General features: G+C 60.6%; 53 protein-coding genes (2 of these 53 running past the window's edge). 23 read left to right on the top strand and 30 right to left on the bottom strand.

Annotation, left to right across the window (positions count from 1 at the left end):
• From ACYQ4Z_RS03930 to ACYQ4Z_RS03895, 8 genes are all read right to left on the bottom strand, one after another.
• Positions 1-78, bottom strand: partial view of an ABC transporter permease gene (locus ACYQ4Z_RS03930; protein WP_459860112.1) — the 5' end (the start) only. The gene continues 1,158 nt to the left of window position 1, outside the view; 78 of the gene's 1,236 nt are visible here — the first part of the coding sequence; it begins with the start codon at positions 76-78; its stop codon lies off the left edge, out of view.
• Between the two features lie 18 nt (positions 79-96).
• Positions 97-957, bottom strand: a complete 861-nt coding sequence (gene pyrF / locus ACYQ4Z_RS03925; RefSeq protein ID WP_459860111.1) for an orotidine-5'-phosphate decarboxylase — start codon at positions 955-957, stop codon at positions 97-99.
• Positions 958-982: 25 nt separating this feature from the next.
• Positions 983-1,858 (bottom strand): 4-hydroxybenzoate octaprenyltransferase, encoded by an 876-nt coding sequence (gene ubiA, locus ACYQ4Z_RS03920; protein ID WP_459860110.1) that lies wholly within the window; start codon positions 1,856-1,858, stop codon positions 983-985.
• A gap of 26 nt (positions 1,859-1,884) precedes the next feature.
• Positions 1,885-2,502: a chorismate--pyruvate lyase family protein gene (locus tag ACYQ4Z_RS03915; RefSeq protein ID WP_459860109.1), complete on the bottom strand. Its 618-nt coding sequence runs from the start codon at positions 2,500-2,502 to the stop codon at positions 1,885-1,887.
• Entirely contained in the window at positions 2,495-4,561 is a 2,067-nt protein-coding gene (gene recG / locus ACYQ4Z_RS03910; protein WP_459860108.1) for an ATP-dependent DNA helicase RecG, read from the bottom strand. Before recG ends, ACYQ4Z_RS03915 begins: the two co-directional genes overlap by 8 nt.
• Positions 4,558-4,938, bottom strand: coding sequence for a RidA family protein (locus ACYQ4Z_RS03905; protein ID WP_459860107.1), 381 nt, complete (start codon positions 4,936-4,938; stop codon positions 4,558-4,560). The genes recG and ACYQ4Z_RS03905 overlap by 4 nt, the downstream gene beginning before the upstream one ends.
• 14 nt (positions 4,939-4,952) lie before the next feature.
• The gene (gene fliW / locus ACYQ4Z_RS03900) at positions 4,953-5,390 is read right to left on the bottom strand and encodes a flagellar assembly protein FliW (RefSeq protein ID WP_219973198.1); all 438 of its coding nucleotides are present in this window, start codon (positions 5,388-5,390) and stop codon (positions 4,953-4,955) included.
• A gap of 62 nt (positions 5,391-5,452) precedes the next feature.
• Complete coding sequence (locus tag ACYQ4Z_RS03895) at positions 5,453-5,938, bottom strand: DUF2802 domain-containing protein (RefSeq protein ID WP_219973199.1); 486 nt, start codon at positions 5,936-5,938, stop codon at positions 5,453-5,455.
• Between the two features lie 107 nt (positions 5,939-6,045).
• On the opposite strand from ACYQ4Z_RS03895, the gene ACYQ4Z_RS03890 reads away from it, so the two are divergent.
• The gene (locus tag ACYQ4Z_RS03890; protein WP_459860105.1) at positions 6,046-7,392 is read left to right on the top strand and encodes a nucleoside recognition domain-containing protein; all 1,347 of its coding nucleotides are present in this window, start codon (positions 6,046-6,048) and stop codon (positions 7,390-7,392) included.
• Between the two features lie 49 nt (positions 7,393-7,441).
• A complete protein-coding gene (locus ACYQ4Z_RS03885) occupies positions 7,442-9,133 on the top strand; it encodes an acetate--CoA ligase (protein ID WP_459860104.1) in 1,692 nt (563 codons plus the stop codon).
• Positions 9,134-9,138: 5 nt separating this feature from the next.
• Here ACYQ4Z_RS03885 and ACYQ4Z_RS03880 read toward each other — a convergent pair whose 3' ends face one another.
• The 10 genes from ACYQ4Z_RS03880 to ACYQ4Z_RS03835 form a co-directional block, all read right to left on the bottom strand.
• Positions 9,139-10,059, bottom strand: coding sequence for an MBL fold metallo-hydrolase (locus ACYQ4Z_RS03880; protein ID WP_219973203.1), 921 nt, complete (start codon positions 10,057-10,059; stop codon positions 9,139-9,141).
• 31 nt (positions 10,060-10,090) lie between these two features.
• Complete coding sequence (locus ACYQ4Z_RS03875; protein ID WP_219973204.1) at positions 10,091-10,897, bottom strand: enoyl-CoA hydratase/isomerase family protein; 807 nt, start codon at positions 10,895-10,897, stop codon at positions 10,091-10,093.
• A gap of 36 nt (positions 10,898-10,933) precedes the next feature.
• The gene (locus ACYQ4Z_RS03870; RefSeq protein ID WP_119335016.1) at positions 10,934-11,437 is read right to left on the bottom strand and encodes a DUF4442 domain-containing protein; all 504 of its coding nucleotides are present in this window, start codon (positions 11,435-11,437) and stop codon (positions 10,934-10,936) included.
• 31 nt (positions 11,438-11,468) lie between these two features.
• The gene (locus ACYQ4Z_RS03865; RefSeq protein WP_119335015.1) at positions 11,469-12,668 is read right to left on the bottom strand and encodes an acetyl-CoA C-acyltransferase; all 1,200 of its coding nucleotides are present in this window, start codon (positions 12,666-12,668) and stop codon (positions 11,469-11,471) included.
• A gap of 19 nt (positions 12,669-12,687) precedes the next feature.
• Positions 12,688-15,072, bottom strand: a complete 2,385-nt coding sequence (locus ACYQ4Z_RS03860; RefSeq protein WP_459860103.1) for a 3-hydroxyacyl-CoA dehydrogenase/enoyl-CoA hydratase family protein — start codon at positions 15,070-15,072, stop codon at positions 12,688-12,690.
• Positions 15,073-15,166: 94 nt separating this feature from the next.
• On the bottom strand, positions 15,167-16,489 hold the full coding sequence (locus tag ACYQ4Z_RS03855; RefSeq protein ID WP_459860101.1) for an OmpP1/FadL family transporter: 1,323 nt from the start codon (positions 16,487-16,489) through the stop codon (positions 15,167-15,169).
• 53 nt (positions 16,490-16,542) lie between these two features.
• Entirely contained in the window at positions 16,543-16,944 is a 402-nt protein-coding gene (locus tag ACYQ4Z_RS03850) for an acyl-CoA thioesterase (protein WP_119335012.1), read from the bottom strand.
• A 72-nt stretch (positions 16,945-17,016) separates the two neighbouring features.
• A complete protein-coding gene (locus ACYQ4Z_RS03845; RefSeq protein WP_459860100.1) occupies positions 17,017-18,990 on the bottom strand; it encodes a 3-hydroxyacyl-CoA dehydrogenase NAD-binding domain-containing protein in 1,974 nt (657 codons plus the stop codon).
• A gap of 10 nt (positions 18,991-19,000) precedes the next feature.
• Complete coding sequence (locus ACYQ4Z_RS03840) at positions 19,001-20,284, bottom strand: acetyl-CoA C-acetyltransferase (RefSeq protein WP_459860099.1); 1,284 nt, start codon at positions 20,282-20,284, stop codon at positions 19,001-19,003.
• A gap of 24 nt (positions 20,285-20,308) precedes the next feature.
• Positions 20,309-22,894 carry an acyl-CoA dehydrogenase gene (locus ACYQ4Z_RS03835; RefSeq protein WP_438438967.1) on the bottom strand — a complete coding sequence of 862 codons (2,586 nt, stop codon included), beginning with the start codon at positions 22,892-22,894 and terminating at the stop codon, positions 20,309-20,311.
• A 112-nt stretch (positions 22,895-23,006) separates the two neighbouring features.
• On the opposite strand from ACYQ4Z_RS03835, the gene ACYQ4Z_RS03830 reads away from it, so the two are divergent.
• Entirely contained in the window at positions 23,007-24,815 is a 1,809-nt protein-coding gene (locus ACYQ4Z_RS03830) for a chorismate-binding protein (RefSeq protein ID WP_459860097.1), read from the top strand.
• On the opposite strand, the gene ACYQ4Z_RS03825 is transcribed toward ACYQ4Z_RS03830, so the two are convergent.
• Complete coding sequence (locus ACYQ4Z_RS03825; RefSeq protein ID WP_459860095.1) at positions 24,761-25,534, bottom strand: DUF2189 domain-containing protein; 774 nt, start codon at positions 25,532-25,534, stop codon at positions 24,761-24,763. The two genes, ACYQ4Z_RS03830 and ACYQ4Z_RS03825, sit on opposite strands and share 55 nt — an antisense overlap.
• A 122-nt stretch (positions 25,535-25,656) precedes the next feature.
• On the opposite strand from ACYQ4Z_RS03825, the gene ACYQ4Z_RS03820 reads away from it, so the two are divergent.
• Positions 25,657-26,928, top strand: coding sequence for an O-acetylhomoserine aminocarboxypropyltransferase/cysteine synthase family protein (locus ACYQ4Z_RS03820; RefSeq protein ID WP_459860093.1), 1,272 nt, complete (start codon positions 25,657-25,659; stop codon positions 26,926-26,928).
• 111 nt (positions 26,929-27,039) lie between these two features.
• Here the strand turns inward: ACYQ4Z_RS03820 and ACYQ4Z_RS03815 are convergent, their stop codons facing one another.
• On the bottom strand, positions 27,040-28,392 hold the full coding sequence (locus ACYQ4Z_RS03815) for a UDP-glucose dehydrogenase family protein (protein ID WP_217126368.1): 1,353 nt from the start codon (positions 28,390-28,392) through the stop codon (positions 27,040-27,042).
• 147 nt (positions 28,393-28,539) lie between these two features.
• Here ACYQ4Z_RS03815 and ACYQ4Z_RS03810 point away from each other — a divergent pair, with 147 nt between their 5' ends.
• The 6 genes from ACYQ4Z_RS03810 to ACYQ4Z_RS03785 all read left to right on the top strand — a co-directional run bounded on the left by ACYQ4Z_RS03810 (position 28,540) and on the right by ACYQ4Z_RS03785 (position 32,932).
• Entirely contained in the window at positions 28,540-28,965 is a 426-nt protein-coding gene (locus ACYQ4Z_RS03810) for a hemerythrin domain-containing protein (protein ID WP_219973217.1), read from the top strand.
• Positions 28,962-29,249, top strand: a complete 288-nt coding sequence (locus ACYQ4Z_RS03805) for a DUF2249 domain-containing protein (protein ID WP_119334960.1) — start codon at positions 28,962-28,964, stop codon at positions 29,247-29,249. Before ACYQ4Z_RS03810 ends, ACYQ4Z_RS03805 begins: the two co-directional genes overlap by 4 nt.
• Positions 29,246-30,568 carry an NnrS family protein gene (locus ACYQ4Z_RS03800; RefSeq protein WP_219973219.1) on the top strand — a complete coding sequence of 441 codons (1,323 nt, stop codon included), beginning with the start codon at positions 29,246-29,248 and terminating at the stop codon, positions 30,566-30,568. The genes ACYQ4Z_RS03805 and ACYQ4Z_RS03800 overlap by 4 nt, the downstream gene beginning before the upstream one ends.
• Positions 30,565-30,966 carry a SirB2 family protein gene (locus ACYQ4Z_RS03795; protein ID WP_219973220.1) on the top strand — a complete coding sequence of 134 codons (402 nt, stop codon included), beginning with the start codon at positions 30,565-30,567 and terminating at the stop codon, positions 30,964-30,966. Before ACYQ4Z_RS03800 ends, ACYQ4Z_RS03795 begins: the two co-directional genes overlap by 4 nt.
• Positions 30,967-31,050: 84 nt before the next feature.
• On the top strand, positions 31,051-31,482 hold the full coding sequence (locus ACYQ4Z_RS03790; protein ID WP_119334957.1) for a c-type cytochrome: 432 nt from the start codon (positions 31,051-31,053) through the stop codon (positions 31,480-31,482).
• Positions 31,483-31,528: 46 nt separating this feature from the next.
• On the top strand, positions 31,529-32,932 hold the full coding sequence (locus tag ACYQ4Z_RS03785; protein WP_119334956.1) for a cbb3-type cytochrome c oxidase subunit I: 1,404 nt from the start codon (positions 31,529-31,531) through the stop codon (positions 32,930-32,932).
• Positions 32,933-33,044: 112 nt separating this feature from the next.
• Here the strand turns inward: ACYQ4Z_RS03785 and ACYQ4Z_RS03780 are convergent, their stop codons facing one another.
• The 9 genes from ACYQ4Z_RS03780 to ACYQ4Z_RS03740 are packed head-to-tail and all read right to left on the bottom strand — an operon-like array spanning position 33,045 to position 42,200.
• Positions 33,045-33,341 carry a cytochrome C oxidase subunit IV family protein gene (locus ACYQ4Z_RS03780; protein ID WP_459860089.1) on the bottom strand — a complete coding sequence of 99 codons (297 nt, stop codon included), beginning with the start codon at positions 33,339-33,341 and terminating at the stop codon, positions 33,045-33,047.
• On the bottom strand, positions 33,338-33,946 hold the full coding sequence (locus ACYQ4Z_RS03775; protein ID WP_459860088.1) for a cytochrome c oxidase subunit 3 family protein: 609 nt from the start codon (positions 33,944-33,946) through the stop codon (positions 33,338-33,340). Before ACYQ4Z_RS03775 ends, ACYQ4Z_RS03780 begins: the two co-directional genes overlap by 4 nt.
• On the bottom strand, positions 33,943-35,508 hold the full coding sequence (locus ACYQ4Z_RS03770; protein WP_459860087.1) for a cytochrome D1 domain-containing protein: 1,566 nt from the start codon (positions 35,506-35,508) through the stop codon (positions 33,943-33,945). The genes ACYQ4Z_RS03775 and ACYQ4Z_RS03770 overlap by 4 nt, the downstream gene beginning before the upstream one ends.
• Positions 35,509-35,520: 12 nt before the next feature.
• Entirely contained in the window at positions 35,521-36,717 is a 1,197-nt protein-coding gene (gene nirJ, locus ACYQ4Z_RS03765) for a heme d1 biosynthesis radical SAM protein NirJ (protein WP_219972411.1), read from the bottom strand.
• 21 nt (positions 36,718-36,738) lie between these two features.
• A complete protein-coding gene (gene ahbB, locus ACYQ4Z_RS03760) occupies positions 36,739-37,821 on the bottom strand; it encodes a siroheme decarboxylase subunit beta (RefSeq protein WP_459860086.1) in 1,083 nt (360 codons plus the stop codon).
• Positions 37,799-38,875: a siroheme decarboxylase subunit beta gene (gene ahbB, locus ACYQ4Z_RS03755; RefSeq protein ID WP_219972413.1), complete on the bottom strand. Its 1,077-nt coding sequence runs from the start codon at positions 38,873-38,875 to the stop codon at positions 37,799-37,801. The genes ahbB (ACYQ4Z_RS03760) and ahbB (ACYQ4Z_RS03755) overlap by 23 nt, the downstream gene beginning before the upstream one ends.
• Before the next feature lie 10 nt (positions 38,876-38,885).
• Complete coding sequence (locus ACYQ4Z_RS03750) at positions 38,886-40,142, bottom strand: cytochrome D1 domain-containing protein (protein ID WP_459860085.1); 1,257 nt, start codon at positions 40,140-40,142, stop codon at positions 38,886-38,888.
• The gene (locus tag ACYQ4Z_RS03745) at positions 40,100-40,468 is read right to left on the bottom strand and encodes a c-type cytochrome (protein WP_219972416.1); all 369 of its coding nucleotides are present in this window, start codon (positions 40,466-40,468) and stop codon (positions 40,100-40,102) included. Before ACYQ4Z_RS03745 ends, ACYQ4Z_RS03750 begins: the two co-directional genes overlap by 43 nt.
• Before the next feature lie 13 nt (positions 40,469-40,481).
• Positions 40,482-42,200 carry a cytochrome D1 domain-containing protein gene (locus tag ACYQ4Z_RS03740; protein ID WP_459860084.1) on the bottom strand — a complete coding sequence of 573 codons (1,719 nt, stop codon included), beginning with the start codon at positions 42,198-42,200 and terminating at the stop codon, positions 40,482-40,484.
• A gap of 190 nt (positions 42,201-42,390) precedes the next feature.
• Here ACYQ4Z_RS03740 and ACYQ4Z_RS03735 point away from each other — a divergent pair, with 190 nt between their 5' ends.
• From ACYQ4Z_RS03735 to ACYQ4Z_RS03680, 12 genes are all read left to right on the top strand, one after another.
• The gene (locus tag ACYQ4Z_RS03735; protein WP_459860083.1) at positions 42,391-43,599 is read left to right on the top strand and encodes an NnrS family protein; all 1,209 of its coding nucleotides are present in this window, start codon (positions 42,391-42,393) and stop codon (positions 43,597-43,599) included.
• A gap of 86 nt (positions 43,600-43,685) precedes the next feature.
• Positions 43,686-44,510, top strand: coding sequence for a uroporphyrinogen-III C-methyltransferase (gene cobA / locus ACYQ4Z_RS03730; RefSeq protein ID WP_219972418.1), 825 nt, complete (start codon positions 43,686-43,688; stop codon positions 44,508-44,510).
• Entirely contained in the window at positions 44,507-45,283 is a 777-nt protein-coding gene (locus ACYQ4Z_RS03725) for a CbbQ/NirQ/NorQ/GpvN family protein (protein WP_219972419.1), read from the top strand. The genes cobA and ACYQ4Z_RS03725 overlap by 4 nt, the downstream gene beginning before the upstream one ends.
• A gap of 8 nt (positions 45,284-45,291) precedes the next feature.
• A complete protein-coding gene (locus ACYQ4Z_RS03720) occupies positions 45,292-47,133 on the top strand; it encodes a nitric oxide reductase activation protein NorD (protein WP_219972420.1) in 1,842 nt (613 codons plus the stop codon).
• 42 nt (positions 47,134-47,175) lie between these two features.
• Positions 47,176-49,176 carry a type IV pili methyl-accepting chemotaxis transducer N-terminal domain-containing protein gene (locus tag ACYQ4Z_RS03715; RefSeq protein WP_459860081.1) on the top strand — a complete coding sequence of 667 codons (2,001 nt, stop codon included), beginning with the start codon at positions 47,176-47,178 and terminating at the stop codon, positions 49,174-49,176.
• The gene (locus ACYQ4Z_RS03710) at positions 49,136-49,810 is read left to right on the top strand and encodes a response regulator (protein WP_219972422.1); all 675 of its coding nucleotides are present in this window, start codon (positions 49,136-49,138) and stop codon (positions 49,808-49,810) included. Before ACYQ4Z_RS03715 ends, ACYQ4Z_RS03710 begins: the two co-directional genes overlap by 41 nt.
• Positions 49,811-49,941: 131 nt before the next feature.
• Positions 49,942-50,208, top strand: coding sequence for a chaperone NapD (locus tag ACYQ4Z_RS03705; RefSeq protein WP_219972423.1), 267 nt, complete (start codon positions 49,942-49,944; stop codon positions 50,206-50,208).
• Positions 50,201-52,702, top strand: a complete 2,502-nt coding sequence (gene napA, locus ACYQ4Z_RS03700) for a nitrate reductase catalytic subunit NapA (RefSeq protein ID WP_459860079.1) — start codon at positions 50,201-50,203, stop codon at positions 52,700-52,702. Before ACYQ4Z_RS03705 ends, napA begins: the two co-directional genes overlap by 8 nt.
• Positions 52,703-52,717: 15 nt before the next feature.
• The gene (gene napG, locus ACYQ4Z_RS03695; protein ID WP_459860077.1) at positions 52,718-53,488 is read left to right on the top strand and encodes a ferredoxin-type protein NapG; all 771 of its coding nucleotides are present in this window, start codon (positions 52,718-52,720) and stop codon (positions 53,486-53,488) included.
• A 38-nt stretch (positions 53,489-53,526) separates the two neighbouring features.
• A complete protein-coding gene (gene napH / locus ACYQ4Z_RS03690; protein ID WP_459860468.1) occupies positions 53,527-54,378 on the top strand; it encodes a quinol dehydrogenase ferredoxin subunit NapH in 852 nt (283 codons plus the stop codon).
• Positions 54,375-54,803 (top strand): nitrate reductase cytochrome c-type subunit, encoded by a 429-nt coding sequence (locus tag ACYQ4Z_RS03685; RefSeq protein WP_459860075.1) that lies wholly within the window; start codon positions 54,375-54,377, stop codon positions 54,801-54,803. Before napH ends, ACYQ4Z_RS03685 begins: the two co-directional genes overlap by 4 nt.
• 15 nt (positions 54,804-54,818) lie before the next feature.
• Positions 54,819-55,421 carry a NapC/NirT family cytochrome c gene (locus ACYQ4Z_RS03680; protein WP_219972430.1) on the top strand — a complete coding sequence of 201 codons (603 nt, stop codon included), beginning with the start codon at positions 54,819-54,821 and terminating at the stop codon, positions 55,419-55,421.
• A gap of 132 nt (positions 55,422-55,553) precedes the next feature.
• On the opposite strand, the gene ACYQ4Z_RS03675 is transcribed toward ACYQ4Z_RS03680, so the two are convergent.
• A complete protein-coding gene (locus tag ACYQ4Z_RS03675) occupies positions 55,554-56,267 on the bottom strand; it encodes a Crp/Fnr family transcriptional regulator (RefSeq protein ID WP_459860073.1) in 714 nt (237 codons plus the stop codon).
• A gap of 136 nt (positions 56,268-56,403) precedes the next feature.
• On the opposite strand from ACYQ4Z_RS03675, the gene ACYQ4Z_RS03670 reads away from it, so the two are divergent.
• A protein-coding gene (locus ACYQ4Z_RS03670) for an acyl-CoA thioesterase (protein WP_219972431.1) crosses the window boundary here: on the top strand, positions 56,404-56,481 show its beginning. The gene runs 372 nt beyond the window's last position; the window shows 78 of its 450 coding nt (coding positions 1-78); the start codon lies at positions 56,404-56,406; its stop codon lies off the right edge, out of view.

The raw sequence follows: 56,481 nt of genomic DNA, 5'->3' as shown, positions 1-56,481 counted from the left end.
CACGACGAAGACGACAACGGTGATTCCCAAGAGCGTCGGTACCAACCACAGCAACCGCCGCAGAAGATAGCCGACCATCAGTCCAACCTCCAGTGCTCACACGTTGGGAAGCGCTGCAGCGATCGCGCGTGCAGTATGCTCCGCCGCGATCCCTGCCGCCCTTTGCCAATCGTCACCGCTATCGGCATAGAGAATCGCACGCGACGAATTGAGAAGGAGCGCGGGAAACGCGCGCGACGCGAACCCGGCCGCAACGGTTGCTGCGATGTCGCCCCCCTGTGCGCCGATGCCAGGGACGAGGAGCGGCGCAGAAGAAGCGATTGCGCGGACACGAGCGATCTCTTCCGGATAGGTGGCCCCGACGACCAACCCGGTCTGCCCATGTGGGTTCCAGCGTTCGACCGTCCAACGCGCTACATGTTCATACAACCGTTCGCCAGAGGCCAAACACGCAAATTGCAGATCATCGCCGCCAGGATTGGAGGTGCGGCACAGGACGAAGAGGCCGCGATCGGGGTAGCGCGTCCAGTAAGGCGAAAGCGAATCGGTGCCGAGGTAGGGGTTGACGGTGAGTGCGTCGGCCTGATAACGCGCAAACGCCTCTTGCGCGTAGAACGCTGCGGTCGAACCGATGTCCCCACGTTTCGCGTCGAGGATCACAGGGATCTCCGGCGCATGGTGGCGAATCGCTGCAACCACCCGGGTCAGCACCGCTTCCCAACCGTGTGCGGCAAAATGGGCGAATTGCGGTTTGAACGCACACACATACGGAAGTGTCGCTTCGACCACCCCAACGAGAAACCGTTCCACCGCTTCGGCGATGGGCAGTGACCGTAACGGCTGCGGGAGCCGCTCTGGGTCCGGGTCGAGCCCAACGCACAAAAGCCGTCCCGGATCTTTTTCCCACAACGCAGCCAACTGCGCACGAAAAGGGGGGCGGTGGGATACCGCGTTCATCGTTTACTCCTCGTTTCGGAAGCGGTCACGCCCAAGCAAAGACGGTACCGAAAAACCAGATCAAACCAGCCCAGTTGTGATCCAAGAAAACCTGAAAGGCCTTTTTCGGATCACGCGTACTCAATGCGGGCAATTGTGCCGTCCAAAAGAGCGCGATCACGAGAAGCGCGGCCCAATAACTGGGGCCAACCACCGCAATCCGCCCCGCAACTGCCCAGCAAAAGAGCGCCGCGAGCTCCAACGCGACGATTGCCGTGACATCCCAGCGGCCGAAGAAAATCGCCGAGCTGCGAATCCCGATTTTGAGGTCGTCGGGACGATCCGCGATCGCGTACGCGGTGTCATAGGCGATCACCCAAAAGAGGTTGCCGACGAAGAGCCAGAATGTCGTCGCATCGAGCGAACCCCAGAGCCCCGCGTCGCGCACCGCGACAAACGCCATCGGGATGCCAAACGAGAACGCGATGCCTAAAACCACTTGGGGGATCGGCAAAAAACGCTTCATGAACGGGTAGATCGCTGCAACGAGCGCAGCGGGAAGCGCCCACACCAAAACCGCACGCCCAAGGGTCGCGGCAAAAACCGCAGCCAACGACGCAAGCCCGGCTGCCACCCACAGTGCGTGGTGGTGCGGGATCGCACCGGATGCCAGCGGACGATCCGCGGTGCGCCAGACGTTGCGATCGAAATCACGATCCGCCCAATCGTTGATCGCGCAGCCCGCAGAGCGCATCAGAAAGGTTCCCATGAGAAATACGGTCAATGTCCAGGCGGGCGGTTGCCCGCGCGCGGCAAAAAAGAGGGCAACGAATGTGGGCCAAAGCAGCAACAGTGTTCCGATGGGCCGATCACCCCGGATCAACCGCCAATAGGCGGACAGCGCAGCGAAACGGGTCGTCATGGATCGGGAAAGCACGAACAAAGCAGTCATTCTACCGGGTTCACAGCGCGACGCGACGGCCACGCACCCGCTTGATGCAAGCCGGGGTCGAGTGTCGCGATACCGGGCAAAAAGAGTTCTTGAACCAACAAGGTCTTTCCAAACCGCCAGAAGCACGAACGGCGCGCCCAGAGCGCGGCGCGCTCCTCACCCGAGCGCAACAGCGCATGGTGCGCGGCGCGGCGCCACAAGGTATGTCGTGAATCGATGCGCGCCGCTTCGATCGGACCGCGAGATACCGCAGGATCGTCGAAGAGCAGTGCCCCAAGCGGCCGAGTCCCGACACGGAAAAAGAGCGGCCAGGCGGCGCGCGCCGATGCAACGAGCACGGACCGGGCAAAGACCACCGCAACATTGTCGGCGATGAGCGCGACTTCGCGCACCCAGGCGATGCGCGTTGAGACGCCCAAGAGCGACCGCTCGTCGAACGCAACGGGCGCGCGCCCTTGCGCAAGCGGCGCCACGCGAAGCAACTGCTGGCAATGTGCCTCGAGACGGGCGGTAAGGGAGCCGCTGCCAAAGAGCCAACGGCGCCACGCAGGAAGAACGGCAACTGCATTCCCATACCAGTGTGCAGGGAAGCCAGCAGCGGATGCCTCACGCATGGGGTGCCCACCGCGCGTGGGGTACCCAACGGGCGATCAATCGATCGACCAGCTCCGGCTGCGTTTGGACCAGCTTGTCGGCCAACGCCTGCGCCGCTGGAATCAGGGCTTCGTCGCGCGTCAGATCGGCAACCCGCATCATCGGCACGCCACTTTGTCGCACGCCTGTGAGCTCCCCTGGGCCCCGCAATTTGAGATCGGCTTGGGCAATGCGAAAGCCATCGCTCTCACGCTTCAGTGTTGCCAACCGTTCGCGCGCAACCGCCGAAAGCGGTTCGTCATAAAGCAAAACGCAGAACGATTCACTACTTCCCCGCCCGACGCGCCCCCGGAGTTGGTGCAGTTGCGCCATACCGAACCGTTCGGCATGTTCGATCACCATGAGGCTGGCGTTGGGCACATCGACGCCCACTTCGATCACCGTCGTCGCCACCAGAATCGAGACGGTTCCGGCAACGAACGCGCGCATCACCTGCTGCTTTTCGTCGTGCCCCATCCGACCATGCAACAACGCGATCGCGATCTCGGGCATCGCATGCCGCAGTTCCTCGAAAACCGCTTCGGCAGCGTTGAGCGCAAGCGTTTCGTTCTCCTCGATGAGCGGACAGACCCAATAGACCTGTTTGCCACTGGCGCACCAGGCGCGTACCCGCGCGATCAACTCTCCTTTTCGCGACAGCGGCAGGAGCGTCGTGGTCACCGGTTTGCGGCCAGGCGGCCGCTCGTCGAGGAACGAGAGGTCGAGATCGGCGTAGCAGGCCATTGCCAACGTACGCGGGATGGGCGTTGCCGACATCATCAAGAGGTGGGGCCGCCAAGCGCTACTCTTTTCCCGCAACCGGGCGCGCTGCCGCACTCCGAAGCGGTGCTGTTCGTCGATGACCGCAAGCGCCAAGCGCGGCAGCGGCGTGCGCGTTTCAAAAAGTGCGTGGGTTCCGACGACGACCATCGGTTCCCCCTGCTCGAGCCGTTCGTTCAGCGCCTGGCGCACGCGCGCTGGGGTGCTCGCGGTGATCAGTTCCACCGGCGCGACCCCTTCGAACCAGGGCGCAAGCTTCTGCGCGTGCTGTTCGGCAAGGATTTCGGTAGGCGCTGCAAGCGCTGCTTGAAAGCCCGCGCCAACGGCGCGGGCGATCGCAAGCGCCGCCACCACGGTCTTGCCGCTACCGACATCGCCCAGAACCAACCGATGCATCGGAGTGGGCAGCGCCAGGTCGTGCGCGATTTCGCCCACAACCCGCCGTTGGGCGTTGGTCAGGGTAAAAGGCAGGCGCGCTGCAAGCGCCCGCTCCGCCCGATCGGCATCCGTGCCGCTGATCGCAGGCGCTGCCCACGTCAGACGCGCCAGACGGGCGCGGCGCATCGACGCTTGTTGCGCGACGAGCTCGTCGAACGCCAGTCTGGCACGGGCCGCGCGCCACTCGGGCTTTTCGGGGACAAGCCCAGCTGGCGGCTGGTGCAACAGGCGAACGGCGTTGGGTAACGCGGGGAAGTGCCACCGTTGCCGCGTTTCGTCGTCGAGCCATTCGTCAAGCGCAACCACCGCAAGTGCTTTGGCCACCCAGCGCCGCAAGTGGGGTTGATTCAGCCCCTCGACACTGGGGTAGATTGGGGTGAGCGTCGCAGGAAGCGGGGTTTTGGGGTCGATCAGGCGCGGGTGGATCATCTCGACCCCACCGAAGTAGTGCCAACGCACCTCGCCATACCACCGCCAACGCCGCCCGGCCTTCAGTTTTTGTTGCGTGCTGGGGTAGTACCGAAACCACCGTCCGACGAGCGTTCCGCTTGCGTCCGCCAAATGCACGATCAACTGCTTCCCCGCGCCCGCTCCGCGGGTGTGCTCTTCCACCCGCACGATCTCCCCTTCGACGAGCGCTTCGCTCCCCGCAGTCAGTGCCGCAATGGGGGTCACGCGGGTGAGGTCTTCGTAGCGCAAAGGCAACAGCCAGAGGAAATCCTCTGGCTGTTCGATGCCCAAGCGCGCAAGCCGCTCAACCGTTGCCGGTCCGATGCCGGCCCACTGCTCCAGGGGGCTGCGTGGCGGTGGCGATGCGCTCACTGCCCGAGGTAGAGAATCGCGTCCGCTTCGACCAGTCCCCCTTTGGGGAGTGCCGCAACTTGAACGGCAGCCCGCGCCGGGAAAGGCTCGGGAACGTAGTGCGCCATGATCGTGTTGAGCTGCGCAAAATCGGCCAGATCGGTGAGGTAGATGGTCAATTTCACCGCGCGATCGAGTCCCGCGCCCGCCGCTTCGGCGATCGCTTTGAGGTTTTGGAACATCCGGTGGCACTGCGCTTCGAACCCCTCTTCGAGCGCCTTCGTGGCCGGGTCGAGCCCCAATTGGCCAGAGATATAAAGGAAATCACCCGCTTGCACGGCCTGCGAATAGGCGCCAATCGCCGCAGGGGCGTTGGCGGTGTGGATCGTTCGTTTCATCGACGAAATGCTCCTTAGCCACGAATCACGATGTCACAGTTGAAGCGGTCCAACACCTTTTGCATCGCTTGCCGGGTGTTGGTGTTGATGAGGATCGGCCCCATGAAGTTGGCTTTGAGCCCATGGCTATCGGGGTGCGCATCGTCGCGACGGACGATCACTGCGATCACGACCTCTTCTGGCGCCGTCGCCTGAAGGAGCGCCACTTCGTCGTCGGAGAGTTCCAACTCATAGCGCACCCCCAACGCTTCGGGCACGACCAAAGAGAAAGAGATTTCTGGGTCGTCGACCGACTGCAAAATGAACACGCGCGGCGTTTCTCCCTGCGCCGGTTCTTCGTGGGCCAACACGAATTGTTTGAGATGCCCGAGACCCGCCAATCCATTGGGAAAGTGGATCACTTTCGAGTCATCGACCTCGATCTCCCCCAGCACCGGACTCGTCAGTTTCATGGTGTGCTCCTTTTTTCCTCTATTTTACGATCATACACCAGCACCCGCGAAATGGCTCGCGATCACGCCTCTTGGCGAACCTCCTGCGGGCCGTTGGCCAGCGCCCAGATGAGTTGCGCTTCAGCAAGCGACACGCCACACCGTTTCACCAGTTCTTCCGGTTCGGCCCCTCGACGTGCCAACGCCAGCGGTTCGGCGTATTCCGGTGAAACGTTCGCGCTAGCTGTTGTGGATCCGAGCTCCGCACGGGCATCCGCCGCTGGCGACACGTTGGACGTTCGGGGCACATCCGTGTGAGAGGCTGCTTCTCCTGCAGCCCCTTTGATCGCTTCGATTTCCGCTTGCAACGCGGCAATCTGCTGCTGCTGCGTTGCAATGACCACCCGCAACTGCTGAATCTCCTGTTGCCACGCACGCGTTTCCAGATGGGTCGCGAAAGGGTTGCCCGCGTGGGCGGCAAGCGCCTGACCCGCGCGCCACCACCGCCACCCTTCGACGAGCAACCACGCCAAGGAAACCGCCATCACCACCATGACGAACGCTGTCATCGCACCCGCTCCCCGCTTCGATTCTGGCTTTCCGATGTTAGGATTGTAGAAAGCCCATCGAGTCGATCGCGGGCAAAATACCGAGGATTTCTCCGGGCAATTCTGCGATGAATCGATTTTTCCTTTTTCTGGTCGTCACTGCGTTCGCCACCGCGGCCTGGCGGGAAACCACGTCTGCACCGGGAACGATGGCAGCGCTCTCCAAAGCGGCGATCGACGGCGCGGGGCAAGCGGTGACCTTGGCGATCGGGTTGATCGGAGTGATGAGCCTCTTTTTGGGGTTGATGCGCATCGCCGAAGCAGGGGGGCTTCTTTTGATCATCGCGCGCTTGTTGCAACCGCTCATGGTACGCCTCTTTCCGGACGTACCGGCGAACCATCCGGCGATGGGTGCGATGGTGATGAACTTTTCCGCCAATCTTCTCGGGTTGGGAAACGCCGCCACCCCTTTTGGCATTCGCGCGATGGAGGCGCTCGAGCGGTTGAACCCCCACCCGGGAACGGCGACGAACGCGATGGCGATGTTTCTGGCGCTCAATACGTCGGGACTGACCTTGTTGCCCACTGGGGTGATCGCGCTGCGTGCCAGTTTGGGGTCGAGCGATCCGGCCGCGATCCTGCCCACCACGCTGATCGCGACCACCTGCGCGACACTTACCGCTGGGTTTGCAGCGTGGGGATTGGCGCGTTTTTTTCCTGCGGGAAGCAGACGGACTGTGGTAAAGCCAATGGATGAAGCACCCAGTGACGTGCACGGGGCAGCGGCAACTCAGGAACTTCCACCGCCGCCCGAGGCGACGCTGGACCCGCAAACCCAAGCAGCGCTAGAAGAAACCCCTTCGTTACCGCCCTACCCCCTTTGGGCGACAGGTCTTTTTTTTGCAGGCATCCTCGCGCTTATCCCGGTTTCGCTCGCGGTTGGCGCTGCGCTTTCGGCCTGGCTGGTTCCCGGGTTGATCGTCCTCTTCCTCCTGTTTGGTGCGGTGCGCCGCGTCCCGGTCTATGAGCAATTCGTCGAAGGGGCGCGAGACGGTTTTCAGGTGGCGTTGCGCATCATTCCTTACTTGGTCGCGATCTTGGTAGCAGTTGCGATGCTGCGGGCAAGCGGGGCGCTCGACGCGTTCGTCATACTCCTCTCGCCATTGACCGCACCCATTGGATTACCCGCCGAAGCATTGCCGATGGCGCTGCTTCGCCCCTTTTCTGGGTCGGGCGCGTATGCGGTGATGGCAAGCATCCTGAGCGACCCGGCAACTGGGCCGGATACGTTGGTGGGGTGGCTCGTCTCTACCCTCCAAGGATCGACGGAGACCACTTTTTACGTGCTCGCGGTCTATTTCGGAGCGGTTGGCATCAAGCGAATCCGGCACACCTTGGCTGCGGCGCTCCTTGCGGATCTGGCCGGGATCGCCGCAGCCGTGGCAGCCGTTCATTGGCTCTACCCAGACGTCTGACCGAATGGAATCACCCCAATGCATTTTCACACCAAAAGAGGAGACAACCATGAAAATCGACCGCAAAGCGGGCAGCTGGCAAGCGCTATGGGACAATTTCCGCTGGCAAATCCCGAAGCGGTTCAATATCGCGCACGCCTGCTGTCGGCGCTGGGCGGATGACCGTGGCCGTCTGGCGCTGCTCTATGAGGACGAAACGGGCCACCGGGAAACGTGGAGCTTTTGGGCGATCCAAAAAGCGGCCAACCGCCTCAGCAATGCATTGCGTTCGTTGGGTGTCACAAGAGGAGAGCGCGTTGCGATCATCCTGCCGCAGCGCCCCGAAACCGCGATCGCGCACATCGCAGCGTACCAGATGGGCGCAATCGCCCTGCCCCTTTCGCATCTCTTTGGCCCCGAAGCGCTCGAATACCGGTTGAACCACGCTGCCGCGAAGGTGGCGATCGTCGACGAATCGACGCTGCCCAAAGTGGAAGCGCTGCGTGAACAATTACCCCAGTTGGAATCCGTCCTGTTGGTGCGCGCCCAGACGGCCTGTGCCGCAAATGGTTGGATCAAGGACTGGCAACGGTTGCTCGACACCGCTGCCGACGATTTTTCCCTGGTGACCACAGCAGCCGACGACCCGGCCGTGATCATCTACACGAGTGGGACCACCGGAAACCCCAAAGGGGCGTTGATGGCCCATCGCACGCTGCTGGGCAACCTACCCGGTTTCGTTTGCTCGCACGATTTCTATCCCCAACGGCGCGACTTCTTCTGGTCACCGGCCGATTGGGCGTGGACCGGGGGGCTTTTCGATGGTCTCCTCCCCACCTGGTATTTCGGCCAGCCGCTCTTGGCATACCGGGGACGGTTCGATCCGGAAAAAGCCTATTGGCTCTTGGCGCACTACGAGGTACGCAATACTTTCCTTTTCCCCACCGCGCTCAAAATGATGATGAAACACTGCCCGGAACCCAAACGCCACTTCCGCTTGCATCTGCGCACGATCATGAGCGGCGGCGAAGCGGTGGGCGAAACGTTGCAGGGGTGGGCGCAAACGCAACTGGGGGTGACGATCAACGAAATTTTCGGTCAGACCGAGATCAACTACCTTCTGGGCGGATGTCGCGCGATCTGGCCGGCGAAGCCCGGCGCAGTCGGTTTGCCCTATCCGGGACACGAGATTGCGGTGCTCGACGACGAAGGAAACGAACTGCCACCTGGCGAAGAGGGCGAGATCTGCGTCCGACGCAGCTGCCACGGCACGCTCGACCCGATCTTCTTCCTCGAATATTGGCGCAACCCCGAAGCGACCCGAGCGAAATTTTTCGGTGATCCGTCCGACCCCAACGCCTGGGGGCGAACGGGAGACCTTGCGGTGCGAGACGCCGACGGCTATTTCTGGTATCGCGGCCGGCTCGATGACGTTTTCAAAAGCAGCGGCTACCGCATCGGACCCAACGAAATCGAGAACTGCTTGATGAAGCATCCGGCCGTAGTGAATGCCGCGGTGATCGGCGTGCCCGACGAGACGAAAGGCAGCTACGTCAAAGCGTTCGTCGTCCTGCAACCGGGCTGGCAAGGCAATGACGCGCTGGTCGAGACGCTGCGCAACCACGTGCGTCAGTATCTTGCCCCGTACGAAACGCCGCGGGAGATCGAATTTCGCGCCGAACTCCCGATGACCACCACTGGCAAGATCCAACGGCGTGTATTGCGTGACGAAGAGGCAGCGAAACGGCAGAAAAACCCGTGACCCGATCAAGAGATGAGCGCGACCAACGTCTCCCCTTCCCAGCGCGCTCGCCCGGCAGCAACCAGCGCCGCGGCAACCCATTCGGTGAGTGCTTCCGGTGATTGGTGGAGAAAGCGGTCGTTGGCCTGCACGAAGAGCGGAATCGTGGCGAGTGCGCTTCGGATCGCGTCGCGCGTCAACCGCCGGTGTTCCAACAGGTAGAACGCGAAACAGGCGCGAAGCGCGTTGCGCGCGATCCGCTCGGGTTCCTTGGCAAACGCTTCGAGTCGCCCCCACGCACGGTCGAGCGCGCCTGCAAAGTCCTGAAACGGGGCGCCGTGCCCGGGAATCACCCATTGGACTGCCAGCGACTGCAATCTCTTGAGCGTATTGCGGGCATCCGGTAGCGCGTCATGACTCCCCAGCACGTTCCCGAAGAGGATTCCGAAGCCATCGGCCCAGAGCGCGTCGCCAGAGAGCAAAACGCCGTGTTCCCGGTTGTAGAAGACCAACGCGGTCGCGTCGTGCCCCGGTGCCGCGATCGCCTCCCAGCACAACCCACCCGCCACGAACGTGTCACCAGGCGCGATCGTCTCATCGACGGAAAAGGGCTCTGCGTTTTGTCCGGCGACATCGAGTAACAGCGCGGTGCGGTCCCAACGGGCGACGATCGGCGCCAATGTCTCAGGAACAGTGATTCGGCAACCAAAGGCGCGCTGGACCGCCGCGTTACCCCCGATATGGTCGGAATGGGAATGGGTATTGATGAGGCGCGTCAGGGTTCGCCCCCGCAATGCGGCGTTCACCATCGCCACCGTTTCGTCGGCTTCGGTCACGTAGCCACTATCGACGAGCGTTGCCGTCTCGCCGTCGAAGAGCAGAACACTGTTCGACGACAACCAGCCGCGTTCAAGGACCTGGATCGATTCGGGCAAGGAGGCAGTCATGCGCACTGGGTACGCTACGGCGTTTTAGGACTCACCCGGGAAAGCGCGGCGGGCGCTTTTCCAAAAAGGCGGTGACGCCTTCGGCAAATTCCTCGGTTGCGCTACATGCCGAAAACGCATCCGCCTCTTCGAGCAGCTGCGCCTCCAACGTATGTTCCATCGACTCGGCCAAGAGCCGCTTCATGCGCAGCAACGCATGGCGCGGACCATGTGCCCAACGCGTCGCAATTTCCATGACCCGCGCTTCGAGCTGGTCATCCGCGACGATCTCACTCACCGCGCCCGCAGCAAGCGCCTCTTCGGCTGAAAACCGTTCGGCAAGGAGCAGCCACCGCGCCGCGCGCTTCGCACCGACCGCGCGGGGCAAAAGATAGGACATCCCCCCGTCGGCGGAAAGCCCGATGTTGAGGTACGCGGTGGTGAAGTACGCCGAGCGGCTCGCCACCACCAGATCGGCCATCAACGCAAGCGAAAGCCCAAAACCCGCGCACGCGCCGCGCACAGCGGAAACTACCGGGAACGGCGCATGGGTCAACCGCTCGACCAGGACGTTCGCCGCCCGTTCGATCACCGCGCGGTATTGCGCTTTGCGGGTTTCGGGGGAGAGCGCCAACGAACGGTGAAAATCACGGATATCCCCCCCAGCCATGAAGTGATTCCCCGCGCCAATGATGATGAGCGCCCGAACTTCTGGGAGGTCGTACAGCATCCCCGCTGCGTCGGCCAGCTCTTCGAGCATCTGCATCGAAAGCGCATTCAACGATTCGGGACGGTTGAGTTGCAGCGCCCAGACCCCCGGCGCTTTTTCGGTGATCACCAAGGTTTCGTACGTTTTCATGATGCGTAAATCCCTCTTTCTGGTGCGTAGGGTTTGCTATGCCGTTTGCCGTGCGCGCATGTATTCTGGTGTTGCGACAAATACCGTCTTCTCCACGGTGGTGTACTCAAGTCCCTCCTCATCGCGCCAAACAGCGACGAACGTGGGTTCCGAACGGCCGACGGTGACCAGTTCGTGCGCCACCGTCTCTAAGACAGTCTCTGGCAGGACGAATTCGGCCCACAGCGTGGTTCGTCCGGGACGCCGGTAGCGAATCGACGCGGCTTTGTCCCAAACCACGGTACGCTCCGGGAGATTGTACGCCAGCATCACCGCAAACATGGGGTCAGCGGCCGCGTAAAGGGCGCCGCCGAAGGTTGCACCGGCGGGGTTTCGTGTCCGCCACGTGTGCGGCAGGCGTACGACGATGCGGCGCAGATCGGGGTCGATGCGTTCGACCCGCGCGCCAATCGTCCGGTAAGAGGGGTAAAAGTTGAACCCCCACCGCAGCACGTGGTGCCAATAGCGGCGGGGGATATGGCGCATCAGCGGGGAGCGCATCGAGCCCCCCCGATGCTCAGTTGGCTAATTTTCATACGCGTTCGAAGATGCCCGCAGCCCCCATACCGGTACCGATACACATCGTCACCATTCCGTATTTCACTTTGGGGTCGCGCTTCATCGCGCTCATCACCGTCGCGGTGCGGATCGCGCCGGTTGCGCCCAACGGGTGGCCCAACGCGATCGCGCCACCCAGCGGGTTAACCTTCGCGGGGTCCAACCCCAGCTCGCGAATCACCGCGAGCGATTGCGCCGCGAACGCTTCGTTGAGTTCGATCCAGTCAAGATCGTCTTGCCGGATGCCCGCGCGTTCGAGCGCCTTGGGAATGGCCGCGACGGGCCCGATTCCCATGATTTCGGGCGGAACCCCCGCAACCGCATACGCGGCGACCCGCGCAATCGGCGTCACGTTGTAGCGCTTCACCGCTGCTTCCGACATCAAGAGCACCGCTCCCGCACCGTCCGACATCTGCGAACTGTTCCCCGCCGTGACGGTTCCCCGTGCCGCAAAGACCGGCCGCAAGCGCGCCAGCGACTCGCGTGAAGTATCGCGACGCGGTCCTTCGTCGGTATCGGCAACCTGTTCGACGACACGGGCTACCCCCTGCGCACCGGGCAGGTGGGTTTTCACGGGATAGGGCGCGATCTCGTCGCGGAACAACCCTTGGTCGATCGCAGCGAGCGCTTTCTGATGCGACGCCAGCGCAAACTCGTCTTGGTCGTCACGGGAAATGCCCCATTTTTGGGCGACCTTCTCTGCGGTGAGCCCCATCCCAAACGCGATCGCGTAGTTCTCCTCTTTCTCGAACACGGCCGGGTTGAGACTGACTTTGTTCCCCATGATCTGCGGCATCACCGACATCGATTCGGTACCCGCCGCAATCATCACATCGGCCTCTCCCAAACGGATACGTGCCGCGGCATCGGCAACAGCCTGCACACCAGAGGAACAGAACCGGTTGATGGTGATCCCCGGGACGCTGTTCGGAAAGCCAGCCAACAGCAAGCCGATGCGGGCGACGTTCATCCCCTGCTCGGCTTCCGGCATCGCGCAACCGACGATCACGTCACCGATCTCGTTGAGATCGAGTTCAGGCACTTGTGCCACTACTGCTTTGAGTACATGGGCGAGCATGTCGTCCGGCCGCACATGACGGAACATCCCGCCTTTTTTCCCGACCGGTGTGCGAACGGCCGCAACGATATAGGCGTCTTGAATCGCTTTACTCATCTTCTCTTCCCCTTCTCGATCAGTTGCGCAATGGCTTACCGGTGGTCAGCATGTGCTGAATCCGTTGCTGAGTTTTCTCTTGTTTGAGGAGTTCGACGAATTCGTGGCGCTCGACCTCCAAAATCCATTCGGTCGAGACCCGCATCCCGGTTTCGACATCGCCACCGCAGAGCGCCCGTGCCACCGCAGTGCCCACGCGGAAGTCGTATTCGCTGATGAAGCCGCCTTCGAGCATGTTGATCAGGAACATCTGACAAGTGGCAATCCCGTTGCGTCCCGCGACGACGATCTCACGCTCGGGAAGCGGCGCCTGATAGCCCGCTTCCGCGATCGCCCGGGCGCGGCGGATCGCAACGTAGAGGAGCTCGCGCGGATGCATCACGATGTCGTCACCCAAGCGGCCGAAGCCCATCTGGATCGCTTCGAGCGCGCTCTTCGCCACTTGCGCTTGCGCGATGGTCTGGAACGCGGTCTGGATGAACGGGAAGACGTCACCGCCTGCTGCGCGTTGCGCCATCCGGTGCGCCTGCAATGCGAACTCTTTGCACCCACCACCTGCGGGAATCAATCCGACCCCGACTTCGACAAGCCCTACATAGGACTCATGGGCGAAGACGCGGTGCGCCGCGTGCATCACGAATTCGCACCCGCCACCGAGCGCCATTCCCTCTACCGCAGCGACCACCGGCACCGTGGCGTGCTTGAGACGCATGCTCGCTTCCTGGAACTTCGCCACCGTGCGCTCAAGCAGATCGAATTGCCTTGCCGCGCACGCTTCCGCGACTTGCTTGAGGTTCGCCCCTACGGCAAAGGGTGCTTCGTGCCAGATCACCAGTCCGTCGAGTTCACGCTCCGCGCGCGCCACCGCTTCGAGCACGCCGTCGAGCACTTCGTCACCGATCGCGTGCATCTTGCTTTTGAACGAGACGATCCCGATGCGCGGATCCTGATCGGGACGACGCCACAGCCGAACCCCGTCGTTCTCCCACAGCGTCTCGCCGCGGTCAATGGTCGCTTCGCCCAGGACGCGATCGGGGTAGAGCTGACGCTCGTAGACCGGCAACGCGCGCCGACCCACCCACGCAGCTTTGGCGGGGCTATAGGAACCTTGCGGGCCATGGACTGCCCCTGCGACTTTTTCGACCCACGCCGGCAGCGGAACGTTCGCCATCGCCTTGCCCGCAGCGATGTCGGCCGCGATCGCCTCGGCGATCGCTTGCCAGCCCGCTGCTTGCCACGTTTCGAACGGCCCCATCGCCCAGCCGAACCCCCAACGCATCGCCAAATCGACGTCGCGCGCATTGTCGGCGATCGTTTCGAGGTGCACCGCGCAGTAATGGAAGACGTCGCGGAAGATCGACCACAGGAATTGGGCCTGCGGATGGGTACTGGTGCGCATTTTCTCGAACTTCACCTTCGGGTCGCGTTCGGCCAAGATCGCATCGACCTCAGGCGCCACTTCACCGGCTGCCGGGCGGTATTCGCCCTTCTGCACGTCAAGGACCAGGATCGTTTTGCCCTCTTTGCGGTAGATCCCCCCTTTGGTCTTTTGGCCCAGCTGCCCTTTTGCGATCAACTCTTGCAACCAAGCAGGCTTGCCAAAATAGCCATGCCACGGGTCGTCCGTGAGGTGGGTGGCCATCGTATCGATCACGTGGGCCAGGGTGTCGAGCCCGACGACGTCGGCGGTCCGGTAGGTCGCACTCTTCGGGCGACCGATTTTCGGGCCGGTAAGCGCATCGACCTCGTCAAAGCCCAACCCCAACCGTTCGGTATGATGCATCACCGCAAGGATCGAGAAGACCCCGATTCGGTTCGCGATGAAGTTCGGCGTATCTTTTGCCCGCACGACCGACTTGCCCAGGCGCACCGTAAGCCACGTTTCCAGCGCGTCCATGAGCGCCGCGTCGGTGCGCGCGGTCGGAATGAGCTCAACGAGCGGCATGTAGCGCGGCGGGTTGAAAAAGTGGATCCCGCAAAAGCGGGCGCGGTGCGATTCCGGAATGCTTTCGGCCAGCGCTTCGATCGACAGCCCCGAGGTGTTCGACGCGACGATTGCGTGCGGTGCCAAATGCGGCGCAATCTTGGCGTAGAGATCGCGCTTCCACTCCATCTTCTCGGCGATCGCTTCGATCACCAGATCGCACTCCGCCAATTTCGCGAGATCGGTCTCGTAGTTGGCGGGTTCGATGAACTGCACCCGATCTTTTGCCGCGAACGGCTTCGGATCCAATTTGGCGAAGGTTGCGAGCGCCTTCTTGACGATCGCGTTCTTGTCCCCCTCTTTCGCGGGGAGATCGAAGAGCACCACCGGGACATTCGCGTTGGTGCAATGCGCAGCGATCTGCGCCCCCATCACCCCAGCCCCGAGCACGGCTACTTTACGAATCATGATGCGTTCCACTGGTGCCTCCATCGGTTGGTTCAAACGTTTGTTTGAAAGATAGCACAAAAAAACCGCCCACGCAAGGGGCGGTTCGCAGAAAATGACGATCCGGTCAGAACGAGCGGGAGTACTGAACGCCCGCCAGCCAGATGTTGCCGGTATATTCGCCGATCACCCAACCTTTACCCTTGGTGATCTGGTTGTTGCTGATGCGCGTGTCGTTGATGAAGAGGTGCGCCAGGCCGAAATCGACGCGGGTTGCGCGATCGGGCCGCCATTGCGCGCCAAAAGAGAGCCAGATGCGGTTGTTGTCGGGCAACGAAACCAAACGCGTATCGGCATTCTTGACCGGAGATTCGTCGTGCGCAATCCCGAATTTGAAGGTCCACGCATCGTTGTAGTGATAATTGGCGCCGAGCGCAACGCGCCAGGTGTCGCGGAAGCGGGCATCGAGCACGTCGGCGGTCGTCCCAGCTTGTACGCCGCTCGTACGATAGATGGACAAGACGTCGAGACTGCTCCAACCCGTCCACGAAAGGTCCGCCAGCACTTCCCAACGCGGATTGAGCTGATGGGTGAAGCTGACGATGAAGGTGTCGGGCAGATCGACATCGACCTTCGCATTGACCCCGGCTGCACCGATCGCAGGGTTGGAAAGCACGGCGGCAGCACCGCCGCTTGCGGTCAGCGTACCGGTGAGCGTATGCTTGACTTTGGAGCGGTACGACAGACCGACACGGGTCGCGGCCGTCGGTTGGAACAGCACGCCCACGTTCCAACCCAGCGAGACATCGTCCGCTTTGAGCCGCAGTTTCGTGTTTTGAAAAGCCGGGGGGAAGAGACTCGCAAAGCGGTCATAGGTCGCTTCCATCTTCTGGATGCTGACGCCAGCGCCGACCGAAACTTTGTCATTGACGCGGTACGCGACCGACGGGTTGACGTTCATCGTTTTGATGTCGAACAGGGTCGACTGGAACCGGCCAACCCAATCGTCGGTGTATTCGGTCTTCAAGCCGAACGGCGCGCCAAATCCGACACCCACAGAGAGGCGATCGTTGATCCGCTGCGCATAATAGCCGTTCGGGATCGCCGCCCAATCCCCAGCATCGGCCCCATTCGATCCCGTCAAGGGGACCGGAACCGGTGTCAGCGGCGGCACCGCAGCCAGGCTACCTTGGTTGGCGAATTTGAAGCTGGGTTTGACGACCGCCAACCCCAGCGAAACCTCTTTCGCGCCGGAAAGCTGGGTCATCCCAGCTGGGTTGAAGAAGATCGTCGACGCGTTGTCGGCCACCGCCGCCGAACCGGCGTAGGCGTTCGCGATCCCGCTCGCGTTTTGTTCCAGCAACTGGAAGCCGCCTGCGTGCGCCGAAGAAAGACCCGCAACAAAAAGCGCGCTGGCAAGCGTCGTCAAACGAAACGTATTTCTTTTCATGAGTGAGACTCCTCCACTGTTACCACAACGAACCCAAACCCCCATCTGCTTGCTCAAGCATCAGAGGGCATTTCCTGCGGAATCGCGCGTTTCTTACCTTGTGCATCGAGTGCGACATAGGTCAGGCGCGCTTCCGTCACCTTCACCACCATGGGCGACTCGGGGTGCCGTTCGGCATAGACCTCGACGTCCACGGTGACCGAAGTCCTTCCTACCGCAACCACCTCGGCGTAAAAGCTCACCACGTCGCCGACCGCGATGGGTTGCTTGAAGACGAAACTATTCACTGCCACGGTGGCAACCCGTCCTTTTGCGCGCCGCCGCGCTGGGAGCGATCCGGCGATATCGACCATCGCCATCACCCAGCCGCCAAAGACGTCACCAGCCGGGTTGAGGTCCGCTGGCATCGGCATCACCCGCAGTTCGGGCTGTTTGTCAGGCAGTTGCGTGGTCATCGCAGAACCGCTCCTTGGGTCGATCGGGATACCGACAGGATCATATCCAATAACGAACGATCGTTTGAACGGTTACGCCATCCGGGCTGATTTTTCTCGGTTTTCGGCGTCTTTCGTGTTGCGCCAATGCAACGCCCCCCCGCGAAACGGCGCAAACCCCGTGCCGAAGATCACCCCAGCGTCGGCAAGATCGGCATCGGCAACCACCCCCTCGGCTACGCACCGTTCGGTTGCGGCGATGAGCGGCGCGATGATGCGCTCTGCCAGCCCCTCCGGGATCTCGCTGGGTTTGACCGTGCGTTTGACCGCTTTTCCCTTTTCCCAGCGGTAATAGCCTTCCCCAGTCTTTTTCCCCAGTTTGCCTTCCTGAACCAACTGCTGCAAGCGCCGCGGCGGCGTGGGTTCATCGGGCACCAATTGCTGCCCAGCCAAAAGCGCAACATCGAGCCCTACGGTATCGACCAGTTCGATCGGCCCCATCGGCATCCCGAAGGCTTCCAGTGCCGCATCGACCACTTCGGGCGCAGTGCCCGCTTCGACGCATTGCAATGCTGAGATCAAATAGGGTGCGAGCACGGCATTGACCAGGAAACCAGGTGCGGAACGAACCGGTAACGGCAATTTGTCGATTTTTCCGACGAAAACCAGCGCACGTTCGACCGCTTGCGCGTCGCTCTGTGCGCCTCGCACCACTTCGACGAGCGGCATTTTGGTCACCGGGTTGAAGAAGTGGATGCCGACCAGCCGGTGCGGCGCAGCCATCTCTTCGGCAATCGACTCCAGCGACAAACTGGAGGTATTGGTCGCCAGCAGCGCGTCGGGTTTGGCGCGCTGTTCGAGTTCGGCAAAGAGGCGTTGCTTGACGTCGAGCTTTTCGACCACCGCTTCGATGATCACGTCGGCTTGCGCGACACCCACGCCTTGCGGGTCGGGGATGAAGCGGTCGAGCGCCGCGCGCAGCGCCGTTTCGTCGTCACGAAAACGCCGCTGGAACCAGCGCGTTGCCGCTTGCTGAGCACGCGCCAGCGCATCGAGCGACAAATCCTGAAGCGTCACCGTCAATCCGCTTGCGGCGCAGACCATCGCGATTTCGGAGCCCATCACTCCGGCCCCGATCACATGAACCCGGGTGATCGGTGCGGTTTCCCTTTTGGCAAACTTTTTGAGCCGCTCTTGTAAGAAAAAGACGCGCAAAAGGTTTTTGGTCGTTGGATGCGCCGCCAGAGATTCGATACTGGCGGGGGCGTCGGCAGGAGCCCGCAAAGGGTTGCCACCGTACTGACTCCAGCAACGCAACACTGCGTAAGGGGCCGGGTAGTGTTCCGCTCGAACCCTCGCGCGCAGTTGTTTTTCGGCCTGCCGCACGAAGAGCGCACGCAACGGCCCAGCCCACAACCGCTCCACGAGCGGCAGCCCTTTGCGTTTCGGGGGGTTCAGAACCAATGCCTCGGCAGCCAACGCTGCGACGCGCTCCGGTACGGCTTCATCGACGAGCCCGATCCGCTTCGCCCGTTGGGCGTTGACGCTTTTCGCAGTGAGCATCATCGGCAGCGCTTTACTGGGACCGATCAGCGCCGGCAACCGCATCATGCCACCCCAGCCCGGGTAGATCCCCAGCATGATCTCTGGGAGCCCCAAACGGGTCTTGCGGTCGCGTACCGCCACCCGGGCTCGGCACGCCAACGCCAATTCCAAACCGCCGCCCAGGCAATGACCGTGAATGAGCGCCACCGTCGGCAACAGATATGCCGCGAGGCGTTCCATGAACCGCCAACCCCGTTCCACCAACGCGCGGGCAGCCGCCGCGTCGGAAAGCGCTGCAAACGTCTCGACGTCAGCGCCCGCGACGAAACCAGCAGTTTTGCGCGACGCGAACACCACTCCTTTCGCGCCCGTTGCGGCAATCGCATCGAGCGCCGATTCGATCTCCGCAAACACCGGTTCGGAAAGGGTATTGGCGCTTTTTTCGGCGCAATCGAGCCAGATCCACGCAATACCGCGCTCGTTGACCGACCAGCTGAGGTGTTTCATCTGCGTCTCGTTCATCGCCTATCCTTCACAGCCGTTCGATGCGCATCGCGCCACCCAAACCGCCACCGATACAAATCGCGGCGATTCCACGCTTCGCGTTGTGTCGCTGTAATACTTCGACCAAGTGCCAGACGATACGTGCGCCGCTCGCGCCCACCGGATGCCCGAGCGCGATCGCGCCACCATCCACGTTGAGGCGGCTGCGGTCGATCGGCCCCAACGCCATCGGCAGCCCCAGCTCAGATCGGCAGTAATCGTCACTTTCCCACGCTTTGAGGCACGCCAACACCTGCGCGGCAAACGCTTCATTGATCTCCCAAAAATCGACATCGTCCAAAGCCCAACCCGCACGCTGCAGAAGCGGGGTCGCGGCATGAACCGGCCCCAAACCCATTTGAGCAGGGTCGAGTCCGGCCCAGTGGGTATCGACGAGCCGCGCCACCGGCTCCAGTCGATAGCGCTTCACCGCCGCTTCGGATGCGACGAGCAGCATCGTCGCGCCGTCCGTGATTTGAGAACTGTTTCCGGGCGTGACACGACCATAGCGGTCGAAAAAGGGTTTGAGTTTCGCGAGTTTTTCGAGCGATGAATCGGGGCGCACCCCATCGTCGTGGGCGTAGAAGCGGCCTTGCGCGTCGAAAAGCGGAGTCATTTCGTGCGCGAAATGGCCCGCCTCGTGTGCAGCGGCCGCACGGCGATGACTCTCGACTGCGAACGCGTCCATTTCTTCGCGCGTAATACCAAAACGGGTGGCCAACGTTTCCGCCGTTTGCCCCATCAACTGCTTCACCACAGGGTCGGTCAACCCTTTCATCAGTCCGATCACCGGCTTGAGGTCGCGCAAGCGCAACTGGCGCAGCGCTGCGAGCTTCTGAGCCGGAGATTTGGCTGCAGCGAAACGACCGAGAAAACGGACGAATTCGTCGGAGAAGAGCACTGGGGCGTGGCTGAGGGCATCCACCCCACCCGCAGCGATCAGATCGGCCCGCCCCGAAAGGATCTGTGCCGCTGCCGAATCGATCGCCTGCATGCCCGAGGCGCAATTGCGCATCACCGTCCAGCCGGGAACCTTGCGCCCACAGCCGGCGCGAAGCGCGACCACGCGACCGATATTGACCTCGTCCGCGCGCGGTGCGGCGCAACCCAGAATCACCTCGTCGAGCACCGCGGGGTCGAGGCGCTGACGCATCAGCAACATCTGCAACGCCCGGGTCGCCAAGTCGGATGCACGAAATGGCCCCGGCTCGTTCTTCGCTTTGAGAAACGGCGTCCGTACGCCATCTACCAGATAGACTGCTCGATCCGCCACGCTATGCTCCCGGTGTGCGCACGCTTACGCATCGACGGTCGAAGCCGAAACCGCTGGCGCATCCTGCACCGCCACATCCCCTCCGACGCGCCGCTTTTCCGGCCACGGACGCATCGCGGGCGGAATGGCCGCGGTGCGCGCGATACGATCGTCCGGAATCGCCTGCGCGGCCGCCTTGACCCCAAAATCGTAGGGGAAGTCATCGACACGGATCACCAGGTCACGCAGCCGATTGCGCTGGATCACTTTGCGGTATTCGGCCTCGGTGATCACCCCTTGCGCATACGCTTCATCCCAAATCGCATCGACACTGCCGCTGGTGAGTGCTTCGATGCTCGGTGCAAAGCGTCCCGCTTTCTGCGCGTCGCGCAATTTCGCTTCGATCGGCTCACACGCTTGGGTGGCCAAGAGTGCTGCTTCCAACGCCCCCAGCGGCTCATCGAGCGATTGGGGCAAATAGACGAGCGAGGTCAAACGGTCACGCGTTGCACCGGGCTCCATCAGACCCATCGCCACCCGATGTCCAAGACGATCGTCCGGCGTACGGAACGGACGACCCAGCGGGAAGGTGACGAACCGCGCCAGCGCCCGCGCCGGCGCGAATGGGAAATTGTCGATCACGCCAGTAAAGGCCACTTGAGCGCGGAAAAACGCATCCCAGATCGCCCAGTGCAGGAACGGCGCATCACCAGCGGGGCGGCCGTCGACTTCGAAGCGCTTGAGCGTAGCGCTCGCCAAGTAGAGCTGCGACAAAATGTCACCCAAACGGGCAGAGAGCCGCTCTTTACGTTTCAGCGCACCCCCCAACACGCCCATCGAGACATCGGCCAAGAACGCGAACGCTGCGGAAAAACGGGTCAGCTGTTGGTAATAGCGACGGCACTCGGGCGCAACGCTCGATGGCACCCGAACGAAACGGGCCCCGGTAAGCCCCATCACCAGCGCACGGGCACCGTTGTTGAGCGTATAGACGATGTGACTCCAGAACGCGCGGTCGAACGCATCGAGGTCACCGTTTTGCGCAGCACGCATCTCTTCGAGCACGTAGGGATGGCACCGAACCGCCCCTTGCCCGAATACGATGAGGCTGCGGGTGAGGATATTCGCCCCTTCGACGGTGATCCCCACGGGAATCTGCTCGTACGCCCGCCCCAAGAAGTTTTGCGGACCCAAACAGATTCCTTTACCACCGACCACGTCCATCCCGTCGTTGACGGTTTGCCGCGCCCGCTCGGTCACGTGGTATTTGACGATCGCCGAAACCACCGACGGTTTCTCACCGAGATCGACCGCGCCCGCGGTAAACACCCGCGCTGCGTCACACAGGTAGGTGTTGCCGCCGATGCGCGCGAGCGCCTCTTCCACCCCTTCGAAGCGACCGATCTGCGTCTTGAATTGGTATCGGATCCGCGCGTACGCACCGACGGCGCGCGCCGTGACCTGCTGCATTCCGGTGTTGGAGCCGGGCAACGAGATCGAGCGCCCAGCCGCCAGGCACTCCATCAGCATCCGCCACCCTTTGCCCACCATCGCCTCACCACCGATCACGAAATCGAGCGGAATGAAGACCTCTTCCCCGCGGATCGGTCCGTTCATCCACACCGCGTCGAGTGGAAGGTGCCGACGCCCGATTTCGACGCCCGGATGGTTTGCCGGAATGAGCGCGAGCGTAATCCCGATCTCTTTCCCTCTACCCAACAAGTTTTCCGGGTCAAAAAGCTGGAACGCCAGCCCGAAGACCGTACACACCGGCGCCAGCGTGATATAGCGTTTGTTGAAGCTCACGCGGATACCGATCACCTCTTTGCCCTGGTATTCACCACGGCAGACGACGCCGGCATCGGGAATCGACGCGGCATCGGAACCGGCCCACGGACTGGTGAGCGCAAACGCAGGAATCTCTTCCCCACGCGCCAAACGCGGCAAATAATGAGCCTTCTGTTCCGGTGTTCCATAGTGGAGCAGCAATTCCGCCGGCCCCAACGAGTTGGGCACCATCACGGTCACTGCCGGAGCGCTCGAACGGGTCGAGAGTTTGGTGATCACCTGCGAATGGGCGTACGCGGAAAAGCCCTTCCCGCCATACTCCTTCGGGATGATCATCCCCAGGAACCCCTTTTCCTTGATGAACTGCCAGACGGCGTCGGGCATATCCTTTTTGAGACTGCACTCCCAATCGTCGACCATGCGGCAGAGCTCCTCGGTTTCGTTTTCGAGGAACGCTTGCTCTTCCGGCGTCAGTTTCGGCCACGGGTAGCTCAGGAATTTTTGCCAATCCGGGTTCCCACGAAAGAGCTCCCCTTCCCACCAAACGGTGCCCGCCTCAAGCGCATCCCGCTCCGTCTGCGACATTTGCGGCAGCGCTTTCGCAAACGCTTTGAAAATGGGCACCGTGATCAGACGTTTGCGCGTCGGCCGATGCCCCAACAAAAAGACCACGCCACACCAGGCAAGCGCCACGACAACCGTGACCCATACCGGAAACGCTGCGGTGATGGCCAACGCCAACCACCAAACCAGGATCGCTCCACCCCAGAGAAAAAGAGGCGCTCGCCCGTAGGCGAGCGCGACCACCAAGGGAGGGAGGAAGAGCAACAAGAGCCAAGCCATGACCATCTCCTATTCGAATGGATCGAACGTTTGTTTGAATCCTACTAAAAAAAAAGTTTGTTGGCAAGTCGTCTCACCAACTTCTTGCGAAAAGGGTCGGTATACTTCGCCCATGTTTGCCTGGTTCGATACCCCCGAAAGCGATAGCGGCACCCCTCTGGAGATTTGGGCAGAGCCGCTCGAAGCCTATCACGAAACCACAGACCCAAATGAAGCGCGACAACTGCTGAATGCGGCCGAACGGGAAGCCCACCATTCCAAATCGGATGCGGACGGCCCCCTCTGGGCGTTTGCGCTCGACTACGAGTGCGCCCCGTGGTTCGACCGCGCGTACGCCAACGCTTTTACCCATCGCCCGCCGGGGCGGTTGCGCTTGTGGCGCTTTGGTCGCTACCGCGTTTTGCCGAGCGACGTAGCCGACACCACCGCAGCAAAAAGACAATGGCATCCTTGCGGCGCTGACGACCCAGCCGGATTCCTCGGTTGGCATACGCCTTGGACACCAGCGCACTACCAAGCTGCGTTCGCGCGGATTCACCATTACTTGACAACAGGGGATTGCTATCAGGTGAACCTCACCTTTCCCTGGTATGCGCGCTGCTACGGGTCGCCGCTTGCCCTCTACCGCCGCTTGAAAGCGGCGCAACCGGTACCCCACGGCGCGTTCCTACCCCTACCAGACGGCGGAGCGATCCTCTGTCGCTCCCCGGAACGGTTCTTCGCCCGCCGCGGCAATCGGGTGATCTGCCAACCGATGAAAGGGACGGCGCCGCCTAACGCCGTCAACTGGCTGGACGAAAAGACCCGGGCAGAAAACGTGATGATCGTCGACCTCATTCGCAACGACCTGAGCCGCCTTGCCCCCACAGCGGGCGTGCATGTTGCGCAACTCTTCACCGAGACCCACTACGCGACGGTAACGCAACTCACCTCGACGATCGTCGCCGAAGGGGTATACGCCACCCTATGGGAGATTCTTACCGCGCTATTTCCGTGCGGCTCGGTAACCGGCGCCCCGAAACGCCGCGCGATGGAGATCATCGGCGAACTCGAAACCGCCCCCCGTGGTGTTTACTGCGGAGCAATCGGCATGCTCCTCCCCGGAGGGGCTATCGAATGCGCGGTCCCGATTCGCACCTTGACGATCGACCCCCACGGACACACGGTCTTTTCCGTCGGCAGCGGCATCGTCATCGACTCCGACCCCACGACCGAATGGCAAGAGTGCCTCCTCAAAGGGCGGTTCGTTCAGGCGCTCCCCGCGCCCATTGGCCTGATCGAAACGATGCGTTGGGAACCGGACGTTGGCTGCGCGCTGTGGCCCTACCACGTGGCGCGCATCCGCTCGAGCGCCGCGGCTTTGGGCATCCCATTCGACGAAGCGGCTTTCACCGCCGCCGTCGAACGCGCCGCTCTCCTTGCGCAAACCCAAGCCGTGCCGCTGCGCATCCGCGCGGAACTCGCGCCCGACGGAACCGTGACAAGTACCGCAACCCCCTGGGCTCCTCCCGCCCTACCGGTACGTTTCCGCATCACCCAAGACCTGGTGATCGACCCTACCGATCCGTTGCAGCGCCACAAAACGACACGCCGCGCGCATTATGACCGCCTACTTGCCGAGTCCCTCGCCCACGGCTGTTTCGATTACCTGGTGACGAATACCCGTGGCGAACTCGTCGAAGGGTGCCGCACCACGCTTTTCGTGCAATTTCCGGGTGAACCGAAGCTCGCAACCCCGCCCTTGGCAAGCGGTTGTCTAGCTGGGGTCTTACGGGCAAAACTCCTTGCGGAAGGGGACGCAGTCGAGTGGCCCCTCACCCCCGCCGACCTCACGCGCGCCGAACAGCTCTACCTGGGAAACGCCCTTCATGGGTTGCTGCCTGCTGTTTGGGACGACGCGTCACCCACCAACTCGCGATAAGCGTGCCAAGTGGCGTGACCAAGAAGCGGCAGGGTTACCGCCAAACCAAAGAGCACCAGCGCGTACCCCAGCAATGTCAAGCCTACGATCCAAGCCGCCCAGACCGCCATCGGCCAAGGGTTCGTGCGCACCACTTGGACACTGGTCGCGACCGCAGTAAAAAGATCGACGTCGCGATCCAAAAGCAGCGGAACGGAAACCACGGTCACGGTAAATATCCCCGCAGCAACCAACCCGCCGGTCACGAACCACGCGACGACGAGCGGCCACTCCTCTCCCGAAACGATCAACGCCGCGATGGTCGGCGACGCGGTTTCCGGTGACGCAAGAACCGCAAAGAGCATCGCGGTGAAACGCTCCCAGACCAACATCACCAAGAGCAACCCCAGCCCCACTTGGGCCAGACTCGCTTTTTTCGCTTTGACCAACGCCAGCGCGTCGAAAAAGGCTGGCCGCTCGACCGTGCCCCGTAATCGGCTCAACGCGTAGAGTCCCGCGGCCAAGAGCGGTGCAAGCAGAAAAAACCCGGAAAACGCAACCGCCATCAGGTGCGGCGCGCGAAGGGTAGTCAAAACGATCAGTCCGCCGCCGATCGCAAACACCACGCCAAAACCCAACGACGAAAGGGGATCGTAGCGAAGATCCTCCCACCCTTTCCGTAACCAACGCAGCGGGGCGTCGATGCCCACCGTTCGAACCGCTAACGCTTTCTCCTCCATGGGCGCTCCTTTCGTGGTCACTTTGGGGATATGTTTATCACGCGGCATGCCACACAAACCATGCCGCTTTTCTCCCATGATAAAGTATCAACCACCCAAATACCAGTCAAGAGGAGAGACGTATGCGGCTCGAAACGCAATTGATCCACGCCGGCTATTCCCCCGATCCCACGACGAAAGCGGTCGCGGTACCCATCTATCAAACCACCTCGTATGCGTTCGACAACACCCAGCACGGCGCCGACCTTTTCGACCTCAAGGTCCAAGGCAACATCTACACCCGCATCATGAACCCGACCCAGGCGGTGCTCGAAGCGCGGGTTGCCGCGCTCGAAGGGGGCGTTGGCGCGCTTGCGCTCGCTTCGGGGATGGCCGCGATCACCTACGCCATCCTCACGATCGCCGAAAATGGCGACAACATCGTGACGAGTTCGACGCTCTACGGCGGTACGTACAACCTCTTTGCGCACACGTTGCCGCAGTTCGGCATCGAAGTCCGCTTTGCCGACTACCGTGACCCCGCGTCGTTCGAACGGTTGATCGATGCCAAAACCAAAGCGCTCTTCTGCGAATCGGTCGGCAACCCGTTGGGTAATGTCACCGATTTCGAAGCGCTTGCGGAAATCGCGCACCGCCACGGGATTCCCCTGATCGTCGACAACACCGTTCCCACCCCTTACCTCTGCCGTCCGTTCGAGTATGGTGCCGATATCGTCGTCCATGCCCTCACCAAGTACCTGGGCGGACACGGAACGACGCTCGGTGGCATCATCGTCGATAGCGGCAAATTCCCCTGGGCCGACTACCCGGAGAAGTTCCGCCGCCTCAACGAACCGGACGTCTCCTACCACGGCGTGGTCTATACCGAAGCGCTGGGGCCGGCCGCCTATATCGGGCGCGCGCGCGTGGTGCCGCTGCGCAATATGGGTGCAGCAATCAGCCCGTTCAACGCGTTCCTCATCCTGCAAGGCATCGAAACGCTCGCCGTGCGAATGGACCGCATCTGCGAAAACGCCGTTCAGATTGCCGAATTCCTGAAAAACCACCCGAAAGTGGCGTGGGTCAACTACGCCGGGCTTCCCGACCACCCCAGCTATCCGCTCGTGCAGAAATACATGAACGGGCGCGCTTCGGGCATCCTCAATTTCGGCGTCAAAGGGGGACGAGAAGCGGGCGCCCGCTTTCAAGACGCGCTCAAGCTCTTCACGCGGCTGGTCAATATCGGCGACTGCAAGTCGCTCGCGTGCCACCCGGCATCGACCACCCACCGTCAGCTGGCACCGGAAGAGCTTGAAAAAGCGGGGGTCAGTGAAGACATGATCCGGCTTTCGATCGGGATCGAACACGTCGACGACCTGATCGAAGACCTCGATCAAGCCCTTGCCGCTGCGTAACGGCGCTTTCAGACCGTCACCCCCTTTTGGCTGCGTGCGCAGCCAAAAGGGGCATCACCACGACCGCTTACCGGACTTTGCACACAACCAGCGGCCTATTCGGGACGCACCTCACTGGGCAAGGCGGTTGCGCCGTCCGATTCCGTAATAGACGATCCCTTCGCGCGCAAGCGCCTCCGGATCGTACTGGTTGCGGCCGTCAAAGATCACCGCCGGCGATTTCAGCAACCGCTTCACCGCCTCGAAGTCAGGGTGGCGGAACGGCTTCCATTCGGTGACGAGCACCATCGCATCCGCCCCTTCGAGTGCGCCATACTGGTGCGTCGTGAAAATGAGCCGTTCTTCGGTTTGCCAATCCTGCGGAAATACCTTCTGCGCGTTCGCAATCGCCACCGGATCGTAGGCCTTCACACACGCGCCCCGTTCGATGAGCCCCGTGATGAGCGGAATCGACGGCGCTTCGCGCATGTCGTCGGTGCCCGGCTTGAATGCCAGCCCCCAAACACCAAACGTGCGCCCAGCAAGCGATTCACCGAAACGCGCGACGATCTTGTTGAGTAACGTCTGTTTTTGCGCCGCATTGCGCGCTTCCACCGCGTCGAGCACGAGCGGTTCTACTCCGACGCGCCGTGCCATCTGCACGAGCGCTTTGACATCCTTGGGGAAGCACGAGCCGCCGTAACCCGCGCCTGGGTAGATGAAATGGTAGCCGATGCGCGCGTCGGAGCCGATCCCGATACGCACCTTTTCGACGTCGACATCGTACTGCTCACAGAGCGTCGCGATCTCGTTCATGAAGCTGATTTTGGTGGCGAGCATCGCATTGGCCGCGTATTTGGTCATTTCGGCGTCGCGCACCCCCATATAGATCACGCGCTGATGGCTGCGGTTGAACGGCGCGTAGAGCTCTGCCATCACCGAGCGCGCCCGCTCGTCGTCGGTGCCCACCACGATGCGGTCGGGACGCATGAAATCCTCGACCGCCGCACCCTCTTTGAGGAACTCGGGGTTGGAGACCACCGCTACCGCCAACGATTTGCCGCGCGCAGCGAGCGCCGCCTCCACTTCCGCCTTCACCTGCTCGGCAGTACCCACCGGAACGGTCGATTTGTCGACGACGATTGCATCCCGCTCGATCACCGCACCGATCTGCCGCGCCACCGCGAGCACATGTTGCAGGTCGGCCGAACCGTCTTCTTGCGGGGGTGTGCCCACCGCAATGAAGAAAAGGTCACACGCTTGAGCAGCATCCGCAAGTTGCGTGGTGAAGTGCAACCTGCCCTCCCGCGCGTTGCGCTCGACGATCTCATCGAGCCCGGGTTCGTAGATCGGCAACCGTCCCGCTTTCAACCCTTCGATCTTCTCAGCGTCGATATCGACGCACCAAACCGTGTTACCCATTTCGGCAAAACAGGCACCGGTCACCAATCCCACGTACCCCGTTCCGATCACAGCCAGTTTCATCGCATTCTCCTTTTTCTATTCGGTGACGATTGTACCTTCGCTCGGTGCTATCCAAACGGACCGGTACATTTTTTGATCTATGTCATCGCAACCGCGCTTTCTGGCCTATAGAATCGACATCCTAAGCACACCCAAAGGAGCACGGCGATGACGATCGCAGAACACCTCACCGCGGAACACCGCCATTGTGATACGCTCTTTTCCCAGTTGGAAAACGTCCTGGACAACGAGGACTGGGACGCGATCACGACCGCGTGGCGGGCGCTCGCCGATGACCTCTTACGCCACTTTGCGGTGGAGGAAGAAACCCTCTTTCCCGCGTTCGAAGCGAAAAGCGGAATCACGCAAGGTCCCACCCGCGTGATGCGCATGGAACACGATCAGATGCGCGAACTGCTGGCAGAAGGTGACGCCGCAGTCGCCGAACACGATGCAGAAAATTTGCGCGGGGTGGTCGAGACGTTACTCATCATGAATCAGCAGCACAACCTCAAAGAGGAAAACGTGCTCTACCCGATGTGTGACCAACTGTTGGGCACCGAATTCGTCACCCAACTTCAGGAGACCGTATGAGTGATCCCGCGGTAGCGCACGACAAGCCTTGGGCGGAACCACCGCCCGGCTTTACCGAAGTCGGATGTGTCACGATCGACGCCCGCACTTGGCTGCCACCGGAACCCTTCAACCGGACCATCGAGACGTTAGAGACGCTGCACCCTGACCAGTGGATCCGCTTGTTGCTCTATCGCCATCCTCTCCCGCTCTTCGACGCGTTGGACGAATGGGGTTGGCGCTATTCCTGCCACGACCACGGCGACGGCACGGTTGAAATACATATCTGGAAACCCCTTCCGTGAAGACCGCCGATCTGCGTATCGAAGCTGCGCCCGCGTATCGGATGCCGATGGGTTGGTTTGCGCTCGCCCCTTTTTTTCTGGTACTTGCGGGCGTTTTGCTCCTCAGCGAAGGACCTGAGCTCTTTTTGAGTCGCTGGCATCCTGCTGCGTTGGCGCTCACCCACCTTTTTGCGCTCGGTTTCATGGGTTCGGTGATGGTCGGCGCATTGATGCAGGTCATCCCCGTGCTCTCCGGGCAGAGCTGGCCCCAACGATGGCGTCGAAGCCGCTGGCCGCGTGCCGCTTTTGCTGGTGGGGTCTTGGCGTTGGCTGCGCACTTCCTCTGGAGCGGTTCGCTCAGCGTCGCCCACGCGCTCGCTGGCGTTGCGCTCGCGTTGCTGCTTGCCGCACTGGCTCCAGTTGCGTTCCTCACCCTGTGGTTGCTGCTGCGCATCCCCTCGCTTTCCGACAGCATCCGCGATCTGCGCTGGGTTGCCGCGGGGCTCGGGCTCACGGTAACCCTCGGTGCGCTGCTCCTCCTGCAGCGCATCGCCCCAGACCATTTCGCTTTCGACCATCTGCAATGGGTTACGCTGCATCTGAGCGCGGCGTGGGGGCTGTGGGGCTTGGCGCTGGTTGCCACGGTGGGGTTCGTCGTCGTCCCGATGTTTCAACTCACGCCGGTTTATCCCCCCACCACGCGCCGGCGCTTCACCACTGCGCTCTGGGGAGCCGCACTCATCACATTCATCTTCAGCGTCATCCATCCGGAAAAGACACCGCTCTGGGTAGTCCTTGGCGTTGGCTGGTTGGCGTGGGCATTCGCGGCACAAACGCTCGCCCTGCAAGATCGCAGCAAACGCAAAAAACGGGAGACCACAGGGCACCTTTGGCGGGGCGCGATGATCGCCCTATGTCTTGCCGTGGCGATGGCCTTTGCCAGTGCCACTTTGCCTGAGTTTTCTCCATTCCTTGTCGGCATCATGGTCTTCTGGGGCGGATTCGCCGGGGTGATCTGCGCGATGTGGATCAAGATCATTCCCTTCCTTACCTGGCTCAACATCCAACAGATGCCCAACCGCAAAGGTTTTCCGCCGACGATGCTCAAGATCACCCCGGAAAAGGAAGGCGAACGGTTGCGTTGGCTCTGGCTAGCAACGCTTTTGCTTCTTTTCGCCGCCGTTTTCCTGCCGGAACCGATGAGCCGCGTTGCGGGCATCGCGGTGATTGCCACGGCAGTGCAACTCGCGCGCATCCTCTGGCACGCGTGGCAACTCTTCAACGAATGGGAACGAAAACATCTCGACCCCACAGAATCCGCTCAAATCGCTACGTCATGAGTTACATTCTGCTCAAACACCTGCATCTCACCACCGTTACGCTCACGATCGTAGGGTTTCTCCTGCGCTTTACCTGGAGGCTTCGCTCCCATCCTTGGCTGCACACGCCGCTCGCCCGCGTCCTTCCCCACATCAACGACACCCTGTTGCTCGCTTCTGGGCTCGGAATGGCAGCGATGATCGGCCAATACCCCTTCATCACCCCGTGGTTGACGGCGAAATTCTTTTGGTTACTCGCCTACATCATCGCAGGGCACTTTGCGCTCAAACGCGCACTGACACGCCGCGGACAGTGGTGTGCATGCATCGTGGCGTTGGTGTGTATTGCGATGCTCGTCGGCACTGCGATCTACCACCACCCACTCAGTTGGCTGACACCACGCTTTGCCATAAATTGACGCGGGTCAAGGCATCTTTCCGCACGAATCATTAGACTGCTCCTTGCCAACCCATTGTCGGGTTTTGTGACAAGGAGCCAAATGATGAGTAGTACCTTTTCCACGACAACGGCCCGCAATATTTTCTATGGCGGCGCCCTTTTTTCTTTTTTGCTCTTTCTCGCGCTGACGTTCCATACCGAAAGCGCGTTGCCGCAGCGTGACGCCCGTGCGTTGCTCGAAGCCAACCCCCAAGTAGCCGTGGGCAAACGGGTTTGGGAAGAAAACAACTGCATCGGCTGCCACACGCTCTTGGGGGAAGGCGCCTACTTCGCGCCGGAACTCGGCAACGTCTACAAACGGCGGGGTCCTGAGTTCATCAAGGCTTGGATCAAGGCACAACCGACCGGCACACCGGGGCGGCGCCAAATGCCGCAGTTCAACCTCACCGAGGAAGAGCTCGACGCGTTGGTGGAATTCCTCCGTTACGCCTCGGAGATCGATACCAACGGCTGGCCGCCCAACATCGAGGGTTGACGATCCGTTCTTTTGCCGATAACGAATCCATCAGGAGGACCTTCTCATGAAGTACCAATCACAAGCGGTGGCCAAGCCCTACTTCGTCGCGGCGATCGCGCTCTTCGTCGCGCAGGTGCTCTTTGGCCTGATCATGGGCATTCAGTACGTCGTCGGCGATTTTCTCTTCCCGGCAATTCCCTTCAACGTGGCGCGCATGGTCCATACCAACGCGCTGATCGTCTGGTTGTTGATGGGGTTCATGGGTGCCGCCTACTACCTCGTCCCTGAAGAGGCGGAACGCGAACTGCATGCTCCGAAGCTGGCGATCGCCACCTTCTGGATCTTCCTCGTCGCAGCCGCACTCACCGTATTGGGCTATCTCCTGGTTCCGTACGCGAAGCTGGCCGAGATGACCGGCAACGACGTCCTGCCGACGATGGGGCGTGAATTCCTGGAGCAACCGACGATCACCAAGATCGGGATCGTCTTGGTCGCGCTTTCGTTCCTATATAACCTCAGCATGACCTTCCTCAAAGGACGTAAAACCGCGATCAGCTCGGTGCTGCTGCTCGGGCTTTGGGGGCTGGCGATCTTCTTCCTTTTCTCCTTCGTCAACCCGGATAACCTCGTCCGTGACAAATTCTACTGGTGGTGGGTCGTGCACCTTTGGGTCGAAGGGGTCTGGGAATTGATCATGGGTGCGATCCTGGCGTTCGTCCTGATCAAAGTGACCGGGGTCGACCGCGAGGTGATCGACAAGTGGCTCTACGTGATCATCACCCTGACCCTGGTCACCGGCATCATCGGAACGGGACACCACTACTATTGGATCGGCACACCGGGCTACTGGCAAGTGTGGGGCTCGGTCTTCTCCGCGCTCGAACCGATTCCGTTCTTCGCGATGACCCTCTTTGCGTTCAACATGGTCAACCGTCGGCGGCGGAACCATCCCAACCGCGCCGCTACGCTCTGGGCGCTGGGAACGGGTGTGATGGCCTTCCTGGGCGCGGGTGTTTGGGGATTCCTCCATACCCTCTCACCCGTCAATTACTACACCCACGGCACACAAATCACCCCGTCGCACGGTCACCTGGCTTTCTACGGGGCGTACGCGATGGTGGTGCTGACCATGATCTCCTACGTCTGGCCGAAATTGAACGGTCGCGAAGCCAACGGCAACCGTTCGCAAGTGCTCGAGATGTGGGGATTCTGGGTGATGACCATCTCGATGACCTTCATCGCGCTCTTCCTCACCGCCGCGGGGATTCTCCAAGTGTGGCTGCAACGCATGGGCGCGAATCCGCTCCCCTTCATGGAGGTGCAAGAGCAACTCGCGCTCTTCTACTGGTTGCGCGTGATCGCGGGCGTCGCGTTCTTCGCCGGCCTGCTCGCCTACATCACCAGCTTCTTCAAGGGCGTGGAAGGTTCACCCGAATATCGACCGCTCGCCCAAGAGGCGTCGGCATAACCGAGTTGGGCTCTCCTATCGTGGGAATTGACCCCGGCATGTGCCGGGGTTTTTTTGTTGGTGCACTGTTTTCCACAAACACTGCAGCGTACTGAAGCGGTACAACGAAGCGTCAGTAGAGGAGGACGCTACCCGAAACCGCCGTTGCCGTGACGACCCAGAGCCAGAGTAAACCGCGCCAACGCCAACGGACCCAGCGCAACCCCATGAATTGGTCTATGACGATCAACCCTTTGACCATCGCCAAGAGGAGGAGCACCCACGCCACTAAGGATGCGGCGGTGGGTTCGCTAGTCGCAGCCGAGCCGAGCTCACTGGTTGCCGTCGCGATGACCGTGATCGCGAGCAACGTGGCGCCCGCAAAATCGATCGCGCGCTTGCGCCGATTGACTGTTTCGTTCGCACTCATGCCGGTAGCCGAATGAGGTACAAAAGGGGAAAGAGGATCAACCAAACGAGATCGACCATATGCCAATAACTGGCTGCGGTCTCGATCCCCACCGTTGCGCCCATGTGGTACGCCCCGCGGGCAGCTTTCGCCGTGACAATCGTCAAGATCACGACCCCCAACAGCACATGCATAGCGTGAAAAGCGGTCAGCGAATAGTAGAAGGTATAAAAGAGGTTGGTGTCGAGGTCGATCCCGGCGCGATATTTCGCGGCATATTCCATCCCTTTGCTGACCAGGAATCCCACCCCACAGAGGGTCGCGACAAGCAACCATGCGCCCACCGGGCGCGCTGCTTTTTGTTGCGGCAACGACTCTGCTGCCACCACGCCCCGGGCAACCGCCCAACTGCCCACCAGAAGCAAAACCGTATTCACCGCGCCCCACTCTGGGTCGAGGGTTTGTTGCATCGTCGCAAACAGGTCGTAGTGACCGCGATAACTCACCGCATAGGTGACGAAAAGGGCAAAAAACGCGGTCAATTCGGCAAAAATAAAGAACCAGATCGCCAAGTCACCAGGCGGGTAGGCGGCTTTTGGCGTTGTAACGGGAGGTTCCCCTGTCACCAACTGGTTCCTTCGGAACGATGCACTTTGTTCCAAGCGTTGTATTTTCCGATTGGCTTGTTCGCAGGGATCTCACGCACTACCGCAAGCGTATCGGCGTCGATCACGAGGAGCGCCCCATCCGGAGCCGGTTCCATGACGCTTGCCAACGCGTAGCGCCCATCTGCGGTGAATTCGACATGGGCGAACGTCTTCCCCGGTTTCGGGCGTAAGGTTTTGACGACCTCGAGCGTCGTTTTGTCGATCACGGTGAGGGTATCGCGACAGCTCGGCGCCATCATCGAATCGACGAAGAGATACCGGCTCTTTTCGTGGCTTCGGACGAAAAAGCCCGGACCACAAAGCGGTACCGATTTCACCAACGCCCACCGATCGAGGTCGATCACCGAAAGTTCGGCACGGCGCAAATTGGTAGTTGCCATGACCCGCCGACCGGCGTACTCGAACGTAATGCCCGACCCCAAATGGGGCATGCCTTCGAGTGGCAGTGACGCAATCGCCTGCCGAACATCGAGATTGACCACGAAACTCTCCCCGCCTCGGGACGCGCCGATCAGATTGCGGTACCCCGGAGCAAAGAAGAAGTCATCCAGTACCGCGGGAAGACGGGTCCGCTTCGGATGGAGAAACCCCGGCACGGCCAAGCCTTCCGCCATTTTGTGATCATGGACCAAGCCGTCGAAAACCGGTTCGGCTGCCTCATCGTAACTCACTTCCCACAACTCGGGCATCTCTTTGAAGGCGACGATGAAACTCTTGCGTGGCGGCGCGTCATAGACTGCGGAAAGCCGCGAATGCTCTTTGCGGTCAAGACTTTGCCCAGGCAGGATTTTGATCGGTGCCAGGTTGCTGTCCAAGATCACGAGGGTTTCGGGCAGGGTGTTTGCCACCGCGACATAACGACCATCGCTGGAGACCGCGACGTTGCGGGTATTGACCGCGACGCGGATCTCTGCCACCTTCTCCAACGCCCAGAGGTCGAATTTCTCGACCCAGCCGTCTCGAGAGGCAACCGTGACGAAACGCCCATCCGGTGAGAATTTGGGACCACCATGCACCGCGTAATGGGTGGGCAGCCGAGCCAAAACCTGGAATCGATCACCATCGAGCACCGTCAAATGGTGGTCACCTTGCTCGACCACCACGAAACGGTTCCAACGGTCTCCCCCATCCCTCGGGCCGTCGAGCGGCAACACCGATTTCGACCAGTGGGTTGCCCGCATCGTTGCCAACGTAAATTCCAGGATCTCGGCTGGGGTGGTCTTCAGCCATTGGGCCAGCGACGTGATCTGCTCCGGCGTCAGTTGCCCAGCAAATGCTGGCATTTGCGTTGCCAAGCGCCCCTTCGCGATCACATCAACCACGTTCGGCAACCGCAGCCGCTCCAGACTCTCGGGCAACAGCGCAGGACCCAAGCCACCGGTACGGTCACGACCATGACACTGCGCACACAGATCACGATACAGGGCTTCTGGCTCTTGCGCGAAAAGCGACGGGGGGTGGCCAAAAACCCATAATGCCAGCACGATCGCTACCGCTTTCTTTTTCGTTCGCAGCGTCATCGGATTCGCCCTTTACTGCGTCAAAAGCTCAGTGGCTGGGAACTGCGCTGCAACGCCGGCCTTACCGGAAGCCACACCCACCTCTTCGTCGCTCAGGTAACATGCGGGGTCTTCGCTCCACAGGTCACCAGCGGCCATTTCGGCGCGAACCCGCGAGCTGCCGTTACAGAGCGACAAATACCGGCACGCGCCACAACGCCCGCTGACCGCACGCGGATAGCGACGCAATGCCGCAAGCAACGGGTGAGTCTCGTCGCGCCAAATCGCTGAGAATGGGCGATTGCGTACGTTGTCCAGCGTGACGTGCCACCACATCGTATCGGGATGAACGTTCCCTAAGTTGTCGATATTGGCAATGTTTTCGCCGCTGGCGTTGCCCCCCCATTGACGCAGCTTCGCGGCGATATGCTCGGCACGTTCGGGAAAATGGGCCTGCACCCACAAGAGAAAGAACGGGCCGTCGGCATCGTGGTTGCCCGTGGTGTATTCCCGGCCCGTTCCACCACGATAATCAGCAAGCGCCCGTTCGAAAAGGGTCGTAAGGGCGCGGCGCGTCGTTTGGGCAACCGCATCACGCCCGCGATTTTTTTTGCCCCGCCCAGCGTAATTGAGGTGTGAGAAATAAAAACGCGGAATCTCCGCCTCGGCAACCCAATCGAGGAGGGGTACGAAATCGTGCGCGTTGTCCTCGGTCATCGTGTAGCGCACCCCCACCTTCACCCCCAGGTCACGTAAGGCCAAGAGCGCTCGTTGGGACGCATCGAACGCCCCTGCTTTGCGCCGAAAACGGTCGTGCGTTTCACCCAAACCATCGAGGCTGATGCCGACATAGTCGAAATGAGTCGCGGCTATCTGCTCGGCCATCGCATCGTCGATCAACGTCCCATTGGTAGAAAGCGCTGTGTAGAGCCCTTTCTCCTTGGCGTAATCGGCCAGGAGAAAGAGATCGGGACGCAAAAGCGGTTCCCCGCCGGAAAGAATCAACGCCGGAACACGCATCGCCGCCAAGTCATCGATCACCGCCAGCGCCTCTTCCGTGGTCAGTTCGCCGCGAAAATCGGTGTCGGCCGAGAGCGAATAACAGTGGGCACACAACAAATTACAGCGGCGGATGAGGTTCCAGATCACGACCGGTCCCGGCAAGCGACGGCGCTCCCGAACGGGTGTCGGTTCGAAGAGTTCAGCAATGAAAGCGGAAATGCGAAACATTTTGGGCTCCTTAAGCCAGTGTTACGCGATCGCTGTTGGGCGCAGGCGAACGCCGCTTTTTTTCAGAATCCGTGTCGAATAGAGCGCATCGTGTGCCGTGAGCGCCTGGGGAAAGCGCTGGTGACAGGCCTCGATCAGCCGCGCACGTTGCGCTTCCACTTCATCCTGCGTGCGACCGTGCAACATTGCAAAGAGATTGAAGCGCCAATGGGGCAGATGGCGCGGTCGCCGGTAACAATGGCTGACCGCACCGGTTGCCGCCAGCCAGGATCCGACCGCATCCACTGCTGCGTCGGCGACATCCCAGACACACATCGCGTTCGCACGATAACCCAGTGCGTAATGATTGACCGCGATGCCCAGACGTCGAACCACGCCGCGTGCCATCAGCGCGGAAAAGGTGTCGATCACCTTGTTTTCGCGCCACCCCAGGTGGGCAGCAACGGTGCAAAACGGATCGACGACACACGGTAACCCGGCTTGCGTCGCGATGAGCAGCGCCCGTTCGCGTGCCGTCAAGGGACACGGCACGATCCCTTCCGCTTTGGACGTTTCCGAGGGTTCTGCTGGCCGCGTTTGCGCCAGGAGTCCCGACCAGTTCGCCAGCGTCTCCTCGTCAGGGGCCGTTTCCGGCGTCCACGGCAGCAAACGCAAACGGACGAAATATTCGCGCTCTTTGGGGAAGAGCCAAACCCGATATCCAGTTGCCTGCTCGATCGCCCGCGCAACCCCCTTCACCGCGCGCTCGTTTTCACACGCGATCACGAACCAACAGTTGAGTGAATGGGTGCGCAGATAGTGGTGGGCCACTTCGGGAAACGCATTGATCGCCGCAATCGTCTGCTCCAGCGCCGATTCAGGCGCGGCAACCGCCGCGAGGACGAACGCGCCACCGCTGCGTTCGACCTGGATGAACGGGCCAAAACGGGTAATCAGCCCCTTCTGCAACCATTGGGCAATCTGCGCGGCGATCGCCCTGTCTGGCACCCCCAGCCATTCTGCCCAACGGGCAAAGGGGCGTTTTGCCAAAGGCAGATGATCTTGAAGCGCCCAAAGAAGGAGTCGCTCTCGTTCGCTCAGCTCATGCGGCGCGGTGGCGGACATAGCGCGCTCCGGTCTGTTTGAAGCAGTGGGTGCTGAAGAGCAGTCGATGGGGAAAACGGTCGAGTGCCAAGCGGTGCTGGATCGCTGCGACCACTTGCGCGACATGGGTCGGATCGCTGCCGTGGACCATCGCATAGAGTGTATAAGGCCAGACTTCGGGCACCGGTTCGCGTCGATAGCAGAGATGCACTTCCGGCTCTGCGGCCAGTTGCACCCCCAGTTCGTCCACCAATGCCGGTGGCACGGCCCAGACCGCCATCGCATTGGCCGTCCATCCCAACGCCCGATGGCGAACCACGGCACCGAAACGGCGCATCGTCCCTTCGGCGAGCCAGTGCGCAATCTGCTGCACCACCTCGCTTTCCGCGCACCCGCATTGCTCGGCGATCTGCCGATACGGTTGGGGAACGAGCGGCAATCCTTCACTGAGCACCGCAAACAATCGGCGTTCCCGATCGGACATTGCCCGCGTGCGCCAGCGGTCGCACGGCGTTTTGGGCCCACATTTCAGCACTTTTGCCTTACGCCCTTCGGCGAGATCGAACCCTAAGTCGATGTGGTATTCGCGTACCAGCGGAAAGGGGTAGATCGGGGCGCCGATTTCCTGACTGAGGGTTGCCAAAAGCGATCGACCCGCGTTTTCGGTGGGCGCGGTCAGTACGAACCACAAGTTGAGTTCGGCGCCGCTACGGGCGTAGTTGTGGTTGATTTCCGGGTAGCGAGCGATGATCGAGCCCGCTTCGTGCAGCCGCTCCGCGGGGACGGGAGCAGCGGCAAGTGTGCTCCAGCCGACGGTCCGCGGCGCCCAAACCGGGCCGATCCGATCGATCCATCCGTTTGCTTTGGCGCTGCAAAAAGCAGATCGAACTTCGGCTTCCGATGCGCCGTGCGCTTTCGCAATTTCGGAAAATGGCCACGAAACCAGCGGAAAGCCGCGCTGCCACGCATTGACAAGCTGTAGCGTCCAAGTCGATTCGAAGTCATCTGCCGAGGGGTTACACCCCGAGAACGGAAGAATCTGCGCGCTTCGGTCCGCACTGAGGTAACTGGTCACGCCTTTCCCCTCACCGACCGAACAGCGCAGCGCGATAGGTAAAAAAGATCCCGCTCGGAGCACGGGCAGGAAGCCGCGCAACCTCCGTTTTGGTCGCGGTGTCATAAACCACCACCGCGTTGCTGTCGCGTGCCGAGATCCAAACTTGATCACCCTTTGGCGTGAATTCGAGATGGAGCACTGCCTTTCCTGGTGAAAAGGTATGAGTCACCGCAAGCGTCTTGCGGTCGATCACCTGCACCCAACCATTATCGGGAAAAGCAAAATTGACCCAAACTTCACGTCCGTCAGGTCGCGCAACCGCGAAAACGGGTTGCCCTTTGACCGGCACGCGACCGACTTCCTGCCAGGTGCGGGTATCGACCACCAACACTTCGTGCCGACCGATCGCCGGTAAAAACGCGAGATCGCCAGCGATCGCCCACCCGCGAAGGTGGGGCATCTTATATACCGGTAACAGCTGTTCGCCGCGGCCATACCCCGCAAGGATCTTGTGCACCCCCCGTTCCGGGTAGAGATCGTCGTAGAATGCGATGCCGTCTTCACCGAACAATCCGGCCAGATAGAAGCGACCGTCGTTGGAAACCAAGCCGTCGTACGGCTGTTTTCCCGTGAGGTGGCATTCCGTTTTCGGTTGCGCCAGGTTGGAGAGATCGGTCAAACAGAGCGCGTTGGCATCGAAGAGCGCATAAGCAAAGCGCCGACCGGGCAGATCGGCCAAGCCAACGACTTTCGAAGGAACTCCTGAGGCGCCGGGTAGCGCGGGAATTTCGGCAACCAACGCCAACGTCTCGGCGTCGAACGCTTTGATGCCCCCTGGCGCGTAATTTTGCGCCACCACCAGCTTGCCGTCACTGGAAACCGCGCCGCCGATGCTGTTCGTCGCCTGCGCAACCCGTTTCTTGACCTGCTGCATCAGCAAGTCGATCTGCGTGAGCGCACCGTCGCGACCAAAAAGATAGGCATAGCGTTGATCGCGGGAGAAAACCACCGAAGCGTGCGAAAGACCCCCAAGCCCTTCCAGACGTTTGATGATGCGGGGTTGTGAATGCGCCACCAACAATACACTGCCGGTTGCACGTTCGATCACGACGCCAAGATCCCCAGTGGGTAACGCCGAAACCGTCGCGCCGACCGCATCGTGCCCCACTGGTTCGTGCGCGTGTGCCGCAACAGCACTCCCGAAAAACAAAAGGGTTGCTTGCAGGCATAGGGCAACCCGTTTCATTCGCTGGGAAAGCCCTGCTTCAGGCGTTCGACGATCCATCTCGCTTCATCCTCAGAAAGAAAAGGGGCAAAAGGTGGCATTGGCGTTCCTGGGCGACCCTGGCGGATCGTCGCCACCAGACCCTCTTCTGGCTTTTCCGCCAACGCTTCGGGCGTCAACGGCGGCCCTAACCCGCCCTGCAAGGTCATTCCGTGACACGCGCCACAGTCCTGGCGCACCAGATGGACGATCGCGCGCTGGCGCTCAAATGTGGGCGCGGGCGAGATCACATCGCCCGCACCGGCGTTCGCAATAGGCAGTGCGAGCAGCGCGATGGCCAGCGCAGCAAAATGCACGATAGCCAAATTGCTTTGCTTCGTCACCATCGCGCATAACCGCTCAGTAGACGTCGTGTTGCGTATTGTAGACGTTGAAGTGGCCCGTCGGTGTGATCAATGCCGGATCTTTGATCACCGCTTTCGGTTTCAACGTCTTGTCGTCGACCACGACGATTGCCGATTTCTTGTCTTTCGCCGACCAGACCGAGAACCAAACTTCATCGCCAGCCTTGTTGAATTCCGGCTGAACCACACGTTTGGCTCCATCGTCATCCAAACCGGCCCATTCGGCGATCGGCAAAATCTTCGGTGGCGCGTCGAGGTTGGTGATATCGAACACCGCAACCGACTGCGATACCTTCGGATCGGGGTTGAGCGGCGTATCGACGTAGAGGTGCTTCGACTTCGGATGGGTCTTGATGAAGAGGTTCCCTCCGCCTTGCCCTTTGAGGGTGCGCACCACCTTCCACGCATACTGCGGGTGTTTCTCCGGATCGGTCCCGATCACCGCGATCGTTTCGTCACCCAAATGGCCCGTTGCCCATACCGGTCCGTACTTCGGATCGACGAAGTTCGCGCCACGACCCGGGTGCGGGATGTTGCCGACATCGATCAGCGCGACGCGCTTACCCTCTTTCGCGTCGATCACCGCGATCTTGTTCGAGTTGTTCGCCGCGACAAGGAAGTAGCGCTTCGAGGCATCCCAACCACCGTCATGCAAGAATCGCGCGAGCGGAATCTCGGTGATCTTCAGGTTGTCGATATCGGAATAGTCGACCAGATGGGTCTTCCCGGTCTCTTTGATATTGACGACGAACTCAGGCCGGTAGTGGCTCGCGACGATCGACGCCACACGCGGTTCGGGATGGTACTCTTGCGTGTCGACCGTCATCCCACGCGTCGAAACGATTTTGAGCGGTTCGAGCGTATCCGCGTCCATGATCACATATTGCGGTGGCCAGTAGGAACCCGCAATCGCATATTTGTCTTCATACCCTTTGAATTTGGAGGTTTCGACCGAACGCGCCTCGAGACCGATGCGAATCTCTGCGACGTTGTCGGGCTTCTCCATCCACAGGTCGATCATGTTGATCTTGGCGTCGCGCCCGATCACGTAGAGGTACCGACCCGAGGCGGAAAGGCGCGAGATATGCACCGCGTAGCCCGTGGGGACGATGTTGATGATCTTCTTGGTATCCCCATCGATCAGCGCCACCTTCCCAACGTCACGCAACGTCACCGAGAAGAGGTTGTCCAGATTGTAGTTATTCATCTTCTTCGTTGGCCGCTTCTCGGGCGGAACGATCACTTTCCAGGTCGCTTTCATCTCAGCGAGGCCAAACTCCGGCGGTTGCGGCGGGGTCTGCTGGATGTAACGCGCCATGAGGTTCACCTCTTCGTCGGTGAGCTCACCAGACGTTCCCCAGTTGGGCATCCCGGCGGGTGACCCGTATTTGATAAAGGTTTCGAGGTAAGGGGTTCCCTTTTCGATGGTGATGTCGGGCGTGAGCGGTTTCCCGGTCGCCCCTTTGCGCAGCACGCCGTGGCACCCCGCGCAGCGCTCGAAATAGATCTTGCGGGCTTTTTCGAACTCCGCTTTCGTCATCGGCGGAGCCTTCGGATTGACGTCATGGTGCATTTCGACGTTTTCCAACGGAGAGCCGCCCGCTTGGTAGTTCACTTCAGGCGCCGATACATCCTTATGCTGCGCAAACGCGACACCGGTTGCCCAGGGCAGCGCCAGCAGTGCCAATGTCAAGGTCTTCATCCTCATGGTCATTACTCCCCTAATTCCACGAAAGCCACCTTCCCAATGAAGGTATGGCATGGGGCACTGTAGCGCTTCTGCGTCTGCTTTGCCTTGATCCCTGTCAATTTTTCAGGTTTTGGTAAAACTGATGCAGCTCAAGGCAGGGGCGGAACACCTGCGTCATAATAATGGACCGACCACTTTTATGCAAAGGACGCGCATGGATCCGAACCGCATGCACACCCGACTCGCGCCCAGCTGGGCGGCATGGCTCGCGATGGCCTTTCGTCCGTTCTACCTCTTGGGCAGCTTGCTTGCCGTGGTCAATGTCCTGTTGTGGGGTTGGGGCATCGCGCCTCCTTTTGGCGGGGCCACATCGCGCGTCGATCCCCTGCTAACCGGCCTGCTGTGGCATGGCCACGAAATGGTCTGGGGCTTTGGCGGCGCGATCGTCGTCGGCTTCTTACATACCGCGGTCACCAACTGGACGGGGTTACCCCCTTTAGCCGGGATCCGTTTGGGAGCGCTGGTTCTACTCTGGCTCCTCACCCGAGTTGCCGCCACGTTCTCCCCGTCTCTGTTGGGGATCGCAATTCCCGCGGCGCTCTTCTGGTTGGCTGCGGCTGAAACGCTTTGGTTTCGCGTCTGGAAGCGACAGCAAGTGCGTAACTACCCCGTTCCGCTTTTGGTCCTCGTGCTCGGGGCACTGGAGTTGGGGTTCCTCGCTTCAATCGGGGATCAATCCGTATGGAGCAACCCGCTCGCTTTTCTGGAAGCGGGCGTATTTGCGATCGCGGCGATCATCGCGTTCATGGGGTTGCGGGTCATCTCCTTTTTTACCAGCCGAGCATTGTCGCTGGAGCAAGTACCGACACCTGCTTATTCGCTTGGACTGACCGTGCTCGGCGCGGAAGCGCTCGCCTGCGCGCTCCTCTTCGACGCGCCACGCTTTGTGGTGCTTGTGCTCAGCGTCGCCACCGGAGTCGCCTATCTCGAACGCTCTGTCCGCTGGTACCACCCGCGCATTTGGGAAAACCCGATGGTTTGGGTGCTTCATCTTGGCTTTGCCGCAACCGGTCTGGGTATTCTCGCGTTCGGTTTGGCGGTTTGGAGCGAATCGGGCTGGCGGAGCGCAGTGCTCCATCTGATCACCGTAGGCGGCATGGGTTGGATGATCCTGGGCATGATCACCCGCACCGCGTTGGGACACACCGGCGGGAACCCCAACCGCGCACCCCGCGGTTTGCGTTTTGCTTTCTTCCTCATCGGCGCCGCAACCGCTACCCGCCTCTTTGCCGCAGCCCCTGTGTCATGGGCCGGTTGGAGCTTACGGCTTTCAGCACTCTTTTTTGCCAGTGCTTTCGTGCTCTACCTCACCCGCTTCATCCCGCGCCTGATCCGTCCCCGCCCAGATGGTCGCCCGGGATAGAAACATGAACAAATTGACGTAGGTCATAGCGAATCAACCACCACAGTGGTACAACACCGATATGAGAGAAAAACGAGGGTTCTCCGATGAGCGATCTCCCCACACCGCAAGTCTATCTGGTTGGCGCCGGGCCAGGCGACCCCGAGTTGCTGACGCTGCGCGCAGCAAAGCTCTTGCAGCACGCCGACGTGGTCGTCTATGACAACCTCGTCTCCGATGGCGTCCTGGCGCTGATCTCCCCCACAGCCGAACGTATCTTCGTCGGCAAACGTGCTGGGCACCATACCTTGCCACAAGAAGAGATCAATCAAGTCCTCGTCCGCCTGTGGCAAGAGGCACCTCGGCGCATCGTTCGGCTCAAGGGTGGCGATCCATTGATTTTCGGTCGCGGCGGTGAGGAAGCATGGGCACTTGCCGCGGCCGGCGTGCCGTTCGAGATCGTTCCTGGCATCACTGCGGCCTGTGGCATGGCCGCGAGCAACGCACTGCCGCTGACGCATCGCGGTGTGGCACAAGCCTGCCTCTTCGTCACCGGCCACTTGCAAAACGGTAAGCTCAACCTCGACTGGCCCGCATTGGCTCGCCCCAAACAGACCGTCGTTTTCTACATGGGCGTTTCCACGTTGCCTGAGCTCTGCGCGCAACTCATCGCACATGGGCGTGCGCCGGAAACACCGGCAGCGATCATCCAAGCCGCCACCACGCCGCAGGAACGGCGCATCGTCGGTTCGTTGGCAACGCTCCCCGCAATCGCGAAAGCAGCTGAAGTCCACCCCCCTGCGCTCATCGTCGTTGGCGAAGTGATTCGGGTGGCGCAAGGACTTGAAGCGATGCGCCCGTTTGCCAGTGCTGCCCCAAAAGAGACGAACCCCAGCCACACAACACAAACCGCGGACAAGGTTAGCCGATGAGCATCCACTACCACCCCCAAGGCAACGAAATCGCCCTCTTTGAAAAGGCGTTCGCGAACCAGCTCCCCGTGCTGATCAAAGGACCAACCGGTGTGGGCAAAACCCGCTTCGTCGCTTATATGGCGGAACGCTTGGGCGTCCCGCTCTATACCGTAGCGTGTCACGACGACCTCACCGCTGCCGATCTGGTGGGCCGCTTTCTCATACGTGGCGACGAAACGGTCTGGCAAGACGGTCCATTGACCCGCGCGGTTCGCGAAGGGGGGATCTGCTATCTGGACGAAGTGGTCGAAGCGCGTAAGGACGTCACCGTGGTGCTCCATCCGCTCGCCGACCATCGCCGTGAACTCTTCTTGGAACGCACCGGAGAGCATCTGACGGCGCCACCAACGTTCATGTTGGTGGTCTCCTATAACCCTGGATATCAAAATTTCCTCAAAGGGCTGAAACCCTCTACCCGGCAACGCTTCGTCGCGTTACGCTTCGATTTTCCCGCACCCGAAAACGAGCGTGCGATCCTCATTGCCGAGACGGGTTGCGAACCTTGGGTCGCGCAGAAACTGGTCCATTTGGCGCAAGCGATCCGTGGTCTCAAGCAAATCGATTTGGAAGAGGTGATCTCGACACGCATGCTCGTCTATGCCGCCCGCTTGATCGCGAGTGGCGTCGAACCACTCGTTGCGTGCAACGCCGCGATCATCGAAGCGCTTACCGATGAACGCGAAATCGCGCTCGGCTTGGAAGAGATCGTGCGCTCCGTTTTCGAAGGATAACGGTTGCGATGGAAGAGTGGATCGGCACACTCTGGGATCGCTGGATCACGCGGGTCGCCGTGCGCAACCATCCGGAAGCGGCGGTCGCGCTCAGCGATTGGGTGCGCCCGCTTGCGGTTTTTTATCGGGGCTGCGGCGGGATCCCTGCGCGCGTCCTCAAACCGGCGGTGCGGCGCCAAAGTCATCACCGGCGACGCCTCGTCGAACGGATCGCGGGTGTCGGCGATCGCACCGCCCCACCCATGATCGGTCAAGACGCGTGCTACCTCCCGGCGACGATCGACTGGTTTCCCGATCCGAGGCTCAACCGCGACGCCTATTTCTGGCTGGCCCTTGCCGCTGCCCATTACGTCCCTAACGGCGAGCCCATTTGGTTGGCCAATCAACGGGCTACGGTCGTTGCCCTAGCGCGCTTCCCGGCGTGGGAAAGGCGCTATCAGAGACTGGTTCGCGCTCTGATCGCAAACCGTCCCGATCCAAAGCGACTTCCGCCTGCAGAAGCGGAAGTGGAAAACGCCATTCGGCTCGCGCTCACTACGCCGGGTGCGCTCACTTCGTTTCCGGACCCCAATCGAAGCAAAAAGCCACCATTTCCGGTGTGGCTCTGGTTTCTGGAAGATCCTGCGGCACCGCCCGAAGCGAAAAAGCATCGCGACGCGGCTTCTGATGTGAAAGCGCGCGACACGGAACCGGAGCAGAGAACCCTGCGCGCGGAACGCACCGACGCGCCAAAAGAAGAACACGGAATGCTGCTCGTGTTCCGGGCAGAAAGTCTCCTTTCCTGGGCCGAATACGTCAAAGTCAATCGATCGCAGGACGACGAGCCGGAAGCGGACCCCAGCCGCGTCACAGAGACGCTCGACACGCTCCATTTCGCCGACGACGACGAACGGGTTGCCGCGCGGGTTCGCATGGAAGTCGAAACCGCACCAGGCACCGAATCGGACGAGACACTGCACGGCGAACTGCTGCTTTCCGAATGGGATTACCGCACCCAATCCTACCGGGAAAATTTTTGCCGTGTCGTGATGACAACCCCACCCAGTGACAACGCTACGGCCGAGATCCCGGAACATCTTCGGCGCATGATTCGCCGTCTACGCGCGCAGCTCGAACTGCTTGCTCCGATTCGCGTCACCTTGACAGGCCAACCCGACGGTGACGAACTCGATCTGGAACGGTTCGTCCGTTTTCGCGCGGATCGGATCGCAGGGTTTGCGGAAGCCGACCGCGGTCTCTATCTGGCAAAGCGCGCCCACCACCGGGATATCGCGACGCTGCTTTTGGCCGATGCCTCTCTTTCTACCGATGCCCATGCGTCCGACGACCTTCGGGTAATCGACCTCATCCGCGACACCCTGTGGGTCTTTTCCGAAGCGATCGCGGCCACGGGCGACGATTACGCGATCGCCACGTTTTCATCGCACCGCCGCTCAGAGATCTTGTTCCATTGGCTCAAACGGTTTTCTGAACGACGAACCGACTCGGTACGTGCGCGCATCGCAGCGATCACACCCGGTTACTACACGCGAATGGGCGCGGCGATCCGTGCCGCCGTGCACCAATTGGAACAGCAACCGCACAGTTTGCGCCTGCTGTTGATCCTTTCCGACGGAAAACCGAACGACCTCGACGGTTACGAAGGGCGTTATGCAATCGAAGATTGCCGCATGGCGATCATCGAGGCCAAACGTGCGGGCGTACGCCCATTCTGCCTCACCATCGACAAAGACGCATCGGACTACCTCCCCTATCTCTTCGGTCAATCTGGCTACCTGCTCATCCCCCGCATGGCGACGCTTGCCGAACGGCTTCCGAAAATCTACGCCCTCTTGACCGAAGGTTTATAAGCGGTCACAATCGGCGCGTTCGCCCTCCTTACTTTGACCCCCATGTCGTTGCTACAGCGCATCCCTGGAAGCTTAACGCAGAAGATCGACGGCATTCTTGCGTTCTTCTTCCTGGTCGCGTTGGTACTGATCGGTTACGCGCTTTTCGTTGGTCATCAGTTGGAAGGCGGTGCCGGTGCGATCAACGAAGCAGGGTTGCAGCGGATGCGCACCTACCGCATCGCCTATCTCCTCGAACAAGCGGCGAACGACCCCACACGCCGTTCCAGGCTCCTGGTCGAAGTGGATCACGCACTGGACGAATACCAGAAAGCGCTCCAACTGCTCAGCGAAGGGGATCCCAAGCGCCCGCTCTTCCTCCCAGCGGAAGGACCGGTGCGCGCGCAGATGATGCGGGTTGAGCAGATGTGGTCGAACGAGATGGCGCCGCGCTTCCGCGCAATGGTCGAAAAGCTCCAGACACCGTTTCTCGAACCGCAAATCCTTCGGGGTTCCTTGACGCAAATCGACGAAGCCGTTCGACGCTATGTACCAGAAGTCCATCGTTTGGTCTCGGAAATCGAGACATGGAACGCCAAACATACGCTGATGCTGTGGTGGCTCTTGAACGGGTTTCTGGCCGCTGCTTTCCTGGGCACCCTGTTTCTCCTCTATTTTTTCCGTCATTTGGTCTCCCGCCCCCTCTCGACGCTCCACCGCGGTATCGAACGGATGAGCTCCGCCGACTTCGCGGTACGCTTACCCGAAGACCGACGTGACGAATTCGGAGCCGTTGCCCACGGGTTCAACCGGATGGCCGACGAATTGAAGTCGCTCTATGCCACCCTCGAGGCACGCGTTGCAGAAAAAACGCAAGCACTGGAGTCACGCGCGAAGGAGCTCTCCGTGCTTTATGAAATCGCGGCCGCAACCGCCGAACCGGGCGACATCGACAAACTGGTGCGTACCGTGCTCGGCAAAACCGCGACACTCGTCGATGCTCAGGGGTGGATGGTCCGATTCAACCGCCCGCACGACCGCACCTTGAACCTCATTGCCTCCGATGGCCTTTTGATCAACGACAAGTTTCATTGTGCCACCGCGCTCAACTGGGAAGAGTGCCTTTGTGGCCGTGCCGTGACCCTGAATACGTCGGTCAGCGGTTGTCCCACACAACCCATGGACGACGGCCAAATTCCCTATTGTCTGCGTCACCGTTATTTCGTCGTGGCGATACCGATGCGGGTCAAGCAAAAGGTGATCGGGTTGTTCAGCCTGCTCTTCACACGCGAACGCGTGCTCGAAGAAAATGAGATGCGTTTGCTCGAGGCAATCGGCCACCACCTTGCGGTTGCAGTGGAAAACTTGCTTCTTGCCGAACGGGAAAAAGAGTTGGCGATATCCGAAGAGCGCAACCTCTTGGCGCAGGAACTCCACGACAGCATCGCGCAGACGCTGGCTTATCTCAACTTGCAAGCGCAGATGCTTGCCCAGTCGCTCGACGAAGGGAACTTCGAGCAAGCACGAAACGATTTGGCGCTGATCCGCGAAGGGATCCAAGAGAGCTACGATACCGTGCGAGAACTGCTCGTCTCTTTCCGCATCCGGGTTGAACATCATGATTTGTGCGATGCGCTCAAAGCGGCCGTGGACCGCTTCGTCGGCCAAACCGGGATCGAAACCAAGCTCGAATGTGAAGGGGTGATCGGCCACCTCCCCGCGTCGACCATCCTACAATTGCTACACATCGTACAAGAAGCGCTCTCCAACGTGCGCAAACACGCCCAGGCTTCACGCGTCACGATCACCTGTGCGGGCAACACCCACGAGCTGCAGATCACAGTCCAGGACAATGGAGTGGGTTTCGACGCCGCGCAACTCCCCGACCCGGAGAGCGACCACATCGGACTGCGCATCATGCGTGAACGCGCCCACCGTATCGGCGCGCGATTCTCGTTACAATCGACGCCAAACAGAGGTACGACCATCACCCTGTCTCTTCCACGATCTCCACAGCCTTCCGATGAACACACTGCAACGACCCTTGCGCATCCTGCTGATTGACGACCACGCCCTCTTCCGCAGCGGGATCAAAGCGCTTTTGCAGCGACAAAACGATTTCGAAGTAGTCGGAGAAGCGGCAAATGGGCTCGATGCCGTCAAACGCGCGATCGCGCTGCAACCGGATATCATCCTGCTCGACCTCAACATGCCCGGTATGAGCGGCAAAGCGGTGCTCAACGCGTTGCAAGAGGAAGCGGTCCGCGCCAAAGTGATCGTCCTCACGGTTTCGGAAAACGCCGAAGACCTTGCTGATGTGATGGCTGCCGGCGCCCAAGGGTACCTCCTCAAAAACATCGACGCCAGTCACTTCATCGATGCGCTGCGCCGTGTCGCCAGCGGTGAGACGATCATCTCACCGGAAATGACCGTGCGGCTGGTCAGTGCGATGCGGGCCAAAGAGACCCCACCGTCCAACACACCCAGTGATGCACTGCTTGCGCGCTTGACGCCCCGCGAACGGGAAATCCTGGCAGCGCTGGCCGTAGGGGCGAGCAACAAAGAGATCGCGCGTCAATTCGACCTTTCGGAAAGTACCGTCAAGGTGCACGTCCAAAACATCCTGCGCAAACTCGAATGCCAGAGCCGTGTCCAAGCAGCTGTGATCGCGGTCGAAGCCGGATTGGGCCGTCAATAATCCGTTCGTTCTAGTTCTTTCGGATTAGCAAGCGCTGACCATTCGGTCTAGCCACCTCCCCCCATTGCCCGATTTTCACGAAACCACGTCTGACCTAGCATGATGCCTGTTACCAAAGAGGAGTTGGCATCGTGCAATTGGTTTCCGTCGTCCTTCGTGTGCTCCCGCAGCATATCGACGCAACCGTGGAAGCCGCGCGCGCTTTCGCCAACGTCGAAATCGAGATGGTCGAGCGAGCGCGCGGCGTGATCATCGCACTCGTCAGCGATGACGGCGCGCCAGGGCCGCTTCCCGACACGCTCACGCAACTGCAACTCCTACCGTACGTACAAGCCTGCAGTGTGGCCTTCGAATTCTTTGAACCGACGCAAGCAACATCAGGAGAGAACCATGGATAGGCGCGATTTCATCAAACTCAACGCGATCGCTGCTGCAGCTTCCGCTGTCGGCTTACCCGCCCCTGCCGTCCTTGCCCAGCCTGCGGGCGTTGGCAAAATTCGGTGGGATAAGGGCGTTTGCCGCTTCTGTGGCACGGGTTGTTCGGTGCTGGTGGGCGTGAAAGATGGGCGCATCGTCGCCACGCAAGGTGACCCCGACTCTCCTGTGAACCGCGGGCTCAACTGCATCAAAGGGTACTTCCTCTCCAAAATCATGTACGGGAAGGATCGGCTCACCCAGCCCCTTTTGCGGATGAAAAACGGCAAATACGACAAGAACGGCGAGTTCACCCCCATCTCTTGGGATCAAGCCTTCTCGATCATGGCGGAAAAATGGAAAGAGGCGATCCAGAAACATGGTCCGCAATCGGTCGGCATGTTCGGTTCCGGCCAATGGACTGTCTGGGAAGGCTACGCCGCTGCGAAACTCTACAAAGCCGGTTTTCGCAGCAACAACATCGACCCCAACGCCCGCCACTGCATGGCGTCGGCAGTTACCGGGTTCATCCGTACCTTTGGTATGGACGAACCGATGGGTTGCTATGACGATATCGAAAACGCCGACGCGTTCGTCCTTTGGGGTTCGAACATGGCCGAGATGCACCCGATCCTTTGGAGTCGGTTGACCGACCGACGGCTCACCCACAAAGGGTGCGAAGTCCATGTGCTCTCAACCTTTACCCACCGTTCGTTTGAGCTCGCCGACAACCCGATCATCTTCAAACCGCAAACCGACCTTGCCATCCTCAACTACATCTGCAACTATCTCATCTTGAACAACGCGATCGATCGCGAATTCATCGAAAAACACGTCAATTTCCGCAAAGGAGTAACCGATATCGGTTACGGCTTACGCCCGGGCGACCCCCGCGAGCAGCGCGCAAAGAACGCGAACAAAGCAGATGCCTCCGAACCCATCTCCTTCGAAGAGTTCGCCCGTTTCGTCAGCGAATACACCGCAGAGAAAGTCTCCGAACTCTCTGGCGTGCCAGTAGAAAAACTGGAACGTCTCGCCAAACTCTATGCCGACCCGAACAAAAAGATCGTCTCGTTCTGGACGATGGGCTTCAACCAGCATACCCGGGGCACTTGGGTGAACAACATGATCTACAACGTTCACCTCCTCACCGGCAAAATATCCAAGCCGGGTTGTGGCCCCTTTTCGCTCACCGGACAACCTTCGGCGTGCGGTACTGCACGGGAAGTGGGAACGTTCGCGCACCGTCTACCTGCGGACATGGTCGTGACCAATCCCAAGCATCGCGAAATCGCGGAACAGATCTGGAAATTGCCCCCGGGCACCATCCCTGATTGGATTGGTCTCCATGCGGTTGCGCAGAGCCGAGCGTTGAAGGACGGCAAGCTCAAGTGCTACTGGACCTCGACCACCAACAACATGCAAGCAGGCCCCAACATCAATGGCGAAATCTACCCAGGATGGCGTAACCCAGAGGCGTTCGTCGTCGTCTCGGACGCCTACCCCACCGTTTCGGCGCTCTCTGCCGACCTGATCCTACCTTCGGCGATGTGGATGGAAAAAGAGGGCGCGTACGGCAACGCCGAACGGCGCACGCAGTTCTGGCGGCAGCAAGTGAAAGCGCCTGGGGAAGCGAAGAGCGACCTCTGGCAGTATCTCAAGTTCGCTCAGTACTTCAAAGTAGAAGAGGTCTGGCCCGAAGAGCTGGTCAACAAGATGCCGCAATATCGTGGCAAGACCCTCTACGAGATCCTCTTCCGCAACGGGCAGGTCGACCGTTTCGGACTCGACGAAGTGAAACGGGTAAACGAACACGCGATTCCCGACTACATGAACGACGAATCGCAAGAGTTCGGATTCTATGTTCAGAAAGGGCTCTTTGAGGAGTATGCGTCGTTTGGTCGGGGGCACGCGCACGACCTCGCACCGTTCGACATGTACCACCGCGCCCGTGGGCTTCGCTGGCCCGTTGTCGACGGCAAAGAGACGCTCTGGCGATACCGCGAAGGGTATGACCCCTATGTCAAAGCGGGCGAAGAGATCCGCTTCTACGGTAAACCCGACGGCAAAGCGGTGATTTTTGCCCTTCCCTACGAACCGCCTGCCGAATCGCCCGACAACGAATACGACCTGTGGCTCTGCACCGGTCGGGTCTTGGAGCATTGGCACACGGGCTCGATGACGCGACGCGTCCCAGAGCTCCACAAAGCGGTGCCCGGAGCGGTGGTCTATATGCACCCAGACGATGCACGCGAACGGGGACTACAAGAAGGGATGCCCGCAAAAATCGAATCGCGACGCGGCTCGATCATCGCACAGGTCGAGACGCGCGGCCGCAACAAACCGCCGCGGGGTCTGGTCTTCATCCCCTTCTTCGACGAAGGGCGTCTGGTGAACAAACTCACGCTCGACGCCACCTGCCCGATCTCGAAAGAGACCGATTTCAAGAAGTGCGCCGTGCGGGTGGTGAAAGCGTAAGGAAGGCGTCGCATCATGGCCCAATCCTCCTCGACCTCCGTGCGCAACCCAGGACGGCGCCGCTTCCTCAAAGACAGCGCGAGCGTGGCAGGTGCCGCAGCGTTGATCGCCACCGGGGTGACATTGCACGCCACGCAAAGCGCGCATGCACGTGCCGTGGCGTTGCGTCCGCCCGGCGCACGCGCTGAGGAGGATTTTCTGGCCGCGTGCGTGCGTTGTGGGCTCTGCGTGCGGGATTGTCCGTTCGATACGCTGCGCTTGGCAAAACCAGGCGAAGGCGCGCCGATTGGCACACCGTACTTCATTGCGCGCGACGTACCTTGCGAAATGTGCGAAGACATTCCGTGCGTCAAAGCGTGCCCCACTGGTGCGCTCGACCATCGACTCACCGACATTCGTCAAGCGCGCATGGGGCTTGCAGTGCTGATCGACCAGGAAAACTGCCTCAACTACCTGGGGCTGCGATGTGACATCTGCTACCGCGTCTGCCCACTGATCGACAAAGCGATCACTTTGGAGCTTCAGCACAATCCTCGCTCGGATCGCCACGCCCTCTTCCTACCCACGGTCCATTCGGACGCGTGCACGGGCTGCGGCAAATGCGAAAAGGCTTGCCCGCTGCCGAAAGAAGCTGCGATAAAGGTTCTTCCTGTCGCACTGGCGAAGGGGTCGAAACCCGAGCATTACAAACTGGGTTGGGAAGAGAAGGCCAAAGCGGGCGGTTCGTTGATCGGTGAGCAAATCGAACTTCCGGTTCGCGGACTCGATTCGGAGTGGAAACCATGAGCCGCAGTGCACCGCTTGCCGATCATGCATCGGTCGTAATGGCGAACAGCAACCCAACAGCCCGCAAAGCGAAGGGATGGTGGGCGAGACACCGGTGGTTGGTCTTGCGGCGATTGACGCAAGGGTTGATTCTTGCCGCGTTCGTCGTTGGTCCCGTGGGCGGCGTCTGGCTCCTCAAAGGCAATTTGAGTGCAAGCCTAGTGCTGGAAACCGTCCCGATGACCGACTGGTTCGTCTTCCTTCAGACGGTCGCGGCAGGGTACTGGCCCGAGGCAACGGCGATCGTTGGCGTTGGTATTGTCGCAACACTCTATCTCACCGTGGGTGGGCGCGCATACTGTGCTTGGGTCTGCCCGATCAACCCGGTGACCGATGCTGCTGCGTGGTTGCGGCGACAGTTGGGGCTGAAGGGCGGTCATGCCCCGAAAGCCGCGCTGCGCTTTTGGTTACTGGGTGCGGTGCTGTTGGCGTCACTCGCAAGCGGCGTCATGGTCTGGGAATGGGTCAATCCCGTCTCTTGGACACACCGCGCACTCATCTTTGGCGTTGGGCTTGCCTGGTTGGCGCCGGTTGCAATCTTTTTCTACGACCTTTTGCTGGCGCCACGGGGTTGGTGCGGTCACGTCTGCCCGCAGGGGGCAGCCTATTCGCTCTTGGGCAAAGCCGCACTGGTCCGCGTCAGCGCAGCAAACCGGCGCGCATGCGACGACTGCATGGATTGCTTTACCGTTTGTCCCGAGCCGCAAGTGATTCGGCCTGCGCTCAAAGCGGAAGGCCAATCCCACCCGCTCATTCTCAGCGAACAGTGCACCACGTGTGGTCGCTGCATCGATGTATGCGACAAATCCGTCTTTCGCATGACCCATCGTTTTGATCGGAGAGAACCATGAAAAAATCGCTTCTGTATCTCACTGCACTCCTGCTCTCCTCTGCTGCTGTCGCACAAAGTGTGCAAACCCTTCGCGGTGGCAAAGTGGACGACCCGGATCTCCCCCCCGGCAATTACCAACCACCCAAGGACGGTGAACCCTTACCCCGTGATTTCGTCCAGCAGCCACCACTCATCCCACACAAGATCGACGGGTATGAAATCTCACTCAATTTCAACAAATGCCTCGATTGCCACGCCTGGGATCGCGCTACCCAGATGCATGCACCCCGAATCAGCATCACCCACTTCCGTGACCGCGAAGGGTCGGAGCTGACCAATATCGCGGCAAGCCGCTACTTCTGCAATCAGTGCCACGTCCCGCAAACCAATGCACGACCGCTCGTGGAAAACACCTTCACGCCGGTGCAAGGTCGGCGGCAATGAACCTAGGAGCTGACAATGGATGAGAACAACAAAACTGCTCGCCGTTTCGGCCCTTTCGGCCTCGGAGCGCTGGTTGCGGCCTTCGTCGTCGGTATCCTGTTCTGGGGCGGTTTCAACTGGGCGCTCGAGCTCACCAATACGGAAGCGTTCTGCATCTCCTGCCATGAGATGCGCGACAACGTCTATGAGGAGTATCGGCAAACGATCCACTTCCAGAACCGGACTGGCGTGCGCGCCACCTGCCCCGATTGCCACGTACCCAAAGAGTGGTTCCCGAAGATCAAACGCAAGATTCAGGCGTCGAACGAACTGTGGCATCACCTGTTGGGAACGATCGACACGCGCGAGAAATTTCTGGCGAAACGGCACGAACTGGCGCAACACGAATGGGCGCGCATGAAAGCGAACGACTCGCAGGAGTGCCGGAACTGCCACAATTACGACTACTTCGACTACAGCGTCCAAGGGCGGCGCGCCAATTTGATGCACATGCAAGCGCGTGAGGAAGGCAAAACCTGCATCGATTGCCACAAAGGCATTGCCCACCGATTGCCCAATATCGAACAAGGTGTCGGTGTCAAAACAGACGCGTTACCCGCAGACGTCCTGCATCAGTAGTAACCCGCCACACACAGAGCGTCGAAACACCCGTTGTGTAGTCGCGCAGCGGGTGTTCCGTGTCGCGCGCAGTGCGCAAGACCTCTTGGGTGACCAATGGGCACCGCTGGCAGAACTTTGGCGTCATCAGAGTCAGCGGCAAGGCGGCAAGAACGCCTCTTGGGGCGCAAAGGCGCGCAGTCCTTCCAAATCCAAAATCCACACTTTTCGCCCGCTGGTGCGTAACAGACCTTCGGCTGCAAGGTCGGAAAAGACCCTTGAGAGCGTCTCTGGCTTCAGGTTGAGGCGAGAGGCCAACACATATTTTTGCACCGGCAATTCGAGCAAGATGGGGCCATCGTTGGTCGCCACCCCTGCTTCCGGCAGTAATTGCAGGAGGTAACCGATCACGCGCTGGGTTGCCGAACAGACCGAATAGGTTTCGATATCGTGGATGAGGGATCGCAACCGCATCGCCATCCCGGCGAGCATCCGTTGGCAGAAATCGCGATTCGCGTCGAGCAACCGTTCGATCACATCGCGCGGGATGAAAAGCACTTCTGCCGGTGTCAGCGCGGCGGTGTTTACTGGGTAAGGCTGGCGCAGAAACATCACCGCTTCGCCGAAGGTACCGCCGGGCCCTACCGTTTCGATCACCTTTTCCACGCCATTCGGCCCGTCGATATAGAGTTTGATCCGCCCTTGCACGACCACGTAGAACCCCCGCGAAGCGTCGCCGCGGAAAAAGAGGACCTGATCCCGTTCCAGGGCTACGGGTTGTGCTGCCTCAGCCACCTGGGTCAGAGTCTTATCCTCGAGCAACGAGAAAAGCGGGACGTTTCGCAGGAGCGCGATCGTTTTCGGCATGGACACCGGTTCGATTGGGGTTAGCACCACATCCATTATAGCGCGGCCAGCCTGTGCGGCAAGGAAAAGTGGTACAGCGCTTTCCTGTTATCATCATCGGCTTTCCAGGTTCCGATACGAATGGGTTACACACATCATGGCACGCATCAAGATCGCCCTACCCGAACATCTGCCGTTCGTCACCGAACTCATGATCTACATCGAACACATCAAC

Source organism: Hydrogenophilus hirschii (assembly GCF_054656675.1).
This window is presented reverse-complemented; position numbering and strand designations above follow the sequence as displayed.

What these genes read in the sequence shown, in the direction of transcription:
- ACYQ4Z_RS03825 (WP_459860095.1), bottom strand. Translation starts at nt 25,534, where the DNA reads ATGGAGGAGAAAGCGTTAGCGGTTCGAACGGTGGGCATCGACGCCCCG.
- ACYQ4Z_RS03790 (WP_119334957.1), top strand. Translation starts at nt 31,051, where the DNA reads ATGAGTAGTACCTTTTCCACGACAACGGCCCGCAATATTTTCTATGGC.
- ACYQ4Z_RS03810 (WP_219973217.1), top strand. Translation starts at nt 28,540, where the DNA reads ATGACGATCGCAGAACACCTCACCGCGGAACACCGCCATTGTGATACG.
- ACYQ4Z_RS03680 (WP_219972430.1), top strand. Translation starts at nt 54,819, where the DNA reads ATGGATGAGAACAACAAAACTGCTCGCCGTTTCGGCCCTTTCGGCCTC.
- ACYQ4Z_RS03710 (WP_219972422.1), top strand. Translation starts at nt 49,136, where the DNA reads ATGAACACACTGCAACGACCCTTGCGCATCCTGCTGATTGACGACCAC.
- ACYQ4Z_RS03845 (WP_459860100.1), bottom strand. Translation starts at nt 18,990, where the DNA reads ATGAACGAGACGCAGATGAAACACCTCAGCTGGTCGGTCAACGAGCGC.
- ACYQ4Z_RS03915 (WP_459860109.1), bottom strand. Translation starts at nt 2,502, where the DNA reads ATGCGTGAGGCATCCGCTGCTGGCTTCCCTGCACACTGGTATGGGAAT.
- ACYQ4Z_RS03905 (WP_459860107.1), bottom strand. Translation starts at nt 4,938, where the DNA reads ATGAAACGAACGATCCACACCGCCAACGCCCCTGCGGCGATTGGCGCC.
- ubiA (WP_459860110.1), bottom strand. Translation starts at nt 1,858, where the DNA reads ATGACGACCCGTTTCGCTGCGCTGTCCGCCTATTGGCGGTTGATCCGG.
- ACYQ4Z_RS03865 (WP_119335015.1), bottom strand. Translation starts at nt 12,668, where the DNA reads ATGAGTAAAGCGATTCAAGACGCCTATATCGTTGCGGCCGTTCGCACA.
- ACYQ4Z_RS03815 (WP_217126368.1), bottom strand. Translation starts at nt 28,392, where the DNA reads ATGAAACTGGCTGTGATCGGAACGGGGTACGTGGGATTGGTGACCGGT.
- napG (WP_459860077.1), top strand. Translation starts at nt 52,718, where the DNA reads ATGGCCCAATCCTCCTCGACCTCCGTGCGCAACCCAGGACGGCGCCGC.
- ahbB (WP_459860086.1), bottom strand. Translation starts at nt 37,821, where the DNA reads ATGTCCGCCACCGCGCCGCATGAGCTGAGCGAACGAGAGCGACTCCTT.
- ACYQ4Z_RS03750 (WP_459860085.1), bottom strand. Translation starts at nt 40,142, where the DNA reads ATGGATCGTCGAACGCCTGAAGCAGGGCTTTCCCAGCGAATGAAACGG.
- ACYQ4Z_RS03745 (WP_219972416.1), bottom strand. Translation starts at nt 40,468, where the DNA reads ATGGTGACGAAGCAAAGCAATTTGGCTATCGTGCATTTTGCTGCGCTG.
- napA (WP_459860079.1), top strand. Translation starts at nt 50,201, where the DNA reads ATGGATAGGCGCGATTTCATCAAACTCAACGCGATCGCTGCTGCAGCT.
- ACYQ4Z_RS03855 (WP_459860101.1), bottom strand. Translation starts at nt 16,489, where the DNA reads ATGAAAAGAAATACGTTTCGTTTGACGACGCTTGCCAGCGCGCTTTTT.
- ACYQ4Z_RS03740 (WP_459860084.1), bottom strand. Translation starts at nt 42,200, where the DNA reads ATGACCATGAGGATGAAGACCTTGACATTGGCACTGCTGGCGCTGCCC.
- ACYQ4Z_RS03720 (WP_219972420.1), top strand. Translation starts at nt 45,292, where the DNA reads ATGGAAGAGTGGATCGGCACACTCTGGGATCGCTGGATCACGCGGGTC.
- ACYQ4Z_RS03715 (WP_459860081.1), top strand. Translation starts at nt 47,176, where the DNA reads ATGTCGTTGCTACAGCGCATCCCTGGAAGCTTAACGCAGAAGATCGAC.
- cobA (WP_219972418.1), top strand. Translation starts at nt 43,686, where the DNA reads ATGAGCGATCTCCCCACACCGCAAGTCTATCTGGTTGGCGCCGGGCCA.
- ACYQ4Z_RS03770 (WP_459860087.1), bottom strand. Translation starts at nt 35,508, where the DNA reads ATGACGCTGCGAACGAAAAAGAAAGCGGTAGCGATCGTGCTGGCATTA.
- ACYQ4Z_RS03675 (WP_459860073.1), bottom strand. Translation starts at nt 56,267, where the DNA reads ATGCCGAAAACGATCGCGCTCCTGCGAAACGTCCCGCTTTTCTCGTTG.
- ACYQ4Z_RS03875 (WP_219973204.1), bottom strand. Translation starts at nt 10,897, where the DNA reads ATGAAAACGTACGAAACCTTGGTGATCACCGAAAAAGCGCCGGGGGTC.
- nirJ (WP_219972411.1), bottom strand. Translation starts at nt 36,717, where the DNA reads ATGTTTCGCATTTCCGCTTTCATTGCTGAACTCTTCGAACCGACACCC.
- ACYQ4Z_RS03895 (WP_219973199.1), bottom strand. Translation starts at nt 5,938, where the DNA reads ATGACAGCGTTCGTCATGGTGGTGATGGCGGTTTCCTTGGCGTGGTTG.
- ACYQ4Z_RS03885 (WP_459860104.1), top strand. Translation starts at nt 7,442, where the DNA reads ATGAAAATCGACCGCAAAGCGGGCAGCTGGCAAGCGCTATGGGACAAT.
- ACYQ4Z_RS03795 (WP_219973220.1), top strand. Translation starts at nt 30,565, where the DNA reads ATGAGTTACATTCTGCTCAAACACCTGCATCTCACCACCGTTACGCTC.
- pyrF (WP_459860111.1), bottom strand. Translation starts at nt 957, where the DNA reads ATGAACGCGGTATCCCACCGCCCCCCTTTTCGTGCGCAGTTGGCTGCG.
- ACYQ4Z_RS03735 (WP_459860083.1), top strand. Translation starts at nt 42,391, where the DNA reads ATGGATCCGAACCGCATGCACACCCGACTCGCGCCCAGCTGGGCGGCA.
- ACYQ4Z_RS03830 (WP_459860097.1), top strand. Translation starts at nt 23,007, where the DNA reads ATGTTTGCCTGGTTCGATACCCCCGAAAGCGATAGCGGCACCCCTCTG.
- ACYQ4Z_RS03785 (WP_119334956.1), top strand. Translation starts at nt 31,529, where the DNA reads ATGAAGTACCAATCACAAGCGGTGGCCAAGCCCTACTTCGTCGCGGCG.
- ACYQ4Z_RS03870 (WP_119335016.1), bottom strand. Translation starts at nt 11,437, where the DNA reads ATGCGCTCCCCGCTGATGCGCCATATCCCCCGCCGCTATTGGCACCAC.
- ACYQ4Z_RS03850 (WP_119335012.1), bottom strand. Translation starts at nt 16,944, where the DNA reads ATGACCACGCAACTGCCTGACAAACAGCCCGAACTGCGGGTGATGCCG.
- ACYQ4Z_RS03835 (WP_438438967.1), bottom strand. Translation starts at nt 22,894, where the DNA reads ATGGCTTGGCTCTTGTTGCTCTTCCTCCCTCCCTTGGTGGTCGCGCTC.
- ACYQ4Z_RS03780 (WP_459860089.1), bottom strand. Translation starts at nt 33,341, where the DNA reads ATGAGTGCGAACGAAACAGTCAATCGGCGCAAGCGCGCGATCGATTTT.
- ACYQ4Z_RS03725 (WP_219972419.1), top strand. Translation starts at nt 44,507, where the DNA reads ATGAGCATCCACTACCACCCCCAAGGCAACGAAATCGCCCTCTTTGAA.
- ACYQ4Z_RS03880 (WP_219973203.1), bottom strand. Translation starts at nt 10,059, where the DNA reads ATGACTGCCTCCTTGCCCGAATCGATCCAGGTCCTTGAACGCGGCTGG.
- ACYQ4Z_RS03685 (WP_459860075.1), top strand. Translation starts at nt 54,375, where the DNA reads ATGAAAAAATCGCTTCTGTATCTCACTGCACTCCTGCTCTCCTCTGCT.
- fliW (WP_219973198.1), bottom strand. Translation starts at nt 5,390, where the DNA reads ATGAAACTGACGAGTCCGGTGCTGGGGGAGATCGAGGTCGATGACTCG.
- ACYQ4Z_RS03820 (WP_459860093.1), top strand. Translation starts at nt 25,657, where the DNA reads ATGCGGCTCGAAACGCAATTGATCCACGCCGGCTATTCCCCCGATCCC.
- ACYQ4Z_RS03805 (WP_119334960.1), top strand. Translation starts at nt 28,962, where the DNA reads ATGAGTGATCCCGCGGTAGCGCACGACAAGCCTTGGGCGGAACCACCG.
- ACYQ4Z_RS03890 (WP_459860105.1), top strand. Translation starts at nt 6,046, where the DNA reads ATGAATCGATTTTTCCTTTTTCTGGTCGTCACTGCGTTCGCCACCGCG.
- napH (WP_459860468.1), top strand. Translation starts at nt 53,527, where the DNA reads ATGGCGAACAGCAACCCAACAGCCCGCAAAGCGAAGGGATGGTGGGCG.